Genomic DNA, 57671 nt, shown 5'->3' with positions numbered 1-57671 from the left:
GATCGTCAAGCAGTTCTGCGACCGCACCATGGTGATGTATCGCGGCTGCGTGCTCGAACAGGGGACCAGCGAGGAGGTCTATGCCGAACCGCTGCACCCCTTCACGCGCGACTTTCTCGGCACCGTGCTGCACCTGCGCAAGGACACGCGCTGGGAACAGGCGGCCGAGCGGGCCGAGGACCTGGAAGGCACCGCGGGCCTGGCGGGATCGGGCTGCATCTATGCCGGCAATTGCACCGAGCGCTTCGAGCCCTGCAACCGTTCGGCACCCGCCCTGACGACCCTTGCCGGCGAAAGGAGGGTCGCCTGCTTCCGCCACAGCGGGCCCTGAACGTCCGAACACCATCCCAACGACAATCAAAAATCACGAGGGGAACCATCATGACGACAGAGCATCGAAACGATCGAACGAGCCCGCACGCATCCTGGGCCCGCCTGCTGCGCGCCGGCGTGACGGCGGCCGCGCTGATTGCCGGCGCCTATGCCGCCTTCGACGCACCGCAGGCTTTCGCGGCCGGCAACACCATCACCTTCGCAGTGGAATCGGATTTCAGCCGGCTCGACCCGCATGCCTCGCGCACCTGGAACACCTTCAAGGTGGTGCGCCATCTGTTCGAGACCTTCGTGGAGGAGGATCTCACCAAGGGCCCCGACGTCGCGCCCAAGATCGTGCCGGCCCTGGCCGAGAGCTGGGATGTCTCGCCCGACGGCAAGAGCTATACCTTCCATCTGCGTAAGGGCGTGCAGTTCCATGACGGCACGCCCTGGAACGCGCAGGCGGCCAAGTTCAATCTCGACCGCATGACGGACAAGAATTTCAAGTATTTCCAGCCCGTCTCCCCTGGCCTGATGGGCTGGATGTGGCAAGACCTCGCCGGCTATGAAGTGGTCGACGACTATACCTTCAAGATCAATCTCAAGCAGCCGAACGCCGAGTTCCTGCGCCGCATGGCCGCCGGCGGCTCGGGCGCACCGCGCATGATCAGCCCCACCGCCGTCGAAACCTATGGCAACGACAAGATCGAGCAGCACCCGATCGGCACCGGGCCCTTCAAATTCGTGGAAAGGGTGGTGGGCGAGAAGCTCGTCATCGCCCGCAACGACAATTACTGGGATCCCGCGCGCAAGCCCAAGGCCGACCAGATCATCTTCAGGGGCATTCCCGAGGTCTCCACGCGCGAACTGGCACTGGCCGGCGGCGAAGTGGACGTGATCGGCACCCCCTCCCCCGATTCCCTCGATTTCCTCAAGCAACAAGGCATCCAGATCATCTCGGGGCCGAGCCCGATGATCTATGTGCTCTGGCTCAACCACAAGGACGAGCACTTCAAGGACGTGCGTGTGCGCAAGGCCGCCTGCATGGCGATCAATCGCGACGACATGGCCAAGTATCAGCGCAAGGGCCTGGCCCGTCCGGCGTATGGCGTGCTCAATCCCGGCGGCCCGGGCTTCGATCCTGCCTATAAGGACTGCAATTACGATCCCGAGGGCGCCAAGAAGCTGCTGGCCGAGGCCGGCTATCCCAATGGCTTCACCACGCGGATGGATTGGACCTTCGGCGCCGGCGCCGACGTCAACACCAAGGGCGATGCCGAGTGGCTGCAGCGCGATTTCGAGAAGATCGGCATCAAAGCCAGCATCGAGATGTTCGACAACAACACCTTCTGGGAGATGATGTCGAAGGGCATGCGCGAGGGCACCGGCCTGACCTCGGCCTCCTGGGGCGAAAGCACCTTCGCCTGGCTCGACCAGATGGTGACCACCACCGCCTTGCCGCCCAATTGCTGCAATTCGGGCTATTACAACAACCCCAAGATCGACACTTTGCTGTCGGAGGCCCGCGGTTCCGCCTCGGCCGAGGCCATGGACAAGAAGCTGCATGAGGCGCGCGACGCCATCGCCACCGACATGGCCTTCACCTCTTATTACACGGCCGACTCCGTCTATGCGGCCAGGCCAGAGGTGAAGGGCTTCGTGCTGGCGCCGCAGCACTGGTTCGACCTCACCGGCATCACCAAGCAATAGCAGCAATCCTCGTTCCGCCGTCGCCCCTGTGAGGCTGCGGTATTCACAACCCGGCACCGGGACGAGTGAAGAGCTGAAATCCTTCCCCGACTTCGGGGAAGGTGCCGGTGCTCGGCACCGGCGGATGGGGGCGAGTGGCACGACCGTGGACCGGTCAGTTGCCCTTGGCGCCACTCTACCCCACCCGAGCCGGCTTTGCCGGCCCCAGCACACACAAATTGTGTGTGCGACCTCCCCGAAGCCGGGGAGGGATCTCAGCGCTTTATTCGTCCCGGTCGAAATGTGCGAATCCAGGAGCTCAGTGGGAGTAGCCGGACGCATCAAGGAGAGGGGTTCCATGTCCATCTTCGCCTTTGCCGGCAACCGGCTCGCCTATGCGGTTCCCGTGCTGCTCGGCGTGACGCTGGTGGTTTTCCTGTCGCTCCAGCTCATTCCCGGCGACATCGCCCTGACCTTGCTCGGCCGCATGGCCACCGAGGCGCAGCTGGAAGCCCTGCGCCAGCGCCTCGGCCTCGACCAGCCCTTGATCCTGCAATATCTGCGCTGGCTGTGGCATCTCCTGCACGGCGACATCGGCAATTCCGTCTCGCAGCAATTGCCGGTCATGCAGATCCTGCTGCCCAAGATCCTCAACTCGCTCATCCTGATGGCCGGCAGCCTCGTCATCGTGCTGGCTTGCGGCTTCGGGCTCAGCGTGCTCTCGGCGCCGCGCTTCCGCAGCCTGACCGACAAGTCCGTGGTGGCCCTCACCCTGGTACTGGCCTCGCTGCCGGTGTTCTGGCTCGGCATCGTGCTGCTCTATTTCTTCGGCTTCAAGTGGAAGCTCTTCCCGATCTCCGGCATGTACAACATGATCGATCCCGGCGGGCTCGGACAATTGCTCCACCACATGGTGCTGCCGGCGATCGCCACCGCCGCTTCCTCGATCGCCGTGGTCACCCGCGTCACCCGTTCGCGCATGCTCGATGTGCTCGGCCAGCCCTATATCCTGGCGGCCCGCGCCCGCGGCCTCAGCCGTCGGCAGATCGTGCTGCGCCACGGCGTGCGCAACACGCTGCCGACCTTCGCCAGCATTGGTGGGCTGCAGATCGGCTATCTGTTCGGCGGCGTCATCTTCACGGAGATCATCTTCAACTGGCCCGGCGTCGGCCAGCTCCTGTTCGACGCCATCATGCAGCGCGACGTGCCGGTGATCCAGGGCTGCGTGCTCGCGGTCGCCATCGTCTTCGTCCTCGGCAACCTGGTCTCTGATGTCATCGTCCATGCCCTCGATCCCAAGCAACGGTGAGGCTGCCATGACCGCGGTTCCCTCCCTGGCGACGGCCAGCAAGTTCTCGCCGCAGCGCCGCGGCAATCTCTACTTCGTCTGGCGCGGCGTACTCGGCGATCCCGTCGCCCGTATCGCAGCCGGCATCATCATCGTGCTGGTGCTGATGGCGATCTTCGCGCCTCTTCTCGCCCCCTTCCCGCCCAACGAGGCCAATCCGGCCCTGCGGCTGAAGCCGCCCGGCACGCCGGGCCATCTCCTGGGACTTGACCAGCAGGGCCGGGACATTCTCTCGCGCCTGATCTACGGCGCGCGCCTCACCCTGGTCTCGGGCGTCATCCCCGTGTTCCTGGGGGCAGCCATCTCCATCCCGCTCGGCCTGATCGGTGCCTGGTATCCCCGGCTCGGCGAGGTGATCATGCGCCTGATGGACGTGCTGTTCGCCTTCCCGATGGCGCTGCTCGCCATCATGCTGGCAGCGCTGATGGGCCCCGGCCTGGTCAACATGATGATCGCCCTGGTGGTGACCTTGGTGCCCTACAATACCCGCGTCGTCTATGCGGCTGCCCGCCAGGAGCGAGACCTTGCCTATGTCGAGGCCTCGCGCGCCATGGCCACGCCCGATCTCAAGATCCTGTTCGTGGAGATGCTGCCGAACGTGGTGGCCGCCTCCGTCGTCTATAGCTGCACCATCGTCGGCGCCGTGGTGATCACCGCCGCAGGCCTGAGCTTCCTTGGCCTCGGCGTGCAGCCCCCGATCGCCGAATGGGGCATCATGACCAGCGAAGGCCGCAGCTTCGTGTTCGTGGCGCCGCATATCGCCGCCATTCCGGGCCTGGCCATCACTATCCTGGTGATGGCCTTCAACCTGCTCGGCGACTCCCTGCGCGACTCGCTCGATCCCAAGACGCGCCTGCAGCTGGTCAAGCACCGGGCCGATCCGGCCGACCAGGAGCCGTGAGGCCATGCTGACCCTGATCAAGGATGCGCGCGTCCTCACGCTCGACGAGGCCGGCAGCGAACATTTGAAGGCCGATATCCTCATCCGCGGCGACACCATCGAGGCGATCGCCCCGGATCTCGCGGCTGAGGTCACCACCGACGGGGTGCGGGTGATCGAAGCCGCCGGCCAGCTCGCCATGCCGGGCCTGGTCAACGGCCATTTTCATTCCCCCGCCAACTTCATGAAGGGCGCGCTCGACAACTGGCCGCTCGAGCTCTTCATGCTCTATGAGGTACCGCCCTTGATGCGCGAGGTCGTCTCGCCGCGCTTTGCCTATGTGCGCACCATGCTCGGCGCCATGGAGATGCTGCGCCAGGGCGTGACCTCCGTGCATGACGACTGCTTCTTCGTACCCGTGGTCACGCCGACGGAAGTCGACAATGTCATGCAGGCCTATGAGGATGCCGGCATCCGGGCCACCGTGACGCTCGACCAGCCCAATGTGGTCGAGCATGCCAAATATCCCTTCCTCAGGGATCTGCTGCCGCCGGACCTGCGCGAGCGCATGGAAGCGGCGCCCCTGATGCAGGACGGCGAACTCATCGCCCATTACGAACGTTTCCTCGATCGCTGGCATCATCGCGCCGGTGGCAGGCTGCGCTGCGCCGTGTCCTGCTCGGCGCCCCAGCGCGTGACGCCTTCTTATTTCAAGGCGCTGGGCGCCCTCGCCTGCGAGCGCGACCTGCCCTACAACATGCACATCCTGGAGACGCGCCTGCAGCGCGTGCTCGGCGAGGTCAATTACGGCAAGTCGCTGATCCGCTATGCCCATGAGATGGGCGTGCTCAATGAGCAGGCCATGGTCATCCATGCCATCTGGATCGATGAGGACGACCTCGCGCTCCTGGCCGATTCCGGCTGCTCGATCGCCCATAATCCGGTGTCGAACCTCAAGATCGGCAGCGGCATCATGCCGTTCCGGCGGCTGCGCCAGCGCGGCATCAATGTCTGCCTCGGCAATGACGAAGCGGCCACCGATGACGGCATCAATCTGTGGACCGTCGGCAAGGTCGCCGGCCTCGTCCACAACGTCGCCGATCCCGATTTCGACCGCTGGCCCCTGCCCCTGGAAATCCTGACCGCACTGACCTCGGCCGGCGCCAGGGCCATGCGCCTGCCCCGCCCAACCGGCAGGCTGGCGCCGGGCTGGCAGGCCGACATCATCCTGCTCGACCTCGACAGCTTCGCCTTCACGCCGCTCAACGACCTGAAGCGCCAGCTCGTCTATTGCGAGACCGGCTCGTCGGTCAGCACGGTGCTGGTGGGCGGGCGCATCGTCGTCGAGAACCGGCGCCTGCTCACCGTCGACGAAAGCGCCCTCAAGCAGGAAGCCCGCTTCCTGGCCGGCGAATTCGCCGACTACATGGCCCGCTGCAAATCCGCCGCCGACGAGCTCGAACCCCATTACCGGCGCATGTACCGCCAGGCTCTCGCAACGCCGGTCGGCATGCACCGCTGGGCGGGGCCGATGACGCCCTGACCCCTCCTCCACCATCCCGAACGGACTGGACATCATGACCACCACCAGAGTGAAGGCGCGCTATGTCATCGGCTTCGACGGCGAGCAGCATCGGACATTGAAGGACGCCGAGGTCGTCTATCGCGGTGACACCATCCTCTTCGTCGGGCGCGGCTATCCGGGCGAGGTCGACGAGGAAATCGATGGCGGCAATGCCATTCTCGGGCCGGGCTTCATCGACCTCAACGCTCTGGGCGATCTCGACACCACCGTCCTCGCCTTCGACAACCAGCCCGATTGGGCGAAGGGACGCGTCTGGCCCGAGGATTACCTCGCCGCCGGCCCGATCGAGATGTATTCGGCCGAAGAGCAGGCCTTCAAGATGAAATATGCCTTCGCGCAGCTGGTGCGCAACGGCATCACCACCGCTTTGCCGATCACCTCGATGTTCTACCGGCAATGGGCGGAGACCTATGACGAATTCGCGCGCTCGGCCGACAGTGCGGCGGAAATCGGCATCCGGGCCTATCTCGGCCCCTGCTACATGACCGGCGTCACCATCATTCGCGAGGACGGCAGCTTCGACACCTTCTGGGACGAGGAGCGCGGCCTCAAGGGACTGGAGACGGCCAGGGACTATGTCCGCGCCTATGACGGCGCGCATGACGGGCTGATCCGCGGCATGCTGGCACCCGACCGCATCGAGAACTGCACGCCTGAACTGCTGCTGCGTTCGGCCCGCATCCGTAACGAACTCGACTGCCCGATCCGCCTGCATTGCTGCCAGGGCATGGACGAGTTCGAGACGATCGTCGAGCGCCACGACAAGACGCCGGTGGGATGGCTCGCCTCACTCGGCTTCCTCTCCAGGCGCTCGCTGCTGCCGCATGGCGTCTACCTGACCGGCCACTCCAAGGTGGCGCGAACGGGTGACGATGTCGGCCTGCTGGTGCAGTCGGGCGCCGCCCTGATCCATTGCCCGCTCGTGCTCTCGCGCTATGGCGGCGCCATGGAATCCTTCGCCCGCCTCAAGCGCCAGGGCATTCCGATCGGCCTGGGCACCGATACCTTCCCGCCCGACATGGTGGAGAACATGCGCCTGGGCATCAGCCTGTGCCGCGTCGCCGATGCGGATGTCGGTGCCTGCAGCTCGGCCGATTTCTACAATGCCGCCACCCTCGTGGCGGCCGACGCCCTTGGACGCTCGGATCTCGGCCGGCTCGCCGCCGGCGCCAAGGCCGACATGACACTGTTCGATCTCGGCGCCTTCGAACTCGGCCCGATCATCGATCCCATCCAGACCATGATGCTCAGCGGCACCGGCCGGGATTTCAAGACCACCATCATCAACGGCCGGGTGGTGATGCGCGACCGCCAATTGCCGGGCATCGACCTCGAAGACTATCGCCAGCGTGCCCAGACCCAGTTCGAGCGGCTGATCGACAAGTATCCGCTGCGCACCTGGCGTCATCCGCCGGTCGAGGAGATCTTCCAGCCTTCGTTCAAATTCGCATGAGCTGATCGAAGCGGTCCTGGCCTTGCGGTTGGGGAGCGTTCGCTTCCCGCTTCAACCAGTCTATGAATAGGTCGACGGCCGCCTTCCTCGCCTTGCGCCGCGGCGCGATGAAGAAATAGGCATTTTGCGTCACGATGGCTTCGTTCGTGAGCCTGACCAGCCGGTTCTGGGTAAGCAGGTCCTCGACCAGCCGGCGCCAGCCGAGTGCGATGCCGTGGCCGTTCAAGGCGGCGTAGATCGCCTCGGTATAGAAGCTGCAATGCATGCCTAAGCCCTTGCTCGGCATCGGGACGGAGAACGCCGCAAACCATTCGGTCCAATTCGTCCAGGTGGAATCGGCCGTGTCGTTGGTGATCAGGGGATGGCGCGTGAGCTGGCCAAGATGCTCGATCTCGCCGATCTCCAGCGCGTAGTCGGCGCTGCAGATGGGAAAGATCTCATCGTGGAAGAGAAATTCGGCGTCCCCATCCGGCCAGATGCCTGTCCCGAAGCGAATGGCGAGATCCACGTCCTCGCCGTCGACCTTGACGGCATTGTCCTGCGTGATGATGCGCAATCTGATATTGGGATGCGCCTTCGAAAACGAGGAAATGCGCGGGAGAAGCCAGAAATGGGAGAAGGCGATCGTCGCCGCGATGGCGAGGTCGTCCTCCGCCTCTTCCCTTGACCAATCCGAAATCGTCTCGGCGATGAGATTGAAGGCCGTCGTGGCCGTGGACGAAAGCTGCTTTCCCTTTTCCGTCAATTCCACCCGCCTGTGCAGGCGCCGGAACAAGGGGAAGCCGAACGTCTCCTCCAGGAGATGAATCTGACGGCTGATCGCGGCCTGGGTGACGCCCAGTTCCGCCGCCGCCCTGGTGAAGCCGCCGAGGCGCGCCACCGCCTCGAAGACGGTGAGCGCTGTGAGCGGGGGAAGCTTTCGCCGCAGATTGGCCATGGCCCTCGGGAACCCTCGCCTGAGGAAGACGTCGCAAACCGGCGACGGCATCAGCAACGCATTACATTGAGTTATGGCAGACGTAAACATTTATGCCGTTGAGAGGGTGGTTTCATGCGCGCAATATGGGCACAAATCTGGTGATGAAAACTCATGCTCAATACATTCTCATCTGCGATCTCGCCCCTCCTGGACCAGCGCATGCCGGGCCATGCCCTCCCCGCCGGCCTCTACACGCGCGAAGACGTCTTCAAGGCGGATCTCGACGTGTTCTTCCGCCGGCACTGGATCTATGTCGGGCTGGAATGTGACGTTCCCGAGCCGGGCGATGCCCATGTGATCGATCTCGGCAGCTCAAGCATCATCCTGCTGCGCGACGACGACAGCCAGATCCGCGTGCTGCACAATGTCTGTCGCCATCGCGGTGCCCGCCTGCTGGACAGCGGCACGTCCATCGTCTCCAAGCTCGTCTGCCCCTATCATCAGTGGACCTATGAACTCGATGGCGAACTCGCCTATGCCCCGCATATGGGCACCGGCTTCGACAAGACCTGCAAAAGCCTCAAGCCCGTGCATTTCCGCTCGATCGGCGGGCTGATCTATGTCTGCCTCTCGGACAATCCCCCTGATGACATCGGCACGCTCGAGACCGTGATGCGGGAGCGCCTGGCGCCCTACGACATTGCCAACAGCAAGGTCGCCTTCCAGAGCGAGATCATCGAGAAGGGCAATTGGAAGCTCACCATCGAGAACAATCGGGAATGCTACCATTGCTCGTCCAATCACCCCGAGCTCTGCGTCTCCTTCATCGATCTGGATTTCGGTTTCGATCCGGCCAGCCTGAGTCCCGAGGACCGGGAAGAAGCCGAACAGCACCAGGCCCTCTACGAGGCGCGCACCACGGCCTGGGAGGCCGAGGGCTATCCCTCGGCAGCCGTCGAGCAGCTCGTCGACTGCGCCACCAATTTCCGAACCCAACGCCTCATCATCGCGGGCGCCGGCGAGTCCCAGACGCCGGACGCCACGGCCGCCTCGTCCAAGCTGCTCGGCTCGATGACGCGCAAGGATCTCGGCGACGTCCATCTGTGGGGCCATAATTGCTGGCATCATTTCATGGGCGACCATGCCGTGTGCACGCTGATCATCCCCCTCAGTGCGGACGAAACCCTCGTCCGCACGAAATGGCTGGTGCACAAGGATGCCGTCGAGGGTCGTGACTACGATCTCGACAAGCTCACCAGCGTGTGGATGGCCACCAACGAACAGGACGCGCAACTGGTCGCTCGCTCCTATTCGGGTGTCCTCGACCCGGCCTATGAGGCCGGACCCTACTCCCCCTTCACCGAGGGGCAGCTCGACAATTTCGCCACCTGGTACATCGATCGGATGCGCGCCAATGGCTACTGACAGCTCGTTGCAGACAGGCGCCGGCATGGCCATGGCTCCGCACGCCGAAGCATTCGACCAGCTGCTCTGCGTCGATGTCCATGACGAAACGCATGACGTGAAGAGCTTCACCTTCCTGTCGCCGGACGGCAAGGCCTTCGATTTCGAGGCGGGCCAGCATCTGTCGCTGGAACTGGAGATCGACGGCCTGCCGGAAAGCCGCTGCTACAGCATGTCCTCCTCGCCGCTGAGGCGGAAGGCCATCACCGTCACCGTGAAGCGCACCGAGGGCGGCCGCGTCTCGAACTGGCTGCACGACAATCTCGTTCCCGGCATGACGGTCAAGGCCTTGGGGCCGCTTGGCGCCTTCGTCCGGCCGACGACCGCACCGGCCAAGCTTGCCTTGCTGTCGGGCGGCTCGGGCATCACCCCGCTGATGTCGATCGTCAGGGACATCGCCGACTCGGCGCAAGCCGCGGACGTGGTGTTCGTCCACGCGGCCAGGACACCCCGCGACCTCGTCTTCCGGGACGAACTCGGCGTGCTGGCGAACCGCCTGAAAGGCCTGCGGCTGATCCTGCTTCCCGAACACGTCACCGGCGAGCCATCCTGGCCGGGATTGACCGGGCGGCTATCCAAGGCGTTCCTGTCGCTGGCCATTCCGGATCTCGCGGAGCGGGTGATCATGTGCTGCGGCCCGGCGCCCTTTATGCAGGCTGTCCGCTCCTTCAGCGCCGAATTGGGAAGCCCAGCCCACAATTATTACGAGGAGAGCTTCGACGGTGCTGGCGTCGAGGAGCCGCCTGCCGAAGTCCTGCCGCAAGCCAAACTCTTCAAGGTCGAGTTCGCCAAGCAGTCGCGCACCATCGACGTGGCGGGCGGGCAGACAGTGCTGTCGTCAGCCAAAAAGGCAGGGGTTCGCCTTCCTTCATCTTGCGCCAATGGCCTGTGCGGCACCTGCAAGTCCAAGCTCGTCAGCGGCAGCGTCGACATGCAGCACAATGGCGGCATCCGTCAGCGCGAGGTCGATGCCGGCTTCTTCCTGCCCTGCTGCTCAAAGCCATTGAGCGACCTGGTGATCGACAGATAGTTCCCGGTGCCGACTACAGCCAACCGCAATTGCAGTGCGAGTGCCAATCGCAGACATCCTTGCCCCTAAGTGCTGACTTTACGAGTATGGTGCAGGATTGGAATGTCGATCTCCAGATCGACATTCTTGGAAACGGCACGCTTGCGGGAAAGACGTCTGGAGGAAAGATGTCGGTTCGGAGATCGACACGCCAGCGCCCATGGCCAAGGATGCCTGCGATCCCCGCAAGAGGCGATTTCGATCCAAGATGCTACAATGGCTTGAACGCCTTCCCGCCGGGGCGCGGGAGGGCATTCATGCACGTCCATCGCCGCCCTGGTTTGCCGAGTCCCCGCAATGGGGCACTATCAAGGTCGACAGCGCGCCCGAATACTGTTCCAGACCTGTACATTTATGTCTACTAAATCGACATAATTGACGCTATGCTCGACATCCATGTGCATTTCGCCTGATCGCCGATTTGCCGTTTGATGGGGGCATTGCATGGAGCAGGTTTTGGGCGAAACAGGCTGGCGGGGCTCGGCCGAAGTCTGGCTGGAGGCGGCCTATGAACTCCTGCTCGAATCCGGGGTCAGCACGGTCAAGATTCTACCTCTGGCCAAGAAACTCGGCCTGTCGCGCACCAGCTTCTATTGGTTTTTCAAGGATCGCGAGGAACTGCTCGGTGCCCTCATCGCGCGCTGGCGCGACAAGAACACCGGCAATCTCGTCAAGCAGGCGCAGGCCTATGCCGAATCGATCGCCGAAGCGATGCTCAACGTCACTGATTGCTGGATCGACAAGACCCTCTTCGACGCCCAGTTCGAATTCGCCGTACGCAGCTGGGCTCTCGAATCCTCGGACATCCTCGCTGAAGTGAGAACTGCCGACCAGATCCGCCTCGAAGCGCTTGCGCAAATGTTCACACGGTTCGGCTATACCGCCATCACGGCCGACGTGCGGGCCCGGACGACCTATCTCACCCAGATTGGCTATATCTCGATGCAGATGCAGGAAGATGTCGGCGTTCGCATGAAGCGCATTCCCGAATATGTCGAGATTTTCACCGGTGTCCGGCCTGAACAGCGCGAGCTCGATCGCTTCCACGCCAGGCATGACTTCAAGCCATAACTTGTTTCGGGGCCCAATCAGCCCGGGGCTGCCTCAGGGCCGGTTGCCCGCCTGCAACGCCCAGAAGGCGAATAGCGGCGTGTCGAGCGAGCGCATCGCATGCCTGATACCGGGTCTGTTGTAGAACGAGCCGCCAATCCCAGGCGAAAACCAGTCTCCCTCCCCCTGCCGGAACTCGCCGTCCGACAACACCAGATAGACCTCCTCGGGGGCATGGTCATGGTCGGGATAGCGTACCTTCGGCGCCATCAGCGACACGCCGAGCCAGACGTCCCCGCGTTCCTCCAGGCCACCGGGGCCCAGAAGCATCGCATTGGCGTGCCCGTCCTCGAAATTGGCGCTGGCCGTGCCATCATTGTTCGGACGGCGACGCCATTGCAGGGACGGCTCGACCGCCCTGAAGCATTGGAGCAGCCTGTCGAGCGTCGTGTGGCCCGTTTCGACCGCAAGGGCCTGAACGAGATGCCCGCAGGCCGGCAGACCGGCGCCAGCGCCCGCCCTTGCCTCCCTCGGCTCTTCCAGGGCCCTGAAGATCTCTGCGATGGACCGGCTTGCATCCGGATCCTGCGCGAATTGACCGAAAGCCTCCCGGGCTGCGTCGACGAAATTCTGAAGGACCATGCTCCGCTGCGTCATCGAAACCCTCGCGATCAAATATCCTTGGCCAGCCTGAGGCCATCATAGATGGCCGCATGGGTATTGCGAGCGGCAACCGCATCACCGATGCGGAAGAGCTGGAACTGGCCTCCCCCGTTGCGGACCACGGATTGGGGCTGGCCGGCGATCAATTGCTCGTAGGACATCTCGCCGAGATTGCTCGAGGACGGCTTCAGCTCGAAATAGAGGTCGTCGAGCGGGATCGTGCCGTGATTGACGACGATCTGGTCGAAACTGCGCTGCTTGACGATGCCGCCATAGTCGCTGCCGATCTGGGCGACCAGCTGGTTCCCCGCCTTTTCAACGGCAAGAAGGCGGTAGGTAACGGTGAAGGTGACATCCAGTTTCTGCAGGGAACGCATATAGGGCACCAAATTCATGCCCATGACCTCGGGTGCGAAAGAGCGGTCCGGCGTCATGATCTCCACCTTCGCCCCCGCCTGCGCCAGGATCTCGGCGGCCTGCAAACCGGCATGGTCGCCGGCATCGTCGAAGATGAGCACGTTGGAACCGGGTTTGACATCGCCTGAAATGATGTCCCAGGCGGAGACGACGAGCTCGTTGCCCTTGGAGAGCACTTCCGTATGCGGCAGCCCGCCCGTGGCGACGATCACCACGTCCGGCTTCTCGGCCTCGATACTGTCGGCATCCGCCCAGGTGTTGAAATGGAAGGTCACGCCCAGCTTCTCGCACTGGCTCATGCGCCACTCGATGATGCTGATCATCTCCTTGCGCCGCGGGCTCTGGGCGGTGAGCCTGACCTGCCCGCCCGGCTTGCCGGCAGCCTCGAACACGACGACCCGGTGCCCCCGCCCGGCGGCGACCCTCGCCGCCTCCAGGCCCGCCGGACCAGCGCCGATGACGGCAACGGTCTTGCGAACTTCGGCCGCTTGCAGGGTATGCGGCATCGTCAGCTCGCGGCCGGTGGCCGGATTGTGGATGCAATAGGCGGCTCCGCCCTGATAGATGCGGTCGAGGCAGTAATTGGCGCCGACGCAGGGCCGGATGTCGTCCTCGCGTTTTTCGATGATCTTGCGGACCAGATGCGGATCCGTCATGTGGGCACGCGTCATCCCGATCATGTCGACCTTGCCGGCGGCGATGGCATGACGCGCCGTGGCGACATCCGGGATCTTGGCGGCATGGAAAGTGGGAAACTGCGTGGCCGCTCGGATCTCCCCGGCGAAATCCAGGTGCGGCGAGTTCGCCATGCCCTGGATCGGTATGACGTCGGTCAGCCCGGCATCGGTATCGATATGGCCGCGGATGACATTGAGAAAGTCGATCAGGCCGCTCTCCTTGAGCCGGCGTGAGATCTCCAGGCCCTCTTCCTTGGTCGTGCCGCCCTCGAGCTGCTCGTCCGCCGTGTAGCGCACGCCGACGAGGAAGTCGGGCCCGACCCGCTCGCGGATGGCCTTCAGGACGTCGAAGCCGAAGCGAAGGCGATTTTCAAGCGAACCGCCATAGGGGCCGTCCAGTTCGTTGGTGAGCGGCGACCAGAACTGGTCGATCAGATGGCCATAGGCTTCGAGCTCGATGCCATCCATGCCGCCGGCCTTCATGCGCTCAGCCGCGTCGGCGAAATCCTTGATGATGCGCTCGATGTCCCAGTCTTCCAGCTTCTTGGGAAAGGCACGGTGCGCTGCTTCGCGCTGGTGGGATGGGGCTACGACCGGCAGCCAATCGCCCTTGTCCCAGCGCGTGCGGCGGCCGAGATGCGTGAGCTGGATCATCACGGCCGCGCCGTGCTCGTGGACGGCGTCGGTCAGGTCCTTGAGCCAGGGCACGATCTCGTCCTTGTAGGCGAGGAGGTTGTTGAAGACCGGCGGGCTGTCCTTCGAAATGGCTGCCGATCCCGCCGTCATGGTCATGGCGACCCCGCCCTTGGCCCGCTCCACGTGATAGGCCCGATAGCGCTCCTTCGGCATGCCGTCCTCGGGATAGGCCGGTTCATGCGAGGTCACGATGATGCGGTTGCGCAGCGTGAGATGCTTGAGCTGAAAGGGCTGCAGGAGAGGATCGTTCGACATGGCTCGGGGGTCCAGCGTTGCATGTGCACCGAAAAGCTAGGCAAAATGTACATAAGTGTCAATTGATCTCTAACTGTGTCGTCATGTTTTTTGACAATAGTGTACATTTTTATTGCTTCTAAACGGGAGGCTATGGCAGCATGGGCTTCGTCCCAAGTGCTCGTCCACCGCCGGCATGACGACGACGCCATCCTCGATCCGGCGGGCAGGCCCGTCGGCGTGGTGAATCTCGGGGCGGCTCATAGCTGCCGTCGTGCCTGCGCACTGACGGTCGGCTGCAAAAGCAAGCAATCCGAGGGGCGGGAGAAGCCCTCGCCCCTCGCCAACGCCCTCTCAACCTGCCGGATGGCCACGGTGTCCAAGCAGTTTCCCCGCCTGTTCTCACCCCTTACGATCGGCACGCACACGCTGAGGAACAGGATCGTCTTCGGCGCCCACACCGCGAACATGGCCGTGAACGGGCTGCCGACGGAACGGCATGCGGCCTATTATGCCGAACGTGCCAAGGGCGGCGCCGGCATGATCGTGGTGGAGCCGATGCCCGTCCATCCCGCTGCCATCCTCACCCGCGGCAATTTCCGCCCCTGCGACGACAGCGTCATACCCGCCTTTCGGAAAGTCGTCGGCGCCATCAAGGACAATGGCGCCGTCGCCGTCCAGCAGCTCTATCACATCGGCGCCCATGGCGATTCCGACAATTCCTTCCATCCCCATTGGTCCCCCTCGGGCCTGCCGAGCTACCATGACAGCGACGGCTCGCATGCGATGAGCGAGGCCGAGATCTGGGAGACGATCGAGAGTTTCGTGGAGGCTGCGCGCCGGTGCCGGGCCGCCGGCTTCGACGGCGTGGAGGTCTGGGCCGCCTATCTCGGCCTGGTCGACCAGTTCTGGACGCCCTGGACCAACCGCCGCGAGGACCAATGGGGCGGTACGCTGGAAAACCGCACGCGCCTGTCGCGGGAAATCCTCACGCGCATCCGCAAGACATGCGGCGAGGATTTCATCATCGGCCTGGCCATCAGCGACGAGCCCGACTACACCGTCGCGCTCAGCCGCGACGAACTGGCCGAAATCGTGGGCCTGCATGACCGGCAGGGCCTGATCGACTACGTCACCTGCGGTTCCGGCGGCTATCTCGACTTTCACAAGCTGATGCCGACCTTTCTCTATCCCGAAAAGCTCGGTGCAGATCTGGCGGCCAGGATCAAGGCCGCCACGACGCATGCGGTCGTCATTGCCGAAAGCCATATCCGCACCCCCGAAAATGCCGAGACGGTCCTGGGCGAAGGGGTTGCCGACCTGGTTTCCATCGTGCGCGGCCAGATCGCCGATCCGCATCTGGCCCGGAAGGCCGGCGAAGACCGGCCCGACGACATCAGGGGTTGCATCTCCTGCAACCAGATGTGCTGGGGCCGCCGCTCGCGCGACTATTGGATCAGCTGCCTGATCAATCCCTCCGTCGGGCGGGAGTTCATGTGGGGCGGCGACCGTTTCGAGCCGGCCGCCACGCCAAGGCATGTCCTGGTGGTGGGTGGTGGCCCGGCAGGCCTGGAAGCAGCCCGGGTCGCCGCCGAACGCGGACACAGAGTAACGCTGGCCGAGGCTTCCAGCCGGCTCGGCGGCAATTTCCTGCTCGCCGGCCTGCAGCCGCGCCGCGCCCAGATCCTCGATCTCATCGCCTGGTATGAACGCCAGTTGCACAAGCTCGGCGTCGATATCCGCCTGAACTGCTATATGGAGGCCGACGACGTGGCGGCGATGGTACCGGATGCCGTCATCCTCGCCACAGGCTCCCTGCCGCCCGACACCGGCTTCCAGAAAGCCCTTCCGGCAATCGAAACGCTGCCCGGCATCGAAAAGGGCAATGTCTTTTCGATCGAGGCCGTGATGAGCCGCCAGGCCCGTCTCGGCAAGCGGGTGCTGCTGCTCGACGAGGGCGGCGGCTGGCGCGGCGGCGGGACGGCCTGGAAACTCGCGGAGGATGGCCACGAGGTCACCATTCTCACGCCGGATGCCTTCGTCGGCAAGGAACTGCAGCGCACTACCGCCGACGTTCCCCTGCGGCGGATCCTCAAGAAGCTCGGCGTCAGCTGGCAGGTCGAGGTCAGCATCGCCGAATGGCATGGCCAGGGCGCCACGATCATCGACCACAACAACGGTGAAAGATCGTTTATTGCAGCCGACAGCCTGGTGCTGGCCATGACCAATATCGCGGCGAATTGGCTCGCCACGGACCTTGCGGCCCGGGACGTACCCCATGTCGAGATCGGCGACGGCGCAGCGCCGCGCCAGGCCCCCTATGCCTTTTTCGACGGCCGAAAAGTCGCTCTCGGCCTCTGATCGGAGCTCGAAAGGCACGGCGCCGAGCCTGCGATGATCGGTGGAGCGACGATCAGGCTGCCTTACGCCGCCTGTGCAAATCGTTTCTCGCCGTCCCCGACCAGATCCCCGTCGAGCTCGAAGCCGAGGCCGGGAGCCTGGAGAGCCTCGATCCAGCCCTGCTTCGGATCGAGGTCGGGGGAAGCCACGATGTCCTTTTGCACCAGCTGCCACATGATCTGGTTGCCGTCGTCGAGATTGGGGATGGCAAGCGCGATGTGGTGCTCGGCACAAGTGGTGATGCCGGTGGTGAAGGAACTGTGGATGCAGATCTTCAGCCCCGCCGCCTCGGCGACCGCCGCCGCCTTCAGCATGGGCTGGATGCCGCCGATCTCGCGCGGCCCGATGCAGATCATGTCGGCGGCGCGCTGGCGGCAGATCTCATGGACGTCGTAGAGCGTGAAGGCCGCCTGGTCGGCGACGATCGGAATGCCGACGGCTTCGCGCACATGCGCCATGGCCGGGATGCTCCAGCTCACGGTCGGCTGCTCGATGAACTCGATCTCGAATTTCTCGAGCTTGCGGCACATGTTGATCGCGTCATGTACGCTCCAGCCTTCATTGGCATCGAGCCGCAGGCGGGCATCGCCGATCTCGCGGCGCACCGCCGCGGTGATTTCGAGGTCAAGCTTCTCGCCCCGGCCGACCTTCAAATAGAAGACACGCTCGCCGCGCTCCCGGCCGGCCGCGGCATCGCGCGCCAGTTCCTCGGCGGTCTCCCCCTGCAGGAAATAGAAATAGCCGATGGCCGGGCGATGGGCGCCGCCGAGGAGACGATGGACCGGCAGGCCGGCAAGCTTGCCCTGCAGGTCCCACATTGCCATGTCTACGCCCGAAAACATCTGGTTGGCGGCGCGCATGATGTTGGCGCCATGGCCAAGATATTCCTGGTGGAAGATGCGCGCGATCAGCGGCGCGACGTCATAGGGGGACTGGCCGACCAGATGCCTCGTCAGCCGCCTGAGGATCGCCGCCGTCCCGGCCTGGTCCGGTGCCACGGTGCATTCGCCGATGCCGACCATCCCGTTGTCGGCCTCGATCTCGACCAGATTGACGGCGAAATTCTCCCTGATGCCGTAGGACCAGTGATAGGGCTGCTTGAGGGGCAGCACCAGCGGCCTGACGCGCACCTGCGAGATCTTGACCATATTGCTCGTTCCTTCCTGATATCGATGCGGTGGCGTTGCCTGGCCTAAGCGCGCGCGCCAGTTGCAAGCGTCGAGAGAGCCTGGGTGATGCGGTCCATCGCCGCCCTGGCCCGGGATGACATCCCTCGGGCTCTCAGAAAACTGTGCGGCAGGCCCCTCTCCTCGTGCCAGGAGGCGGGGACGCCCTCGGCGCGCAGCCGGCTGCAATAGACCTCGCCATCGGAAGAAAGCGGGTCGCATTGGGCCGTAAAGACGAAGGTCGGCGGCAGGTGGCCGAAGCTGGGGCTGGCAAGCGGCGTGAAGCGCGGATCGGCGCTGCAATCGAGGCCGCCGGTGCGCACATCGCGATAATAGAGGACGTCGCGGGTGGTCAGCAGGGGCGCCTCGGCATGGGTCAGATAGGAGCCCTTGTCGACATCTGCCCCCAGCAGGGGATAGATCAGCGCCTGCCCGATCGGTCGCCGCCCCTCTCTGCCCACATGATCCGCCAAGCATGCGGCGAGATTGCCGCCGGCGGAATCGCCCGCCAGCGCAACCGGGCGCTCGAGGCCGGCCGTCACCCAGCCATAGGCGGCAATGGCATCGTCCAGCGCTGCCGTTCCCCCATGTTCGGGCGCCAGGCGATAATCGACCGAGACAACCGTCAGGCCTGTCGCCGCGCAGAACTCGGCGCAGACGTCGTCATGGCTGTCGAGGCCTCCCAGCACGAAGCCGCCGCCATGGAAATAGAGGATCGTCGCACGATCATTGCCGCCTTCCACCGAATAGATCCGGATCGGAATGGCATGGCTCAGCGTCTCCACAGCCGTGGTCTCGACGGCAATACCTGAGGGACGACCGGCATGAAAGGCCTGCGACATCCGGTCATAGACCTCCCGGTTGCGCTCGATCGGCCAGTCGACCGCTTCAGGCGGATAGAAGGCATTCGTCCGGTTGATGAAGCCCCAGGTTTCGGCGTCTATCAGTCGAGTGTAGTCCGGCTTCATTATCGGGTACCGCGGGCAGGGTTGAGGTGAGGTCCATCGGCAGTTCGGTCGCCATTGCGAGCGCAGCGAAGCAATCCAGAGGTTATAAACACTGCGTCTGAAGCCCTGGTTGCTTCGCTACGCTCGCAAGGATGGTCATTCATCGTTCAAGTCCAGGTGCCAGCCAAGATCAAAGCAATCCCGCCTGCTTGAGGTAGGCCTTGGCAACATCCTCGATCGCCTTCTTGTGGACGTCGACCTCACCGTTCAGCGCCTGCATGGTAGCGTCGTCCAGCTTGGCCGAGAGCGCTTCGAGCGTTGCTTTCAGGTCCGGATGGGCATCGAGCGCGGCCTGCCTGACGACCGGGACGAGTGCATAATTCGGGAAGAAGCCCTTGTCGTCCTTGAGCAGGGTCAGCTTCATGGCGGCGATGCGCCCGTCGGTGGCACCCACTGTGGCGACGTCGATGTCGCCCGCCGCGAGGGCGTTATAGACGAGCCCGATCTCCATCGGCCGAAGATTGGCGCGCCCGGCCTTGAAACCATATTTCTTCTCCAGGCCGATCAGGCCGTCCTCGCGCTTGGGAAACTCCGCCGTGGCCCCGAGCAGGACCGGCTTGCCGTCTGTGTAGGCGGCTGCGAGATCGGAAAAGGTCTTGAGGCCGTCCGTCTTGGCATTGCCCGGCCGGATCGCCAGGGCATAGGTGTTGTTCGCCTTGGAGGGGGCGAGCCAGACCAGTCCCTTGGCGCCATCCAGTTCCTTGACCCTGGCATAGGTCGCTTCGGGTGAGAGCGGTTCCGTCACCTTGTTGAAGGTCACCAGCGAGGTGCCCGTATATTCCCAGTAGAGATCGACCTGTCCGTTCTCCAGGGCGGCACGCACGATGTTGGTGCCCATACCGTCCTTCTTGTTGATGGTATAGCCCTTGCTCTCCAGCAATTGCCGGGTCATTTCGGCGAGCAGGAACTGCTCGGTGAAATCCTTGCCGCCGACCGTGAGCGAGGCGGCAAAGGCCGGCGTGGACAACACGAAGGAGGCCGCGACGCACAGGGCGGCGATCGCGCGCTTGGGCAGAATGCTGATCATGGTCTCTCTCCTGCCGGCCGCCTTCAGGCGGCACGGGCGCGAAACTTCGGGAAGAAGGGGGTCAGCCCCGTCAGGGCCGACCCATCGGGCTCACTTCAGGCCGTTCTGCTTGAGGAAATCGGCCGCGACCACCTCGACCGTCTTCTTGTCGACATCGACCTCGCCGTTGAGCTTCTGCATGGTGGCGTCGTCGAGCTTGGCCGAGAGCGCCTCGAGGGTCGGCTTCAGGTCGGGATGGGCGTCGAGCACCGTCTTTCGCACCACCGGCGTCAGGGCGTAGTTGGGAAAGAAGCTCTTGTCGTCTGCGAGCACGCGCAGCCCCAGTGCCGCGATCTGGCCGTCCGTCGCCTGAGCTGAGATGACGTCGAGATCCTTGTTGGCCAGGGCCCGATAGGCCAGACCGAGATCCATCGGCTTGACGTTGGCGCGGCCGGCCTCGAAATCATAGGTCTTCTGCAGGCCGAGCAACCCATCCTGGCGCTTGGGGAATTCGGCGGTGGTGCCCATCATCAACGCCGTTCCGGCCTTGTAGGCAGCCGCCATGTCGGAGACCGTCTTCAGCCCGTCCGTCTTCGGATTGTCCTTGCGCACCACCATGGCATAGGTGTTGTTGGCCTTCGATGGCGCCAGCCAGACCAGCCCCTTCTCGCCGTCGAGCTGCTTGACCCGATCATAGGTCTGCTGCGGCGAGAGCTTGTCCGTCACCTTGTTGAAGGTGACGAGGGAGGTGCCGGTATATTCCCAATAAAGATCGACCTCGCCGTTCTCCAGGGCGGCGCGGACGATCTTGGTCCCCATGCCGTTCTTCTTGTCGATCGTGTAGCCCTTGCTGGTCAAAAGCTGCGTCGTCATCTCGGCGATGATCTGCTGCTCGGTAAAATCCTTGCCGCCGACCGTGAGATTGGCCGCCAGGGCCACGCCACCGGCCGCCGCCAGTACGACAGCCGAAAACACGCCCGAACACACGCTCCTGCCCAGTTTCTTCAGCATTGTCATCGTCTTTCCCTCTGTTGCTTGTTGCCGCCGTTCAGCGCAGCGGATTGATGCCTCGCGGGACGAGGTAATATTGCAGCCGGCCGACCAGGAAATCGGTGAGCACGGCCAGGATCGCGGTGGGAATGGCGCCGGCGAGCATCATCGGCAGTTCGTCGAGGGCGATGCCGGTGAAGATCAATTCGCCGAGGCTGCCGGCCCCGATCAGGAAGGCGAGCGGGGCGGAACCGACGCAGATCGCCAGCGCAGTGCGGATGCCGCCGAAGATGACGAACAGCGCATTGGGCAATTCCACCCGCCACAGGGTCTGCAGCGGTGTCATGCCCATGCCGCGCGCCGCCTCCAGGAGATGGGGCGGAACCGCGCGCAAACCCGCATAGGTATTACGCACGATCGGCAGCAAGGTCGCCGCCCATAGCCCGAACACGGACGGCAGGGTGCCAATGCCGAGCCAGGTCATCGACAAAGCGAGGATGGCGAGCGTCGGGATCGTGCTGCCCAGATTGAAGATCTGCATCACGAATTCGGAGAACCGCCTGAGGGCCGGGCGCGACAGCAGGATGCCCACGGGAACGGCGGTGAGAATGGCAAGCCCGCCCGCCCAGGCCACCAGCTCGATATGCTGCACGCTCAGATAGGTGATGTCGTCCCAATAGCCGAGGATCTCGCCCGCCATGCCGCTCAGCCACAACCACAGACAGATGGCGAGCAGCACCGCCCACATCGCCAGCGGCACCCAGAGGTGCGAACGCCCCCTGCCCTGGCTGGTCGCGATTGTTGCCGCAGGCCCGCTCATCCCGTTTCTCCGGCATGGCTGAGGCTGGCGACGATCGAGCGATAGGTCAGGACGCCCTTGAGCTGCCCGGCCTCGTCCACGCAGGGCAGCACCGGCATGTCCTGTGCGAACATAGAGGCTACCGCGTTGCGCAGGTCCGAATGGAGCGCGGCCGTGGTCTCCACCGGACGCGCATGGTCACCGACTGTTCCGGTCGAAGTCCTGGCGCGGTCGAGCGCGACCAGGCCTTCGGGCTTGCCATCTGCCGCAACCACGATGATGGCGTGCTGGCCGGAAGCCTGCATCTTCTCGAGCGCCAGAGCGATCGGATCCTCGGCCCGCACCGCATCGAACTCCGCAGCCATCGCCTCCCCCGCCGTGACGAGCCGCAGGCGCTTGAGGGCCCGGTCGGAGCCGAGGAAATTCTCGATGAAGGCATTGGCCGGCCTGGCCAGCAGCGCGTCGGGGCTGGCATATTGTTCCAGGCGCCCGCTGCGGAAGATGGCGATCTTGTCGGCCATTTTCACCGCCTCGTCGAGATCGTGCGAGACGAAGATGATGGTCTTGCGGATCGCCTGCTGCATCTTCAGGAATTCGTCCTGGATCACCTCGCGGTTGATCGGGTCGATCGCGCCGAAGGGCTCGTCCATCAACATGACAGGCGGATCGGCGGCAAGCGCACGCAGCACGCCGACGCGCTGCTGCTGGCCGCCGGACAATTCTCGCGGATAGCGGGCAAGGAAAAGATCGGGCTGCATGCCCACCAGTTCGAGCAATTCGCCCGCCCGGGCGCGCGATTTCCGGCGGTCCCAGCCCAGCAGATCGGGCACCACGCAGATGTTCTCGCAGATGGTCTTGTTGGGAAACAGGCCGATCTGCTGGATGACATAGCCGATCGAACGGCGGAGCTGGATCGGATCGGTCGCGCTGGTATCCTTGCCGTCGATATAGACCTTGCCGCTGGTGGGCTGGATCAGGCGGTTGATCATCTTCATGGTCGTGGTCTTGCCGCAGCCCGACGGCCCCAGCAGCACACAGATCTCCCCAGCCGGCAAATCGAGATTGATGTCGTCGACGGCGACGAAGGGCTTGCCCGCGGTTTCGAAGGTCTTGGTGAGATGTTCGAGACGGATCATCGGCTCGCTCCGCCCTTGATGCCCTTGGAAGTCAGCAGCCACTGCACCAGAGCGAGAAGCAGGTCTGCGGCGATCGCCAGAAGAGACACGGCCAAGGCTCCCGTGATCAGCTGCCGCGGATCGGACTGGCTGATGCCGCGCGAGATGAAGGTGCCGAGCCCGCCGGCGCCGATATAGGCGGCGATGGCGGTCACCCCGATATTCATCACCACGGCGGTGCGCACGCCCGCCATGATCACCGGCACGGCCAGGGGGATCTCGACCTGGCGCAGCCGCTGGACCGTGCTCATGCCCATGCCCGTGGCCGCTTCCCTAAGGGCCGGATCGACATTGGCGATGGCGGTATAGGTGTTGCGGATGATCGGAAGCTGCGAATAGAGGATCACGGCGATCACCGCCGGCACATAGCCGATGCCGTGGCCAAGAGGCGAAAGCAGCGGAATCATCAGCCCGAACAGCGCGATGGACGGCACGGTGATCATGATGGAGGCGAGATAGAGCACGGCATCGGCCGCGGTTTTGGACTGGGTGATCGCAATGCCGATCGGTACCGCCGTGGCGATGGCGATGCTCACCGCCACGAAGACGATGGAAATGTGCTCGAGTGCCCTGGCACCGATCACATGGAGATTGTCGGAGATGAAGGTCAGGATTTCCATCATGCCGATGCGCCGCGATCCTCGTCTTGTCTTCGTCGTTCGAACCCGCAAACCATCCCTCACAGTTCCGCGTAGAGACCTGAGGCATTCTCATAGGTGAAACGCAGGGGCACCGAGCCCTGGACCTGCCAGGCCTCGACAGGCCCGCCCGCCATCAGGCGGCAGGCGTCGTCCGTCGACACCACCGCGCCGCCATAGAGCCGGTTCGCCAGGTTGAGGATGGCGGTCTGGTGCATCGCGGTGCTCGCGGTACCGCAGGCATCCTTGACCAGCAGCACGTGGAAGCCGAGGGCCACGGCATCCTTGACCGTCGCATCGACGCAGGCCTCGGTCCACACCCCCGCGATCGCCAGCCATTCGATGCCCTTGCGCTGAAGTTCTTCCGCCGGTGAGGCAACGCCGAACAGGCTGGGTTCCGATTTGAAGATGACTGCCTCCCCTGGAGCCGGCGCCACCTCGGCGCAGATCGCGATGTTGGGATCGTCCTTGTCGCTGAAGGCCGAGCGTCCGTCAGCCTGCATCGGATGGAACGGGCGGCCGGGCGCCGCCGGATCCACGACATAGGCGGCGTGATAGAGCGGCATGCCATGCCGGCGTGCCGCATCCTGCAGGCGGCGCGCCCGCGCCAGGACGCCGGCATAGCCTTCGACCAGATAGCGCGGATCGGCCCGATGCTCCTCCTGGAGATCGATGAAGATGGCCGCCATCTTGCCGGTGTCGATGCGAAGCGTCCGTTTCACGTCAGATCTGTCCTTCCAGGAATTCGTCTTCATAGGGAAAGCGCGACAGCAGCTCCGTGCCGGTCTCGGTGATGAGGATCTCGTCTTCGAGCTTGACGCCTTCGCGCCCGCCCTTCTCGCCGATATAGCTTTCCACCGAGACGACCATGCCCGGCACCAGGTGGCCGTCGCGGCCATAGGTCTCGTAATCGATCGAATGGGCGATGAACGGTGTCTCCCCATGCATGCCCACGCCGTGCATCACCGAGGTGTAGCGCTGGTCGACGAAGCGCTCCGGGATCTTCCAGGCCTTCTCGGCGATCTCGCGGAAGGCCATGCCCGGCTTCACGATGCCGATATTGTGCTGCACCTGGTCGTAGGACATGCGGTACAGCATCTTCTGATAGGCCGTGGGCTTGCCCGGACCGCAGCGGAAGGTGCGGGAGAAATCGGAATAGTAGCCGTAGCAGCCGATCGTATCGGTATCGAGGGCCACCAGTTCGCCCGGGCGGATCTTGCGCCCGCTCGCCTCGTTGAACCAGGGATTGGTGCGCTGGCCCGAGCTCAAAAGGCGCGTCTCGATGAATTCGCCGCCCTGCCGGATCACCTCGTGATACATGATGGCGAAGAGCTCGTTCTCCGAAACGCCCGGCTTGATTGCTTCCCGAACCGAGGCAACGGCGGCTTCGGCACCGGCCATCGAGACCTGGAGGCACTTGACCTCCTCCGGTGTCTTGACCGCGCGCACCGCCAGGATCTCGCCCTGGCAATCCCTGACGTCGCAGCCGCGTTTTTGCAGCGCCAACGCCTGCAGATGGCTGCAGCGGTCGAGGCCGAGCTTCATCGACCCGCCGCCATGCGTCTTGAGGAGTTCGGTGATCTCTTCTGCAAAGGGGCCGGCCGTCTCGTCGTCCCGGCCGGAGACCGACGACCAGACGAGCTTGGAGGGGCGGGCCTCGTCGACCGTGTCGAGCACCATCGAGACATGGTAGCTCTGCGGATATTCGAACAGGACGATCGGCCCTTCGGTCGGGATGAAGAAATAGCGCGTGGAATTGCGCAGGAAATAGCCGAACATGTTGCGCGAGCCGGTGGCATAGCGCTGGTTGTAGGGATCGAACAGCACGACCGCGCCATAGCCCGCCTCGGCCATCCATCGCCGCAGCCGGGCAAGACGCCCCTTGCGCAGGGCATCGGCATCGATGAAGGAAGGCTCGGTATCGGAAAGCCACATGCCGCCGGCCGGATCAGCAGCCGCCGGATGGCGCATGCGATCCTTGAAGTCGACATCCTCGACGCGATCCGGATCGAAAACCACAATGCTCATGAACGTTCTCCTGTCCATGAACAGTGGCCAACCCGCGCGCGCATTGTTTGCGCGTTTTCCGCGAAAACTATGCGCGATTCCGCTGGGCAGCCATTTGTCACCCTTCTTGTCATATCCGGGGCACCTCCCCCGAGATCGACTTGCGCTGGCGCACGCCCCGGGGTGCGTAGCCGAAGCTGTCGCGGAAGGCCCGGGAGAAATTGGCCGCATTGTTGAAGCCGCAGGCCAGGGCCACCTCGCCGACCCGCAGGCTCGAATGGGTGAGCAGGTCGGCCGCCCGCCTCAGCCGCAGGCTGCGGTAGTAGTGGCTCGGCGTGACGCCGAGCTCTGAGCGGAAACAACGTTCGAGCTTGTCGGCCGATACGCCGAGGCGCCGCGCCAGCGCATCCATGCGCAGCAGGTCCTCGACACAGTCCTCCATGATCGCCACCGCAGCCAGCACGAGTTCGTCGCCGATCCCGGTGCGCAGGCGCAACGGCATCAACCGCCGGTCCACGCTCGACCGCAACGGGCTGTGCACGAACCATTCGGCGACGCCGGAAGACAGCTCGCTGCCATGGTCGCGGCCGATCATCTCCAGCATCATGTCGAGGCTGCCCACCCCGCCTGCAGCCGTGAAGCGCCGCCGGTCGATCACATAGAGGTCCCGCTTCATGTCGAGGCCCGGGAAGGCCTCGCGAAAGGCCGGCTGGCTGGTCCAATGCAGGGTGCAGGCATGGCCGTCGAGCAACCCGGCCCGGGCCAGCAGGAAGGCCGCGTCGGCGACCGAGCCGAGGTCGGCACCGGCCCTGAGGTTGCGGCGGATCCAGGCCATGGCATCCTCGGCGACCAGATGATCGGCATCGCCGCCCGAGCACACCACGATGCGATCGACGGAAGGCGCGTTCCGGACGCCGAAATCCGGCTCGATGTTGATGCCGTTCGAGGCTCGCACCTTGGCGTCGTCCGGACCGACCGTGATCCAGGAATAGCAGCACCTGCCCGACAGCGTATTGGCGGCGCGCAGCGGCTCGATCACCGAGCTGAACGCCATCAGCGGAAAGCCCGGGAACATCAGCACGGCAAAGCGGATCGTCTCGCCGACCGGCCTTTCGCTCGGCCTCGTCTCCATGGCATCGATCCCTTCCTCGTTCGCATGCCGGGCCTTGCGCGGCATGCCTCAGGGTTCCCCGGCACCGATCTCGGCGCGCCGGCGCGTGATATAGGCCTCGAGTTCCTCGCGAACAGCATCGTCCATCGCGGGTTCCTGGTACTCCCGCAAGGCCTGCTGCCAGAGGCCGGTCGCCCGCTCGAGCGCGTCACGCCCCCCTGCCTCCTGCCAGCTGCCATAGTTCTGCCAATTGGAGAGCATCGGCTGATAGAAGGCGGTTTCGTAGCGCGACATCGTGTGTTCGCTGCCGAAGAAATGCCCGCCGGCCGGCACGGCCTTGATCGCCTCGAAGCCCAGGTCGTCCTCCTCGAAGGGCATGGGCCGCAGGAACTCCATCATGTTCTGGAGGATCTCGACGTCGAGGACGAGCTTTTCATAGGATGCCGTGAGGCCGCCCTCCAGCCAGCCGGCGGCATGATAGATCAGGTTGGCCCCGCCCAGGACAGCGCCCCAGGTCGCCATCTCCGTCTCATAGGCTGCCTGCAGGTCGACGGCGTTGGAAGCATTGGCATTGGAGGTGCGGTAGGGCAGGCCGTAGCGCCGCGCGAGCTGGCCGGCGATGATGTTGGCCTTGGTATTCTCGGGCGTGCCGAAGGCCGGCGCGCCGGAACGCATGTCGACATTGGAGGTGAAGGCACCATACATCACCGGCGTGCCCGGATTGACGAGCTGCGTCAGCACGACGCCGAACAAGGCCTCGGCGTTCTGCTGGCACAGGGCAGCCGCCAAAGTCACCGGCGTCATCGCGCCCATCAGCGTGAAGGGGGTCACCGTCACCGGCTGGCCATGCTCGGCCATGGCCATGAGGCCATCCGCCATGGCGTCGTCGAAGAGGCGCGGCGAGTTGACGGAGATGATGGTGATGACACCGGGCGAGGCGCGCATCTCTTCCAGCGTGATGCCGCGGCCGATCGCCATCATGTTGATGGCGTCCATGGCCCGGCCGCGCCCGATGGCGCTGCAGTGAAAGCTGAGGTCGCTGAGCTGCAGATTGGCCCTGTAGGTATCGAGATGACGCGAATTGGCCGGCAATTCGATCGGCGCGCACACCTGGTTGCCCAGGATGTGGATGGCGTTGAAATAATGCGCCAGGCGGGTGAAGTTCTCATAGTCTGCAAGATTACCCGCTCGTCGGCCGTTGACGCGGTCATGTACGTTGGGCGGCCCGGCCACCAGGCCGAAGACCAGCGCATTGCCGCCGATCTCGAGCTGTTTGTCGGGGTTGCGGCCGGTCAGGGTAAAGCGGCTCGGCGCGGTGCGGAGCGCCTCCTTCACCAGCGTCTCGTCGATGCGGATGGTCTGGCTGTCCCGGTCGACGAGCGCGCCGGCCTTTTCGAACAGATCCATCGCCCGCGTGCTCATCACCCGGATGCCGAGTTCGGAAAGAATGCGCATCGAGCTGCGATGCAGCACCTCCATGCGGTCTTCATCCAACATCTGCATGGGTGAATAGGGGTTCGACACGCGCTGCCAGGGCAGTTGGGGAATGCCCCCGCCCCGTGTGCTTCTCGATCGGCGCCCCCCGCTACGCCTGTCCTGTGTCATGCCCGCTACGCCCACCCTGGTTTATTCATCCGACAACTCGGCATGATAGGTGCGGCGGGACGGGCCTTTCACGCGATTAGTTTGGCGGCATTGCCCAAAAAAATTGATGTCATGGCGAAAAGCGACATTGAATAGGCAGGCGGGGTTGGACTAGCCTCCGGCAAACATCAAGAGCCGCCATGAAGCCCCCTCCTCCGCTCAACTACATCCGCTCGTTCGAATGCTCGGCCCGCCATTTGAGCTTTACCGAGGCGGCCAAGGAACTGGGCTACACCCAGGCCGCCATCAGCACCCATGTGCGGGCGCTGGAACATTATATCGGCCGGCAATTGTTCGTGCGCTACCCGCGCAGCCTGAAGCTGACCGAGATGGGCGAGGCCTTCCTGCCGACGCTTCGGCAGGCGCTCGACCAGATCGATCACGCCACCGAAGCCATCCTTGCCTCCGTCCGCAACCGGACGGTGGTGATTTCCTGCCCGGCGACGCTTGCCACCAACTGGCTCACCGGCTGTATCGCCACCTTCCACGCCAGGCACCCGGACATCGAGGTAGTGCTGCATGGCACGATCTGGGAAGACCCCAGCGAGCCGGCAGCCGATCTCACCATCGCCGCGAGGCGCTTCGACAACAAGCCGCCTGCGGCGATTGCCCTGTGGGACGAGAGCCTTGCCTTGCTTTGCGCGCCGCAATTCCTGTCGGGCCCGAACGCGATCCGCTCCCCCCCCGATATCCTCAAGCAGGGCTGGATCTTCGTCCACAGCCGGCAGGAATATTGGCAATGCATGGGAGCCGCCCTCGGCATCGAGACGTCGGAGCATGAGAAATATCTCAGCACCAACTCCTCCAACATCGCCCTGGAACTGGCGGCGGCCGGCGCGGGTTGCGTGGCCGTGCAGCTTTCGCTCGCCCGCCCCTTTCTGAAGAGAGGGCTCCTGGCCGAACCCTTCAGCGTTCGCCCGCCCAGCCCGTGGGGCTATTATCTTTCCGACAACGCCTCATCCAAGGGTAGCGTGGTGAAAATCGTCAAGGAATGGATCCTGGCCCGCGCCAGGGCGGAGGCAGCCTGATACCAAGTTTGACAATACCGATACGCCGAAGGCGGGGAGGCCTGGGATCGCCGGCATCCTGCCGGCTCTTGGACACGGGCCGTTGGAGGTAAGGAAGAGCCGGCAGGATGCCGGCGATCCCAGGAAGAGGCGATCTCAACGCCGCTTGCTCTGACGCTATCCTCCGATAGACTTCCCCGATCCGATCCTAGGCCTGACAGGTTCGACAACAAGCGAAGATCGCGAGGCCAATGACCTCGTTTTATTTGGTCATTCTCGATCGAATACCGAGTTTTTGCCTGGAAGGCCGCCTACCCGCCCAGCCCGCCGCTGCCTAGATTTGGGCGGTCAGGCAAATGCCCCGCCGCGGATCTTCCGATGGCAACCGGCCTTCGCCGGACGGTTGTTCATCGGGAAGTACGTTCCATGCGTAGCCATGCCCAGGCCGTCGTCATCGGCGGCGGTTTGATCGGTTGCTCGATCCTCTATCACCTCGCCAAGCTCGGCTGGACCGATGTCGTCCTGCTGGAACGGGACGAACTCACTTCGGGATCGACCTGGCATGCGGCCGCCAACATTCACGGCCTGCACGACTCCACCAATATCAGCCGCCTGCAGCACTACACCATGGCACTCTACAAGGAGCTCGAGGCCGAAACCGGCCAGGGCTGCGGCATCTTCCAGCCCGGCTCCCTCTATCTGGCCCAGACCGAAGAGCGCGAGCACCAGTTGCGGCTGCAGGAAGCCAAGGCCCGCCGCTATGGCATGAACTTCTACGAGGTCTCGCGCAACGAGGCCGAAAAACTGCATCCGCTTGTCGATTTCTCCGGCATACGCTGCATCATGTTCGAGCCCGAGGGCGGCAATGTCGATCCGTCGGGCGTGACGGCCGCCTATGCCACCGGGGCACGCCAGCGCGGCGCCGAAATCCACCGCTTCACGCCAGTGACGGGCACCGAGGCCCAGCCCGACGGCAGTTGGATCGTGCGCACGCCAAAAGGCGACATCCGCACGCAATGGGTCGTCAATGCCGCGGGCCTGTGGGCCCGCGAGGTGGCGGCCATGGCCGGGCTGACGCTACCGCTGATGCCGACCGAGCATCAGTATTTCGTCACGCAAACCATCCCCGAGATCGCCGCGCTCGATCGGCGCCTGCCCTCTGTCGCGGATCGCGACGGCGAATATTACCTGCGCCAGGAGGGCTTGGGCTTGCTGGTCGGCGCCTATGAGCGCGACATGCGGTTCTGGGCCGAGGACGGCACGCCCGCCAATTTCGGCCATGAGTTGTTTCCCGACGATCTCGCCCGCATCGAAGACAACATGATGCGGGCGATCGAACGCGTGCCGGTGCTCGGCTCGACCGGCATCCGGCGGGTGATCAACGGCCCGATGATCTGGTCACCCGACAGCGCCGTTCTGTTCGGCCCTGTGCCGGAAATGAAGAATTATTTCTGCTGCAACGGCATCATTCCCGGCTTCTCCCAGTCGGGCGGCATGGGCAAGCTCGCCGCAGAATGGATGATCGAGGGCGAGCCCTCGCTCGACATGTTCGCCTGGGATCTCGCCCGCTTCGGTGACTGGGCCGACAAGGCCTTCACCAAGGCCCGGGTGCGCGATCAATACGGCCATCGCTTCAAGATCCACTTTCCCAATGAGGAGCGCAGCGCCGGCCGGCCTGTGCGCACGCGCCCCGCTTATGCCATGCAGCAGGACATGGGAGCCGTCTTCGGCCTGAATTTCGGCTGGGAGCATCCGCTTTGGTTCGCCGCCGACGGCGAGCCACGGGAGGAGACCGCCGGTTTCGCGCGCCAGAACTGGTGGGAGCCGGTGGGACGGGAAGCCCGCATGCTGCGCGAGCATGCCGGCATCATCGACATCTCCAATTTCGCCAAATATGAGGTCACTGGCCCGGGTGCCCAGGCCTGGCTCGATGCTTTGTTCGCCAATCGCATGCCGGACCGGACCGGCCAGATCCGCCTCACCCCCCTGATCGGCCGGCGAGGCGGCGTTGCCGGCGACTTCACGGTCGCCAAGCTCGCCGATGACAACTACATGGTCTTCGGTTCCGGCATGGCGGAGCGCTATCACCAGCGCTTCTTCAATGCGGTGCCGCTGCCGGAGGGCACGCTGTTTCGCTCGATGACGCAGGCCATGTGCGGCTTCAGCGTCGCCGGCCCAAAGGCGCGGGCGCTCCTGCAAGGCCTGACTTCGGAAGACCTTTCCAACGGCTCCTTCCCCTTCATGCAGGCGCGCCGTCTCAATCTGGCCGGGGTCGAGGTGGTGGCCCTGCGGGTTTCCTTCACCGGCGATCTCGGCTGGGAGCTTCATTGCCAGACCGGTGACCAGGAAGCGCTCTATCGCGCTTTGCTCGCGGCCGGAAAGGGACTCGGTGCCGGCCCTGTCGGTGCGAGGGCGATGGCGTCGCTGCGTATCGAGAAGGGCTATGGCAGCTGGGGGCGGGAATACTCACCCGAATATTGGCCCCAGGAATCCGGCCTCGCCCGCCTGATCAAGCTGGACAAGGGCGAGTTCCTCAATCGCGATGCCTATGCAGCTGTCGCCGGCAATCCGCCGCGCGACCGGCTGATCACGCTGGCCATCGAGGCCGAGGATGCCGACGCAACTGGCGGCGAGCCGGTCTTCCTGCCGGACGGCACCCCGCTCGGACAGGTTTCCTCCGGCAGCTATGGCTATTGGGTCGGCCAGTCATTGGCCCTTGCCTATGTCAAAGCCGATCTGGCTCAACCCGGCGATGTCGTGACGGTGGCCATATTGGGCGCCTCGCGCAAGGCGCGCATCCTCGCCGAGCCTGCCTTCGACCCGCGGGGTGAGCGCTTGAGAAGCTGAAGCCCCGTCCGGTATGGAGTGCGCCTCCTGCCGGCTGTGCGCTATTTCCTTGCAGGCAGGAGCGCGACGGCTGCTTCCGCCGTGAGCAGGCGGAAGGACAGGCTTTCCTGCAAGGAGAGCTGCACCGAGATGACCGAACGGTCAATTCGAAATCCCCGCCCTGCGTCGTCAGCACCAGCCCGCCCTCGATCGCTGGCTCCCTGGATTGGTGGGCATTGCTTCCCGTTCTGTTCGTCGCCTACGCCTTTTCGGCCTGGAACCGAACGCCTTGCCCCTGGATGCCTTGAAGCGGACGATCGAACGGGAAGTGCTTGCCCCTCTTGGCAGCGATGATCTCCCGGGCTGCGATCAAACCGCACAGAAACATACTGAAGTAGTGTCAGCCCGCCCCCAAACGACCCTTTGATTGATTGCGCTTCTTCGCGACCTGCTGCCGCCTGCTGGAACAAGTGCCTGTTGCAAAGGCAGCGGATCGTTTCGTGCCGCAGAGGCGGCGGCTTCTCCCCTGATCATGGCTCGACCGATCCATGGATCGGCTCTTCGTCACCTTCTGCCGGGCCGCCCGGCACGGATCGGGACGGCCGCAACCTCGGTCAGGACTCCGCCCCTTGACAGTCTATAAATTATATAGAGTATATAAATATAGTATTTATTTAGCCCGAGAGCGCGCCATGCCCGATCCCCGTCCGAAGATTCTCGGTATATCCGGCAGCTTGAGCGTGCCCAGCCGGACGACCGGGCTGGTGCGCACCATCCTCACCCGCTTGGAGCCTTTTGCGCAGGTCGAGCTGGTGGAACTGGCAAATGACGCAGCGGCCCTGTTTGCAACGCATCCAAAGGGCCCGCGAACCGGGCGGGCGCGGGAGATCATCGAGGCGGTCGAAGGCGCAGATCTGCTGGTCGTCGCCTCTCCCATCTACCGCGCCTCCTATACGGGCGCCTTGAAGCATCTGTTCGACCTCGTCGACTATCGCGCCCTCGAAGGCAGGCCCGTGCTGGTGGCGGCAACGGGCGGAACGCCGCTGCACGCTTTGGCCATGGACCACCAGTTCCGGCCGCTCTTCGCCTTCTTCAAGGCCATCACGCTCCCGACCACCGTCTATGCGCTCGAGGGCGATTTTGACGATCATGCCCTGGCCAGCGCCGAGGTTTCGGGGCGCATCGATCGCGCCGTCGCCGAAGCCCGCCTCCAGCTGCGCCTTTCCCACCCGCACGGGTCTGGAACGGTCGTTCCGTTCCCCGCCACCGCCTGAACCCGCCATAAAAACCAAGGATCCACCATGCCAGCCGAACCTCAGCGCGAACCGATCAAGTTTGCCTATTGGGTGCCCAATGTCTCCGGCGGTCTCGTCATCAGTTCGATCGAGCAGCGTACGAGCTGGGAAATCGACTATAATCGCAAGCTCGCCCAGATCGCCGAGCGTTCCGGCTTCGACTATGCGCTTAGCCAGATCCGTTTCACAGCAGGCTATGGTGCGGACAATCAGCACGAGCCCCTGACCTTCAGCCAGGCCCTGCTCGCCTCGACCGAACGCCTCAAGCTGATCGTGGCCCTGCTGCCCGGCCCCTGGCATCCTGCCGTCGCCGCCAAGCAGATCGCGACCATCAACAACATCTACGGCGCCCGGGTGGCCGTGAACATCGTCAGCGGCTGGTTTCGCGGCGAGTTCACCGCGATCGGCGAGCCCTGGCTCGACCACGACGAGCGCTACCGCCGGTCTGAAGAATTCATCCACTCACTGCGCGGTATCTGGACCGAGGAAAGCTTCACCTTCAACGGCGATTTCTATCGCTTCCGCAACTACAGCCTGAAGCCGAAGCCCATCGATCCGCAGCCCGAAATCTTCCAGGGCGGCTCATCCCGCGCGGCCCGCGACATGGCCTCGCGCGTCTCCGATTGGTATTTCACCAACGGCAATACGCCCGATGAGATCAGGAAGCAGGTCGACGACATCCAGACCAAGGCCCGCGAGAACGGGCATTCGGTCAAGGTCGGCGTCAATGCCTTTGCCATCGCGCGCGATACCGAGGCCGAAGCCAAGGCCGTGCTGGACGAAATCATTGCCAAGGCCATTCCCGAGGCGGTCCACGGCTTTGCCCATGAGGTGAAGAATGCCGGGAAGGCGTCTCCGGAGGGTGAAGGCAACTGGGCCAAATCGTCCTTCCAGGACCTGGTGCAATATAATGACGGCTTCCGCTCCAACCTCATCGGCACGCCGCAGCAGATTGCGGAACGCATTCTGGCCCTGAAGGATGCGGGCGCCGACCTGATCCTGCTCGGCTTCCTGCATTTCCAGGAAGAGGTCGAGTTCTTCGGCCGCGAGGTCATCCCCCTGGTCCGCAAGCTCGAAGCGGCACAGCCCGTGGCCGTCGCGGCCGAGTGATCGCGGCTCGCTCTTCCCCGCCCCGCAACCGTTCCATCCCGCATCCCTGCCGTCGGCAGGGATGACGGGTAGAGACACGCTCATGACCACGGCCACAAGCGCAATCCTGCAACCGTCCCCGTCATATCGGGATGCGCCACCCATCGAGGGTGTTGCAACACCCTCGACACCAAAGACCGACACGGCCCGACGACAGTCCGCGCTGGTGCTCGATCGCATCAGCCTGTCCTTCGGCGGAATTGCAGCCCTGAGGGACGTCAGCTTTGCGATCGAGCTCGGCGAAACTCGAGCCATCATCGGGCCGAATGGTGCAGGCAAGAGTTCGCTCCTCAACGTCATCAGCGGCATCTATCGCCCCGATCACGGCCATATCCGCCTCGCCGGTCGTGACTTCCGGCAGGTCTCGGCGTCCCGGCTCGCAGCGCTCGGTGTTGCGCGCACGTTCCAGAACCTGGCCTTGTTCAGCGGGCTGGACGTGCTCGGCAATGTCCTGATGGGACGGGTCGCCTCGCGACATGCAGGTGTCATCGGACAGGTTCTGGGCTTGGGGCTGGCGCATCGCGAACAGGAGGATGCCCGCGAGTGCGCCGAGCGAATGATCGACTTCCTGGACCTTCGCGCGGTCCGCAACCGCCCCGTCGCGACCCTGCCCTATGGCCTACAAAAACGCGTCGAATTGGCCCGGGCCCTGGTGGCCGAGCCTCGCATCCTGCTGCTCGACGAGCCCATGGCGGGCATGACGGCCGTGGAGAAGAACGAGATCGCCGAGGTCATCCGCAAGGCGAGAAGGCAGTTCGATCTGACGATCGTGATGATCGAGCACGACATCGGCATGGTCATGGACCTGTCCGACAGGGTGGCCGTGCTCGATCACGGCAGCCTCATTGCGGACGGCACTCCGCAGGTCGTGCAGGCCGACCAGGCCGTGATCGACGCCTATCTCGGCGTCGCTCACACGGAAGAGCCGGGCCACGCCGAAGACCGGGAAGGTGCATGATGGCGGATTTTGATTGGGCCTTCCTGGTCGAGGTGCTGGTTGGAGGCCTGCTATCCGGCGTGATGTATTCGCTGGTCGCGATCGGGTTCGTGCTTGTCTACAAGACCTCGGGCGTTCTCAACTTCGCGCAGGGTGCGATGCTGCTTTTCGCGGCGCTCACCTTCGTCAGCCTGATCGAACGAGACGTTCCCTTCGTTGCAGCCCTGGCGATATCGATCGCCATCATGGCCGCGCTCGGCCTGACGATCGAGAGGGCCGTGCTGCGCCCGCTGGTCAACAAGCCGCCGATCACATTGTTCATGGCAACGCTCGGCCTGTCCTATGTCATCGAGGGCGCGGCACAGCTTCTGTGGGGCACCCAGGTCCACGCGCTCGACCTGGGGATCGACGACACGCCATTTGAAGTGGCCGGCGTGCTGATATCCAAGTTCGACCTCTTCGCGGCAGGGGTTGCCGCGACGCTGGTGGCGGTCCTTGCGGCCTTCTTCAATTTCACGCGTATCGGGTTGAGCTTTCGCGCCGTCGCCGACGACCAGTTCGCCGCCTATGCGGTCGGTTTGCGGCTGCCACGCATCTGGGCCGCGGTCTGGACCGCCGCGGGCGTCGTCGCCCTGGTTGCAGGGCTGATCTGGGGCTCCAGGCTCGGCGTCCAGTTCTCCCTGTCGCTCGTCGTGCTCAAGGCGCTGCCCGTTCTGGTCCTGGGCGGGTTCGACTCGATCCTGGGCGCCATCGTCGGCGGTCTTCTCATCGGTGCCTTCGAGAAGCTCTCGGAGGTCTATCTCGGCCCCTTCGTCGGCGGCGGCATCGAAGGATGGTTCGCCTATGTGGCGGCCCTCCTCTTTCTCCTGCTGCGGCCCGCAGGGCTGTTCGGCCAGAAGCTCGTGGAAAGGGCCTGAACGTGACCGCGCTGACCGCTTCCAGCCACGCAAACGCCGAGGCTCCCAGCCGTTCCTGGATCCTTCCCGCGGCGCTCCTGGCCATCGCCTATGGCGTGATCCCGCTGGTCGGCAGCAGCTACGTGTTCGATGCCATCCTCACGCCCTTCCTGGCCTTGTCGCTGGCCGCCCTGGGCCTGAACCTGCTCACAGGCTATGCCGGGCAGCTTTCGTTGGGCAGCGCCGCCTTCATGGCCGTGGGTGCCTTCGCCGCTTATAATTTCAACCTGCGGGTTCCCGGCCTGCCGCTGGTCGCGAGCATTGTCCTGGGTGGCGGTGTCGCGGCGCTGATCGGGCTGGTCTTCGGCCTGCCGAGCCTGCGCCTGCGCGGCTTTTACCTCGCCGTTTCCACCTTGGCGGCGCAGTTCTTCGTGCAATGGGCCCTGACCAAGTTCAGCTGGTTTTCCAACGACAACCCATCGGGCGTCATCGACGCCCCGCCTCTCGGCGTGGCAGGCATTTCGCTGGAGAGCCCGGCCGGCCGCTACCTGTTCACGCTCACCATCGTGGTGGTCCTCACCGGGCTCGCCGCCCGGATCGTCAAGACGCAAACCGGCCGCGACTTCATCGCCGTTCGCGACAACGAACTGGCGGCCCGTGTCATCGGCGTGCCCGTGCTGCGCACCAAACTGCTCGCCTTCGTGCTGTCCTCCTTCATCATCGGCATTGCCGGATCGCTGTGGGCGTTCGCCTATCTCAGGACCGTCGAGCCGGCCGGCTTTGATCTTGATCGATCGTTCCAGATCCTGTTCATCGTCATTATCGGCGGGCTCGCCACGATCCGAGGCGCGTTCCTCGGGGCGGCTTTCATCGTGGTGTTTCCCCTGATTCTGTCCCGCCTGGGCAGCGCCTTGCTGGGCAGCACCTTCGACTCAGGCGTTCTCGACATGAGCCAGCGCATCGTGCTCGGCGCGCTGATCATCGTTTTCCTCATCGCCGAACCGGACGGCCTGTCGGCGCTGTGTCGACGCCTGCTCGATAAAATCCGCCCGCACCGCTGACCGCGGTTTCCCCCCAATCCTCGCCTGCCAACCCCGGAGCCACCATGCCGTCCATTTCATTTCGCCTCGCCGGCGCGCTGCGCGCCACCACGATGGCAGCAGCCCTCGCACTCACGACCCTGCCTTTCTCCCATTCACAGGCTCGCGCGGACGAACAGTATTTCCCGCTGCAAAGCTACCGGGTCGGCCCCTATGCCGCCGGCGGCACCGGCTTCTTCGGCGGCTTCATCGACTACCTCAATCTGATCAACACCCGCGACGGCGGTGTGAACGGCGTCAAGCTGACCTGGGACGAATGCGAAACCCAGTATGAAGTCGAGCGAGGCGTCGAATGCTACGAACGGCAGAAAAGCCACAAGGACATCGCGACCTGGAACCCGCTTTCCGTCGGCATCGCCTATGCAATGATCGACCGCATCACCAATGACAAGGTTCCCCTGCTGACGATCAATCACGGCCGCACGGATTCGACCGATGGCAGCGTGTTCAAATATGTCTTCCCGCTGCTGCTCAACCCCTACAGCGAGACGTCCGGCATCGTGAACTACATCGCCGGCAAGTTCGGCGGGGTGGAACAGCTCAAGGGCAAGAAGATCGCCGTGCTCTATCACGGCTCGCCCTATGGCAAGGAGACGATCCCGATCTATGAGCTGCTGGCCAAGAAATATGGCTTCGAACTGCAGCAGATCGAGGTGCCCCATCCCGGCAACGAGCAGCAATCGCAATGGCTGACCATCCGGCGCTGGCGGCCCGACTATGTGGTGCTGCGCGGATGGGGCGTCATGAACCCAGTGGCACTCAAGACGGCCCAGAAGGTCGGTTTTCCGGCCGATCACATCGTCGGCAATGTCTGGTCCAATTCGGAAGAGGACGTGCTGCCCGCGGGCGCAGCTGCCAAGGGGTATGTCGCGATCACGACCCAGGCTTCCGGCACCGAATACCCCGTGGTGCAGGAGATCGTCAAAACCGTCTATGGCGCCGGCAAGGGCAATCTCGACGACAAGAAGCGGATCGGCAGCGTCTACCACAACCTCGGCATCGTGAACGGCATCCTGAACGTCGAGGCCATCCGCATCGCGCAGGAGAAATTCGGCCACCGCACCCTTACAGGCGATGAAGTCCGCTGGGGGCTGGAACATCTCAAGCTCGATCCGGCTCGCGTGGAGGCTCTCGGCGCCAAGGGGCTTTTCCACTCCATCAACGTGACCTGGAAGAACCATGAAGGCGATGGCCTGGTCACCTTCCAGCAATGGGACGGTGCCAAGTGGAAGGTGGTCTCCGACTGGATCGCACCCGACTGGGCGTTGCTGCGGCCGATCATCGAAAAATCCGCGGCGGCCTACGCCGCCGAACATCAGATCAAGCCGCGAACCGAGGCGGATGCCGACAAGGCCGCCTCGAACTGAGGCACATCCCCTCGCTCTCCTGCAACGGCGTGTCCCAGGAAAGATATTCGATGCCAGGGTCCTCGATGTCCGAGCCAGTCCCCCTGCTTTCGGTCAATGCGATCGAAGCCGTTTATGGTGGCGCCATCGTCGCCCTGAATGGCGTGAGCCTGACGGTTGCCGCAGGCGAGATCGTCGCCTTGCTCGGCCCCAACGGGGCCGGGAAATCCACGACGCTCAAGGCGATCTCCAACCTATTGCCGGCCCAGCGCGGCCGGCTTTCAGCCGGGACGATCCGGTTCGACAATGTGGACGTCAACCGGCACAGCGCCTCCGCCCTGGTACGGCGAGGGCTCGTCCAGGTGCTCGAGGGCCGGCATTGCTTCCGCTCGCTGAGCACCGAGGACAATCTCGTCACCGGCGGGCTGGCACGCGGCTCCAATCGGTCGGAATTGGCACGCGACCTGGAGCGCGTCTATTCGATCTTCCCGCGCCTGCGCGAGAAACGAAAGACGATCGCCGGCCTGACCTCCGGCGGCGAGCAGCAGATGACCGCAATCGGTCGCGCCCTGATGTCCAGGCCACGCCTGCTGGTGCTGGACGAGCCTTCCATGGGGCTGGCACCGCTCGTGGTGCAGGACATCTTCGAACGCCTCACCGCGCTCAATGCGTCAGAAGGCCTCTCCATTCTTCTTGCCGAACAGAACACCGCCGTGGCCCTGCGCCATGCCCACCGCGCGGTGCTGCTCGCTTCGGGGCGCTCGGTCCTGCAAGGACGGGCTGCCGAACTGAGGGGCCGTGCCGACCTCACGGATATCTATCTCGGACGGACTTCCTTTGCCGACTCATCCGCGGTCTCGACCGCGGCCTGATCTTCACCCTCATCTTAGGAATCGGCCCATGACGACAGCCGCTCAAGCCAAAGCATTTCCAGACATCTTTGCAGAAGGCGTATCTGCCCTCCCCCGCCCGTCTGAACCGGCGCACATCATCCGCAGCGATGCTGAAGCGATCGCAGTTGCCGAAGACCTTGCGGCACAATTTGCCCAAGAGGCATCGGAGCGCGACCGCGACCGCATCTGGCCGGTGGCCGAACTCGATGCCTACTCCCAGAGCGGCCTGTGGTCGCTCAATGTCCCCAAGGCTTTCGGTGGACCCGAGCTTTCCTATGTCACCATCGATCGCGTGATCCAGATCATTTCGGCGGCGGATCCTTCGATCGGGCAGATCACGCAGAACCATATCGGAGTCGTCGCAGCCATTCGAACGGTCTCCGACGAGGCTCAGCAGAAGCTGTTGTTTGCCGAGGTGCTGCGCGGGACCAGGTTCGGCAATGCCTTCTCCGAATTCTCCTCCAAGCGAGCAGCCGATTTCGAGACGACGTTCAAGGACGAAGGCGACCACGTCGTCGTCACGGGCAAGAAGTTCTATTCCTCCGGCGCGCTTCTCGCCCATCTGGTGCCCATCGTCGCACTCGATGGCGAAGGCCGGGCCTGGTATGCGATTGCCGAGCGCGACGCCGCCGGCCTCGCGGTGATCGACGACTGGTCGAGTTTCGGCCAGAAGACCACGTTGAGCGGCACGGTGATCCTCGACCACGTGAAAGTACCGAAGACCCATCTGGTCCCGGGCTATCGGGGCTATGATCGCCCGACGGCAGACGGCGCGATTTTCCAGATCATCCAGGCCGCGGTCGATACGGGCATCGCGGAGGCGGCCATCAAGGATACCATCGCCTTTGTCAGGGGCGGCTCCAGGGCCTGGATCGACAGCGGCCTCGATCACGCCTGGCAGGACCCCTACACGATCCAGGCGGTCGGGGACCTCACCTTGCGCCTTCATGCCGCCGAGGCACTTCTCGAAAAGGCAGGTCTTGCCGTGGATAGGGCCGTCGCCGATGCCACGGCCGAAAGCGTGGCCAAGGCCCAGATCGCCGTTGCCGAAGCCAAGGTCCTATCGACGGAAGTGGCGCTGCAGGCCACCAACAAATTGTTCGAACTGGCCGGCACACGCTCGACGCTGGGCGTTCACAACCTCGACCGGCACTGGCGCAATGCCCGTACGCATACGCTCCATGATCCCGTTCGCTGGAAATATGCCATTCTTGGCAATTACGCCCTGAATGGCATCAATCCGCCTCTGCATGCCTGGAGCTGATCGGGCCGCACTTTTGCAGCCCGGCAAAACCCGGCGCACAGTGGCCGTAGGGGAACATTTCGGCTCGTCCAAGCATTGATCAGCCAAGTTCAAGCGCAGCAGTCGAAGCTTCATTCAACGGAGATAGAAACATGGGCATCTTCGATTCAATCAGCAACGCCATCTTCGGCCGTGCGAAGGCTGCGGAGGCTCCCCAAGCGCCTGCCGGTACAACCGCTGCCCCTACGCCCTCGTCCAATCCGGCTCCCGCACCATCGAGTTCGGCCGCTCCGCCGAGCACCGTCGATGTCGCTGCCGTTCTCGATCAAGCGGTCAAGGCCAGCGGACAGAGCCTCGACTGGAAGCACTCGATTGTAGACCTCCTCAAAGCCCTGAAGCTCGACAGCAGCCTTGCGGCTCGCAAGGAGCTCGCCGGGGAGTTGGGCTATACGGGCGATACGTCGGATTCCGCTACGATGAATATCTGGCTGCACAAGGCGGTCATTGCAAAACTGGCAGCGAATGGGGGCAAGGTGCCCGCCGATCTACAAAACTGACCAACCTGTCCGGCCGACCCTTTGTCTTCCGCCGCCCCGCGGAGATCTTTCGAGGGTCTCTCCGCTCCTGGCTGGGCACCGGGCCGGCAACCCCCTTGAAGTGCAGGTTTCCAGACACGAAAACCGCCCAGGTTCGTTCCCGCCTGGGCGGTTTTCCACGGCGATTTTGGCTATGGAGGCCAGCAATCCGCGCGCTTGGGAAGGCCAGTGGGCTGCCGAGGGGACACTTACTCCGCGATCCTGGTCAAGTAAGGCGCAATCGTTTGCGGGGCCGGGATCACCGCGACGATCTTCATCTGCGCGATATTGCGGTTCCTCGCCTCTTCCAGATGCGCGTCGAACATCGCAGCTGCGGCATCGATTGCCCCGCGTGTCAGCAGTTCGACAATCAGGCGATATTCGGCAATGGCGATACGATCGCGCGGCAGGCCGAGTTGGCGCAGCAGGCGCTCCGAGGCAACCACCGGCAACAGATTGTCCCGTATCAGATCGCGCAGCCGCTCGTTGGGGGTGGCCATCACGCAGGTTTCGACCAGTTTGGTCTCCAGATCTTCCCACTCGACCAGATCGGCATCCGATACGGTTCTTTCGGCCTCGGAGAGGCTCTCGAGAAGAGCCGTCAATCTGGAGCGATCGATGCGCGGAGCCGCCGACACCAGGGCGGGAGGTTCGAGGATGCGCCGCAAGGCAAAGCGGTCTTTGATCGATTTTGCCGTGAGCGGTCCGGCGATCCAGTGGGAACTCTGGTTCTTATGCACCAGCCCCTTCTCCTGCAGGCGTCCGAGCACGTCGCGCACCACGGTGCGGCTGACATGGAAATGATCCGCCAGCTCGATCTCGATGATGCGATATTGTCCGAATACGACGCAGGCTGCGACATCCGCCTCGATGGAATCATAGATGCGCTCCCAGGTCGACCGACTTTGCAGCGCCTCGTCGATGGCTTCGGGCACCATCAGCCCCAAGCTCTTGATATCGGTGCGCACGGGGGCGACTTGCCGTCCCGGTGCTCCGACGAGATAGCCGCGCCCATCGAAACGATGGATGAGTTGCTCTGCCTCGAGGCGAAGCAGCGCTTTCTGAACCGGGGCACGCGATGTCTGAAAGATCTCGGCGATCGGCCCTTCGAGCAGCACCAGTCCCCGTGGCAGTAGCCCGTCGGCGATATTGGCACGCAAGACGTCTTCGACGATTTCGTAGCGCCGCTGGGCTGTCTGGCGAGGCTTGGACAATGGCATGCCGTAAACGGACCTCCTTGCGGGCGTCATCGCTGACCGCCGCCCGAACTGTCCGTGTCTACCGCGTTTGACACACCCTGTCCCACATTCGGATAAATGATTTTTGCATACTATAGTGCAATTTTTGGCGCAGAGAATTCATTTTCACCGATTTCCGGCAAAATCTCCGGCAGATCTCGTCGCGAGCGCCACCCCCCTCCAACGCCGCATCACCCCCCCCGACCGCCCATCGCATCCCTGCCGAGCGCGCCGCATGCGGTAAAAAAATACAGAGAAACCCAATCTAGATGGTCAATTCTCAACAAAAGGCGCCCAGGCTCCGCCAATCCTTCACCGAGAGTCCAAATTCAAGGCTCGCCCGGAATTTGAGCAGGCGATGCACAAAAAAGATTGTTGCATACAAAAATCGATCGTACTAAGATCCAAGCACTCATTGCCAAAGAAGCAATGCAGAGGCGAACTGAATCAAGAAAGTTGATCGAGATTCAATCGGACGCGAGCGTATTGCGGCCGAATGATATTCATCATCTCAAATTGAGCTACCGATTACCCAAGCTACTCCGAGGAGTAGCCTGGTATTTACGTGGCTTAATACGACCTGGGAGGCTCGTTTGGCAGATGTACTTCGTCTATCCGGCATCAGGAAATCCTATGGCGATCTGCAAGCGCTGGACGGTATCGACCTCGCCATCCCCGACAACGCCTATGTGTCGCTTCTAGGCCCCAGCGGTTCGGGCAAGACCACGCTTCTGCGCGTGATCGCGGGATTTGAAGATCCCGACCAGGGCAGCGTTGCACTCGGCGGCCTCCCGATCGACAACGTCCAGGCGCATCGGCGTGGCATCGGCTTCGTCTTCCAGAACTTTGCCCTGTTCCCTCATCTCTCCGTTGCCAGGAATATCGCCTACGGCCTCGAAAACCGCGAGGCTGCTGCACCGACGGATCGCGCCGCCATTCGCCGCAAGGTCGGCGAAATGATTGAACTGGTCGGTCTGGGCGGCCTGGAGGATCGCGGTGTTGCCCAGATCTCGGGCGGCCAGCGCCAACGCGTGGCGCTGGCGCGAACGCTCGTGACTGAACCGCGGCTCGTGCTGCTCGACGAACCACTCGGCGCGCTCGATGCCAATCTGCGAGCCCGGATGCGGACAGAGCTCAGGAGCATCCGCGAACGCCTCGGCGTCACCTTCCTCCATGTCACCGGTAGTGAATCCGAAGCACTGGCGATGGGCGACATCGTGCTGGTGCTCGACCGGGGCCGGATCACCCAATCGGCGGATGCCGACACGATCTATAACCGCCCTGCAGCGCCCTCGGTGGCGCGTTTCCTCAACTGCTACAACCTGTTCGAGGGAACGCTCTTGGGCGCGGACTTCGTCGGGCCGGCGGGCAGGTTCTCGACTGACGGAAGCACACGCCTCGCAGGCGGAAAAACCGCCTACGCTGTGCGCTATGACCGCATTCAGGTGCGCCCGCTCTCCTCGGCCCTGGCGACGGACGAGGTGGGCGTCGTGGGCGCCTTCATTGCCAGCGAATATAGCGGCGCGGCGGTGAACTCCTTCTTCGCCCTCGATAGCGGCCAGGTGGTGGAGGTGGAGACCCATCTCAGCCATCGCCCGCCCGCAGACTACGCGCCGCAGGAACGCTACGGCCTCGTCTGGAAGCGCGACCTTGCGCTCCTCTTTGCGTGAGCGCCGGCCATGGCTCTTGCTGACCCTCGACCCGGAACGGAGATCGACTGGATGACGACGCCTCCCGGCAGCGAAGCGGCGGCGCCGCAGGCTGCATCGCCGCACAGGTCCGGCAACAAGACACTATGGCTGCTGGCCCCGGGCGTGGCATGGATGGTGCTCTTCCTGCTCGTCCCCATCCTGATGATGGTCTATGTCTCGTTCTGGACGCAGACCACCTTCAAGATCGAGCCCATCCTCACCACCAAGAGCTGGGTCACTTTCTTCACGAGCGATACCTACCTCCAGGCCCTCTGGACCACGATCCGCATCTGGCTGACGGTGCTGGTCGCGACGCTGGTGATCGGCTACCCCACGGCCCTGTTCGTGGGCCTGTTCGTGCGCAACAAAGCACTGCAGACGACGCTCCTGGTGCTGTGCGTCATCCCGTTCTGGACGTCGTTCCTGATCCGTGTCCTTGCCTGGCGCCCGATGCTGGGCAAGGAAGGCGCCATCAACCTGATCCTGCTCAAGACCGGCATCATCACCCAGCCGATCGAAGCCTTGCTCTTCTCCGACCTGTCGGTGGTGATCGGCATGACGCAGATCTACTGCGTCTTCATGGTCGGCCCCATCGCCTTCATGCTCGGCCGGATCGACCCGAACGTCATCGAGGCGGCACGCGATCTCGGCGCCGGCTTCTGGCGCATCTTCCGCACCATCATCCTGCCTCTGTCGATGCCCGGCGTGGTCGTCGGCTCGATCTTCGTTTCGGTGATGGTCCTGGGTGAGTTCGCCACCTCCGCCGCGCTGTCGGGCCGCAAGGTCAATCTTCTCGGCAACATCATCGTCACCCAGGTCGGCTCACTCAAATGGGCCTTCGCCGCCGTGGTCGGCGTGATCCTGACGATCGTCATGGGTGCCGTGGTTGCCGCGCTGCTGCGCGTCGTCGATCTCAGGAAGGAACTCTGAGCCATGCAGGCACGCGGCGTCAAACCGGTCCTGGCTGTCTACACGGCCCTGTTCCTGCTGTTTCTCTACGGCCCCTTCGTCGTGCTGGCGATCCTGTCCTTCCAGACCGGACCGGAGGGAGGGCCGCAGTTCCCGATCATCGAATGGTCGACCTATTGGTACCAGCATCTCTTCGGCCTCACGCCCCCTTCACGCATTGCCCCCTTGCCGATCGAGGAGAGCCTCGGGCGTTCGATCGTCCTCGCCATCATGACGATGGTGGTCTCGACCGTCCTGGGCGTGACGTCCGCGCAGGCCTTCCGCAAGAAGTTCCGGGGCTCGGGCATCGCCTTCTATCTGATCGTCCTCGGCATGATGGTGCCCGGTGTGCTGGTCGGCCTCGGCATGGCGCTGGTGGCCAATGTCCTCGGCGTCGACCGCCACTGGTGGGGCACGGCCTTCGTGCTCCACGTCGTCTACACCTATCCCTTCGCCTTCCTGGTCATGCTGGCGATCTTCAACCGCTTCGACCAGAGCGTCGAGGAGGCCTCCTGGTCCCTTGGCGTCTCGCCGATCCGCACCTTCCGGAAAGTGACGTTCCCGCTGATCTTCCCCGGTGTCCTCTCGGCGATGCTGTTCGCCTTCACCCTTTCCTATGACGAATTCTCGCGCACGCTCTTCGCCTCGGGGCGCGACCTCACTCTGCCGCTGGCGATCTACGGCACGTTCTCGGTCGAGATCCATCCCAACGTCTTCGCCTTTGGCGTGCTGACCACCCTTTTCTCGTTCGCCCTGCTCGCTGTCTACGCCATCCTGATGGGTCTGTCGGTCCGCCGTGGCAGGCGCGTCGCCATCCAGGAGGACGCGTGATGCCCGGCCTGAAAACAGCCATCGTCACCGGAGCCGGCTCGGGTATCGGCAAGGCCGTCGCCGAACGTCTCGCGGCGGATGGCTATGGCGTGCTCGTCAACGATCTGGCGTTGGAGCGGGCGCAGGCCCTCGCCGATGCCATCCAGGCGGCGGGCGGCAAGGCGGTTGCCGCCGCCGGCGATGTCTCCAGCGAAGCGGACGTCGCGGCCATCGTCGCCGCGGCCAGAACGCAGCTCGGGCCGGTGGACCTGCTCGTCAACAATGCGGGCCATGTCCATCAATGCCTGTTCGAACATCTCGAGCCCAGTGATTTCGACCGCATGTTCGCCGTGCATGTGCGCGGCACCTTCCTGATGATACGGGCGGTGCTGCCGACGATGCTGGAGGCAGGATCGGGCATCATCATCAATGTCGCATCCCAGCTCGGCCAGATCGGCGGGATCGAGCTCGCCCATTATTCCGGCGCCAAGGCCGCCGTGATCGGCATGACCAAATCGCTTGCCCGCGAGGTGTCGAGCCGTGGCGTGCGGGTCAATGCCGTGGCGCCAGGGCCGATCAACACGCCGCTGGTGAAGGCGCTCTCCGACGACTGGAAGGACCGCAAGGCCAGGGAGCTGCCGCTCGGCCGCTTCGGCGAACCGGAAGAGGTAGCGGCGACCGTCGCCTTCCTCGCCTCCCCGGCCGCCAGCCTCTTCGTCGGCCAGACGCTCGGGCCCAATTCCGGCGACGTGATGTTGTGAACGCACAGATGGAGAAGACACCACCATGACGAAGGCACGCATCGTCCTGATCACCGGCGGTGGCATCGGCATCGGCCGCGCCAGCGCGAAGGCCTTCGCCGCCCTCGGCGACCACGTCATGGTCACCGACATCCTGGAGGCGGAGGGCAAGGCCGTCGTCGACGAGATCAGGGTGGAAGGTGGCTCGGCCGAGTTCATGGCACTCGACGTCCGCTCCACGGATCGTGCCGATGCCGTGATTGCCGATATCGAGGCCCGTCATGGCGGCATCGATGTCGTCGTCGCCAATGCCGGCATCGCCCATCGGGTGCCGCTCGCCAGGCTCGACGACGACAAGTGGGACCTCACCTTCGACATCGACCTCAAGGGCATCTTCCGCGTGGTGCGTGCCGCTTTGCCCGGCATGCGCGCCCGCGGGTCCGGCGCCGTGGTCGCTCTCTCCTCGATCATGGGTGTCGCCTATGGCTGGGACGAGCATGTGCATTATTCCTCCGCCAAGGCCGGTGTCGTCGGGCTGGTGCGGGGCCTTGCCGTCGAGGTTGCCCGCGACGGTGTCCGGGTCAATGGCGTGGCCCCGGGCTATATCCGCACCGCCCAGCTCCTCTCCAAGGAACATTCGCTCGGCCCGGAAGGGGCCGAGACAGCCGGCGCCTTCATTCCCATGGGCCGTATCGGCGAGCCCGATGAAATCGCCGACGTGATCGTTTTCCTCGCCTCTTCCAGCGCCCGATACCTCACGGGCCAGACGCTGGTGGTCGATGGCGGCCTGCTGGTGGGCCGCTACTGAAACAAAAGCAAATGAACCAGAACCGGAGAAGGAACGATGTCTGACCAAAGCGAGATGACGCGCCGCTCTTTGTTGAAGCGATCCGCGGGAATGATGGCCCTGGCCTTGGGCGGCGGCACGCCGTTCATGTCTTCCCGCGCCGCCTGGGCGCAGGGTAGTGGCCTGGCGAGCCAAAGCCTGCGCACGATCGGCCTTTCCGTCACGGTGCAGGAACGCATCCTGGCCGAATTCAAGGCTGCCTCCGGCGTAGGTACCACGTCCGGCACGGCCGCAACCTTTCCCGATGCCCAGACGAAGATCCTGTCGGGCTCGAAGGATTATGATTGCTGGGAAGTGATCGCCGAGCGCCTGCCCTCGGTGGTGATGACCAACAATGTCGCGCCGATCGCCGCCTCGTCGCTGAAGAACTGGGCCAACATCCGCGATACCTTCACCAAGCCGAGCGACAAATGGGATCCCAAGGCCCAGATCACCGGGCAGATCTGGCAGGACGATGCCCATAGCCAGCTGTGGATGGTGCCGGCCGTCTACAATTACGACTCCATCGGCTATAACCCGGACGTGCTGTCGGACGAGGAAGCCAACACCTGGGCGGCGATCTTCGATCCCAAATGGAAGGGCAAGTCCGGCCTCAACACCGATCCGCTGATCGCCTTCGGCCAGGCCGTGATGGCCATGAACTCGCTGGGCCTGTCGGCGGTCAAGAACCCTGGCAATCCGTCCGAAGCCGAAATCGACGAGGCTGCGAAATTCCTGGTGTCGAAGAAGAAGGAAGGCCAGTTCCGCGCGCTCTGGGGCGATTTCGGCGAACTCGTCAATCTCCTCGCCTCCGGCGAGATGGTGGTGTGCGATGCCTGGCAGCCGGCCGTGATGGCGGTCAAGGCCCAGGGCAAGGCCTGCAGATATGCCCGCCCGAAGGAAGGCTATCGCGCCTGGGCGATCGGCCCTTCGCTGATCGCCGGCTCCACCAACAAGGAAGCCGTGGCCGCCTACGCCGATTACTGGCTTTCGGGCAAGCCCGGCATCACGGTTTCCGAACAGGGCTATTATTCGCCGACGACCAATATCAAAAGCGAGATGGCGCCAGAGAAATATGCCTTCTGGTACGAAGGCAAGCCCTGGGTCGGCGCGGCCGAGCGCGGCATCAAGGAAGGCGACCTCCGCGACGGCGGCAGCCTGGCCGAACGGGCCGCCAATGTCGCCTACTGGCACCAATGGCCGGATGCTTATGACCATCTCATCCAGAAGTGGGACGAGTTCCTGAACGCCTGATCACGATCCGGGCGGAAAGCGTGCCTTTCCGCCCGCGTCCCCAGAGCAAAGTACGATTTCGTTGAATCGCACTTCTTTCTCTAACCTTTTGTTTTGGCATGTTTTCTTGATCGAGAAGTCTATCAACTTTTCTGGAAAACCCCTTAGCCACTCCGGCGGAGCCTGACGCGATGGTCCACGATCTCGAACTCATCAAGGTCGGCAAGGTCTATGACAACGGCACGCCTGCCGTTGCCGGTTTCGACCTTGCCGTCGCCAAGGGAGAATTCATCGCCTTTCTGGGGCCGTCCGGCTGCGGCAAGACGACGACGTTGCGCATGATCGCCGGTTTCGAATCCATCTCGTCCGGTGACATGCTGATCAAGGGAACGCGCATCAACGACGTGCCGCCCGAACGGCGCCCCACCTCGATGATCTTCCAGAACTACGCGCTCTTTCCCCATATGACCGTCCGCCGCAATGTCGGCTATGGCCTCGAGGTCAAGGGACTGGCGAAAGCGGAGCGCGACGCGAAGGTCGATCGCATCCTGGCCACGCTCGGCCTCGAGGATGTCGCCGACAAGCGTCCCGACAAGCTGTCCGGCGGCCAGCGCCAACGCATCGCCCTGGCGCGCGGCCTCGTCGTCGAGCCCGACATTCTCCTGCTGGACGAGCCGTTGGGCGCCCTCGACGCCAATCTGCGCAAGGCGATCCAGAATGAACTGAAGCTGCTGCAGAAGAGACTGGGCGTCACTTTCGTGTTCGTGACCCACGCCCAGTCCGAGGCCCTCGCCCTTTCCGATCGCATCGTGGTGATGAACCAGGGGCGCGTCGAGCAGATAAGCCCACCGCACCAGCTCTATACGCGGCCCAACACGCCCTTCGTGGCGCAGTTCATCGGCCGCAACACCATCCTCGACGGTTCCGTGGGCGGCATCGAGGATGGGCGCGTGGTGGTCGATACCCCGCTCGGCATCCTGCGCGGCATGGCGAACGGCGACCTGGCCAGCGGCAGTGCCGCCAAGATCGTCGTCCCGGCCGAAGCCATAGAAGTCCGCTCGGCTTCTGGAGGACGCGCAAGCGACATGGGCAATGCCGTCGCCGCGACCGTCAGGCGTCTCGATGTCGTCGGGCACATCTCGCATCTGTCCGTCGAACTTCCGGGAGGCCGGGCGGTCTCCCTGGAAGCGCATGTCGAGAAATACCCTCCCGGCCTCTTCGCTCCGGGAGGTGAGGTCGTACTGGCCTGGAATGCCTCCGAGGCAACCGTCATTCCAGCCATCTGACAGACTGTCTTTTCCAGAAAACACCGATTTCAACATGAAATGAGGAGACCTCACCCATGGCAAAGGAAATACTCTGCGGCTTCGGCGTTGACGTCGATGCGGTCGCCGGCTGGCTCGGTTCCTATGGCGGCGAGGACTCGCCGGACGACATCTCGCGCGGCCTGTTCGCCGGCGAGGTCGGCTCGCCGCGCCTGGTCAAGCTGTTCGAGCGTTTCGGCATCAAGACGACGTGGTTCATCCCCGGCCATTCGATCGAGACCTTTCCCGATGAGATGCAGGCTGTCGCTGACGCCGGCCACGAGATCGGCATCCACGGCTACACCCATGAAAACCCGATCGCGATGACCCGCGAGCAGGAGATCGAGATCCTCGACAAATGCATCGATCTCGTCACCAAACTCTCCGGCAAGCGCCCTACCGGCTATGTCGCGCCCTGGTGGGAATTTTCCAACGTCACCAATGAGCTGCTGCTCGAGCGTGGCATCAAATACGACCATTCGCTGATGCATAACGACTTCACGCCCTATTATGTGCGCGTCGGCGATTCCTGGACCAAGATCGATTATTCCGGCAAGCCGAAGGACTGGATGGTGCCGCTGAAGCGGGGGCATGAGACCGACCTCATCGAGATCCCAGCTTCCTGGTATCTCGACGACCTGCCGCCGATGATGTTCATCAAGAAGGCGCCCAACAGCCACGGCTTCGTCAATCCGCACGATATCGAGCAGCTCTGGCGCGACCAGTTCGACTGGGTCTATCGCGAGATGGATTATGCCGTCTTCCCGATCACCATCCATCCCGACGTCTCGGGTCGGCCGCAGGTCCTGATGATGCTGGAGCGCCTCTATGCGCATATGGCCAAGCATCCGGGCGTGAAGTTCGTCACCATGAACGAAATGGCCGACGATTTCGCCCGGCGCTTCCCGCGCAAGAAGTGACGGAAGAGGCCGGGCCCCCTATCGTGGTCCCGGCCATCACCATTGTCGGAAAATGCGCCGCAACGAGGAAGATCTGCATGTGTTCGCTGTGCGGCATTCTGGGGGGCAACGAGCACTGGGCCGACGCCGTGGCCCGCCCGGGCGTCTTCACGCGCAACGGCGACAGGATCGATCGGCGCCGCGAGCGTGCGAACCGCGTGCGCATCGCCTGCCAGGTCCTGGAACCTTTCGGCATGACCCTCTCCGATTGGCAGGGCGCTTCCTTCCTGCTGTCGACCAAAACCGGCAAGACCGAGATCATCGATGATCTCGGCCATCTGTGGCCGGCCGCCGAAAGGCTGGCCCGGCGCGCCTGCGATCCGCTTTCCGTTTCAGTGATAGAGGCCATGGAGAAGCGTCATGGCCGATGACGTCCCGGCCTTCACCCCGGTCCACCTCCTCACCGGCTTCCTTGGTTCGGGCAAGACGACCTTGCTGCGGCAGCTCCTGAAGGACCCAGCCATGGCCCGCACGGCCGTGCTGATCAACGAATTCGGCGAAATCGGGCTCGACCACCATTTGCTCGAGCCTATCGACGAGACCATGGTGCTGCTGCCGTCGGGGTGCCTGTGCTGCACGATCCGCGGCGAACTGGCCCAGGCGATCCGCGATATCCATGCCAGGCGGGAGCGTGGCGACATCCCGACCTTCGACCGGCTGGTGATCGAGAGCACCGGCCTGGCCGATCCCTTCCCGATCCTGTCGACCATCAAGGCCGATCCCGTCCTGCGGCATCATTTCCGGCCGGGCACGGTGATTGCGACGGTAGATGCAGTGAACGGCCGGTTCCAGCTCGAGACCCATGTCGAGTCGACGCGTCAGGCCGCCATCGCCGATCGGCTCGTGCTCACCAAGACCGACATCGCCGATGAAGTGACAGTCGCCCGCCTCCTCGATCGGCTCCGGCACTTCAACCCGGATGCGCCTGTCCTGCGGGCCGCCGATGGCGATTTCGATGCCGCTTCACTCTTCGACCAGGACGGTTCAGCTTCCGCCGGCCGCCCGGAGCGCTCGACCCGCGCCTGGTTCCGCCAGACCTTCCAAAGCGACGACCCGCTTGCCCCCGGGACAGCCGGCCAGCCCGGGCACGAGCATGGTTCGGGCGATCGCACGCGCCATGGCGAGCGCATCCGCTCCTTCGTGGTCACGATCGATGAGCCGCTCGACTGGACGGCCTTCGGCATCTGGCTGACCATGCTCCTCAACCGTCATGGCGACCGTATCCTGCGGGTAAAGGGCATGCTCAACCTTGCCGGGGAGAGTGCGCCGGTGGCAATCCACGGCGTGCAGCACCTGGTGCACACGCCCGTGCATATGCAGGCCTGGCCCGATGGCGATCGACGCTCCCACATCGTTTTCATCGTGGATGACCTCGATTCCAGCTTGATCCGACGCTCCCTGGCGGCCTTCAACAGATTGGCGGCTCCCGTGTCGCAGCAACCCTGATCAAGCGATTTCGAATGCCATTGTCTCCGCCCCGCTGTTCGAGCTCTCCATGAAAGGAGATGCATTGCAAGAAAAGCTCTCAGCGCCCGCCCTGCACCTCGCGGAACGGCCGACACTGCGGGTATTGGGGACCGAGATTTCGCATCTGGAGGAACTGCGCCTCAAGGCCGAAGCGGACCTGGGCATCAATGTCATCTTCGACACCCAGGATTTCATCACCGCCCAGCACAAGGCGGCGGCGGAGCCCGGCAGCTATGACATCTACGACCAGTGTTTCCACAATCTCGATATCGTCTGGTACTGGCGTGCCATCCAGCCCATCGATCTCACGCGCATTCCGCTCTGGAGCGAAATCACCGACCTGACCAAGACGGGACGGCTCGATCCGGGTGCCCGCATCGGGTTCGGGGACGCTCCCGTGACCAAGCTCTTCGTCCAGCCGAACCGTGCCCTGGGTCCGACGCCCTCACGCTGGCTCTCGATGCTGCCGACCACCCACAATTTCGATTCCTTCGCTTTCCGTCCCGATCTCGCCAATGGCGATGCCGAGCAGATCGTCTCCTGGGGCGCCCTGCTCGACGACCACTGGCATGGCAAGGCAGCCCTGGTCGACGAGCCGGCGATCGGTGTTTTCGACGCGGCTCTCGCCGCCCAGGCACTGGGCCTGATGAGCTTCGAGGATCTCGGCAACATGTCGACCGAAGAGATCGACACCTTGCTGAGCATCCTGATCGAACGGCGCAGGAGCGGGTTTTTCGCCGGCTTCTGGAAGACCGCGGCGGAAGCGGCCAGTCTGATGCGCGATGGCGGTGTCGTCATCCAGAGCATGTGGTCGCCCGGAATCACCGCCCTGCGCCATTGCAGTGTGCCCGTGATGGAGGCCGTGCCGCGCGAAGGCTATCGAGCCTGGCATGGCGGCCTGTGCCTTTCGAGCAACCTGTCGGAGCGCACGCTCGACATCGCCTATGACTATCTGAACTGGTGGCTGTCCGGCTGGCCGGGCGCGGTGATGGCCCGCCAGGGCTACTACATGTCCATTCCCGCTCGGGTCCGGACTTACCTCACCCCGGACGAGTGGGCCTACTGGTATGAAGGCCTGCCGACACAAGTCGATTTGCCTGGCCCGGACGGCACCATCACCATCAAGGCTGGATCCGTGCGCGATGGCGGGTCCTACCGGCAGCGCGCCAACTCGATCGCCGTCTGGAACACGACGATGGACGAGCACAATTATCTGGTGCGGCGGTGGTCGCGATTGGTTGCGACCACCTGAAGCGTTTGCGATTTGACGGTGTCGCCGAGGTCACGAAGACGCGTCGATACAAGGCGTTCGAGTAAAGGTGCGGTCCGAAGAAATCGCACTTTTCTCCAGCTGTTCGATCCCGGATCTTGATGGTGGATGGTTTTACCCGGTGCGAGCGATGTCCGCCTACGATACCTTTTTCCTTTTGCCCTTGCTTGGAGCGCGAGGCGATGCTGGCATGCTCTCGGGATCCTGGCGTCGTTGGCCGAGGCCAAACTCCCTCGCCAGGCGAGAACGTTGAGCCGAATAGTTCGGCGCAACCATCGGGTAATCTGCCGCCAGCGCCCACTTCTCCCGATATTGTTCCGGCGTCATATTATACGCCGTTCGCAAATGCCGGGTGAGCGACTTGAATTTGAGGCCATCTTCCAGACAGATCACGTAGTCGGGCGTGATGGATCTCCTGATCGAAACCGCCGGCGTCGGTGGCTTGTCCGCCGCGACCGGCTTGGGATCGTTCAGGCCGGTAAGGCTTCCATGCACCGAACTGATCAGATCCGCCAGGGAAGCGGTAGCGACCTGGTTGTTGGCAACATAGGCGGAGACGATGTCGGCGGTCAGGTCGAGCAGACTCGTGTCATCCTCGAGCATGTTCAGTCACTTTCTTTTTGTGTTGATGTCGAAATGAGTGACGTTTTTATCTGTGCAGCATTGTGGACCCGATCGCTGCACTGGCTCGGATTTTCGAGCAATTGCACGCAATTGTAAAGTTAATCTTCAATGATAAACATAGATTTAGATAAGATTATTTAGTTTTTACTAAGACACCAATTACCAGACGGTGTAATTCGAGGCAATTGTCGGCGACCAAGCAGCATTCGATTTATGTTCTCCTGTCATACCCGTCGACGTGAAACAGGTTGCTGCTTTACTCAGCCAGGGTTCGTTCCAGCCGCTCCACGAATTCCAGGATGAGGATCTGGCACAGGCGTGCGGCGCCCGCGCCATTGGCATTCTACACCTGGCCCTGAACGCAACCACCTCACCGGCGAACACCAAATCGAGGCCGGATACACGCTCTCGCAGACGACGAAGGCCGCCGAGGGCGGCCTTCGCAACAGGAGAACAGCTGTGCTACCTGGCCTTCGACTTCACGGTCGCCCTTGTGGCTGGCTTCGCCCCAGCGTTGGCGTCGGCCGTTGTGTCGATTGCCATCAGCTCTTTCTTGCTCACTTTCTTCTCGGTGAGGGAAACCTGGCCGAGGAGATAGTCGACGACTTTGTCCTCGAACAGTTGCGCGCGCAGTGCATTCAACACCTGCGGCTTGGAGCGATAGAGAGCCAGCAGATGCTGTTGCTGATTGGCCGGGTACCGGCCGATCTGCAGGAGCAACCCGCGCTGCAGTTCCTCGTTCGAAATAGAGATGTTTGCCTTGCTTCCGATCTCGACGAGGATCAGGCCGAGGCGCGTACGCCGCTCTGCCAGTCGCATATATTCGGCCCGCGCTTTGTCCTCGGTTATGCCGAAATCGGCGAAGGTGCGGCCCGAGGCCTGGAGATTGCGGTTGACCTGTGCCCAGGTGTTGTTGAACTCGACCTCTACCAACTTCGAGGGCACCTTGAACGGATAGGCAGCCTCGAGTTGTTCGAGCAGTTGCCGCTTTTCCTTCTGGCGCGTCAGCGAGCCGAACTGGTTCTCGATCTGGCCACGCACGACAGTCCGCAGGCGCGCCAGTGAGTCCAACCCGAAGCGCTTTGCAGTCTCGTCATTGAGCAGCGCCTCGTTGGGCTTTGCCACTTCCTTGACCGTGACGTTGAAGGTCGCTTGCTTGCCTGCCAGATACGGGACCTGGTAGTTCTTCGGGAACGTCACGTTGACCTGCTTCTCATCCCCCGCCTTCGCACCGATCAACTGGTCGTCGAAGCCCGGGATGGAATTCTTGGAGCCGAGCACCAGTAAACGATTGGTGCCGGTGTCGTGGGGAATGACTTCGCTGACCTTGCCGGCATAATCGATGGTGATGCGATCACCCTCGGTAGCCTTGCCGTTCTTCGGCTTGTAGGAGCGCGCCGCTTCGGCGACTCGTTTGAGCCGTTCATCGACATCGGACTCCGACACATCGTAGACCGGGCGTATCACCTTGATGCCGGCGAGATCCTTGATTTCGATTGCGGGGACGACCTCACCGTTCGGCCCACGAACATTGGAGCCATTGGTGACGGCACCCTGGTTCGTGGCACCGCCCGTCGCAGTATTGGCTGTGGAAGCGAACATGCCAGTGACATCCTTGTTGTTGGTGTTAGCAACATTGCAAACCAGGCCTGCAACCACGCCATTCGATCCGGCACTCTCGCCGCTTGCCGCCTGGCCGGTAGCAACCCCGACCGAACTGCCGGTCAGATAGGCGAGCCTGCCGGTTGAACCGGCGCTACCGTCGATGCCGTTGAAGGCACGGCCGATTGCATTGCCCACCGTGTTGGAGGACAGGCCGTTCAAGCCGGTTCCGGTGCCGCCGGTCGCTCCGCTGAGAGCACCGCCTGCCGGATTGCCGGCCATGCCAGCGCGCTGGGTGCCAAGACCGACGTCATTGCTGACGCCAGCCCCGTTGAGGCCATATCCAGCTGGATTGCCGGCCATGGTGGTGGGCTGGCCGTTCGAACCGACACCGTTGCCAGCGGTTGCGCCAGCGGGCGCCTTGCTGGCTGGATCGCCGGCCGTGTTGGCAGGCGCGCCGGCAGTTCCGGCGTTGCCGCTATCGATTGTGCTGGGAGAGTCGCCAGAATCGTCAGCCCGGCCGCCCGTCAGATAGGCGAGGAGGCGGCTAAACCGGCTGCTACCAGCAGCCCCGTCGGCAGCATCGCGGACCTGATTACCAGCTATCCCAGCGTGCTGGCTGTCTGGATCGGTGCTATTGCTGCCACCTTGCCCCTTGAGGGCATCGCTGGCCGAATTATCGGCGGTGTTGGCAGGCGCACCAGCCGTTCCAGCGTTGGCATTGCCATCGCTGCCGTTGGGAGTGCCATCGGCCGAGTTGCCGGCCATGGTGGTGGGCTGACCGTTCGAGCCGGCGCGGCTACCGCCGACGGTTCCGTTGAGCGGATTGCCAGCCGTGCGAGGCCCGCCGGTCGATCCGGCATTGCCGATACCGTCAACGCCGCTGGGAGTACCGTCGACCGGGTTGCCGGTGGCGAGCTGACCGTTCGGACCGGTGCCATCGCCAGCAGTTATGCCAGCGGGAGTCTTGCCGGCCGGAGTGCCGTCTGTGGGCTGGTCGCGCGACGAAGTGGTACCATCGGCGGCTGCACCGGGAGAGTCACCGGCCCGATCGCCCGACAGATAGGCAAGGAGTCGGCCAAACCGGCTGCTGCTGCCAGTCGTGTTGGCAGGCGCGTCGGTCGATCCGGCGTTGCCGCCACCATCGATGCCGTTGGGAGCACCGCCGGCCGGGTTGCCGGCCGTCGTGACGGGCTGCCCGTTCGAACCGACACCGTTGCTGCCGGCCGGTCCGTTGAGGCCCGCGCCAGCTGGGTTGCCACCCGCGCCGACGGGCGCACCGGTCGATCC

At 63.7% G+C, this 57671-nt stretch carries 48 protein-coding genes and 1 pseudogene (1 of these 49 running past the window's edge); 32 read left to right on the top strand and 17 right to left on the bottom strand.

Annotation, left to right across the window (positions count from 1 at the left end; translation table 11 throughout):
* The 6 genes from BA190_RS32745 to BA190_RS32720 all read left to right on the top strand — a co-directional run.
* Positions 1 to 331, top strand: the 3' portion of a protein-coding gene (locus BA190_RS32745; protein ID WP_068298532.1) for an ATP-binding cassette domain-containing protein. It extends 653 nt beyond the left edge of the window; only the last 331 of its 984 coding nucleotides appear in the window; its start codon lies off the left edge, out of view; it ends in the stop codon at positions 329 to 331.
* Between the two features lie 50 nt (positions 332 to 381).
* Complete coding sequence (locus BA190_RS32740) at positions 382 to 2025, top strand: ABC transporter substrate-binding protein (RefSeq protein ID WP_068298530.1); 1644 nt, start codon at positions 382 to 384, stop codon at positions 2023 to 2025.
* 337 nt (positions 2026 to 2362) lie between these two features.
* Complete coding sequence (locus tag BA190_RS32735; RefSeq protein ID WP_068298527.1) at positions 2363 to 3313, top strand: ABC transporter permease; 951 nt, start codon at positions 2363 to 2365, stop codon at positions 3311 to 3313.
* Positions 3314 to 3320: 7 nt separating this feature from the next.
* Entirely contained in the window at positions 3321 to 4253 is a 933-nt protein-coding gene (locus BA190_RS32730; RefSeq protein ID WP_082980201.1) for an ABC transporter permease, read from the top strand.
* A gap of 4 nt (positions 4254 to 4257) precedes the next feature.
* The gene (locus tag BA190_RS32725) at positions 4258 to 5775 is read left to right on the top strand and encodes an amidohydrolase family protein (protein WP_068298524.1); all 1518 of its coding nucleotides are present in this window, start codon (positions 4258 to 4260) and stop codon (positions 5773 to 5775) included.
* Positions 5776 to 5809: 34 nt separating this feature from the next.
* On the top strand, positions 5810 to 7270 hold the full coding sequence (locus tag BA190_RS32720) for an amidohydrolase family protein (protein WP_068298520.1): 1461 nt from the start codon (positions 5810 to 5812) through the stop codon (positions 7268 to 7270).
* Here BA190_RS32720 and BA190_RS32715 read toward each other — a convergent pair.
* Positions 7257 to 8297 carry a LysR substrate-binding domain-containing protein gene (locus BA190_RS32715; protein WP_245315026.1) on the bottom strand — a complete coding sequence of 347 codons (1041 nt, stop codon included), beginning with the start codon at positions 8295 to 8297 and terminating at the stop codon, positions 7257 to 7259. The genes BA190_RS32720 and BA190_RS32715 overlap by 14 nt on opposite strands.
* 63 nt (positions 8298 to 8360) lie before the next feature.
* Between BA190_RS32715 and BA190_RS32710 the strand changes: the two genes are divergently transcribed.
* The 3 genes from BA190_RS32710 to BA190_RS32700 all read left to right on the top strand — a co-directional run bounded on the left by BA190_RS32710 (position 8361) and on the right by BA190_RS32700 (position 11793).
* Positions 8361 to 9614 (top strand): SRPBCC family protein, encoded by a 1254-nt coding sequence (locus BA190_RS32710; RefSeq protein ID WP_068298515.1) that lies wholly within the window; start codon positions 8361 to 8363, stop codon positions 9612 to 9614.
* Entirely contained in the window at positions 9604 to 10683 is a 1080-nt protein-coding gene (locus BA190_RS32705) for a hybrid-cluster NAD(P)-dependent oxidoreductase (RefSeq protein WP_068298512.1), read from the top strand. The genes BA190_RS32710 and BA190_RS32705 overlap by 11 nt, the downstream gene beginning before the upstream one ends.
* Positions 10684 to 11166: 483 nt before the next feature.
* On the top strand, positions 11167 to 11793 hold the full coding sequence (locus BA190_RS32700; RefSeq protein ID WP_068298511.1) for a TetR/AcrR family transcriptional regulator: 627 nt from the start codon (positions 11167 to 11169) through the stop codon (positions 11791 to 11793).
* Positions 11794 to 11826: 33 nt separating this feature from the next.
* On the opposite strand, the gene BA190_RS32695 is transcribed toward BA190_RS32700, so the two are convergent.
* Both BA190_RS32695 and BA190_RS32690 read right to left on the bottom strand, forming a co-directional pair.
* On the bottom strand, positions 11827 to 12429 hold the full coding sequence (locus BA190_RS32695; protein WP_068298508.1) for a dimethylsulfoniopropionate lyase: 603 nt from the start codon (positions 12427 to 12429) through the stop codon (positions 11827 to 11829).
* A gap of 14 nt (positions 12430 to 12443) precedes the next feature.
* Positions 12444 to 14480 carry an NADH:flavin oxidoreductase gene (locus BA190_RS32690; protein ID WP_068298503.1) on the bottom strand — a complete coding sequence of 679 codons (2037 nt, stop codon included), beginning with the start codon at positions 14478 to 14480 and terminating at the stop codon, positions 12444 to 12446.
* 354 nt (positions 14481 to 14834) lie between these two features.
* Between BA190_RS32690 and BA190_RS32685 the strand changes: the two genes are divergently transcribed.
* Positions 14835 to 16820, top strand: a complete 1986-nt coding sequence (locus BA190_RS32685; RefSeq protein WP_068298569.1) for an FAD-dependent oxidoreductase — start codon at positions 14835 to 14837, stop codon at positions 16818 to 16820.
* Positions 16821 to 16882: 62 nt separating this feature from the next.
* Here the strand turns inward: BA190_RS32685 and BA190_RS32680 are convergent, their stop codons facing one another.
* The 11 genes from BA190_RS32680 to BA190_RS32630 form a co-directional block, all read right to left on the bottom strand.
* Positions 16883 to 18007, bottom strand: a complete 1125-nt coding sequence (locus BA190_RS32680; RefSeq protein ID WP_068298501.1) for a mandelate racemase/muconate lactonizing enzyme family protein — start codon at positions 18005 to 18007, stop codon at positions 16883 to 16885.
* 44 nt (positions 18008 to 18051) lie between these two features.
* Entirely contained in the window at positions 18052 to 18993 is a 942-nt protein-coding gene (locus BA190_RS32675; RefSeq protein WP_068298497.1) for an alpha/beta hydrolase, read from the bottom strand.
* A gap of 169 nt (positions 18994 to 19162) precedes the next feature.
* Positions 19163 to 20059 carry a glycine betaine ABC transporter substrate-binding protein gene (locus BA190_RS32670; RefSeq protein ID WP_156771800.1) on the bottom strand — a complete coding sequence of 299 codons (897 nt, stop codon included), beginning with the start codon at positions 20057 to 20059 and terminating at the stop codon, positions 19163 to 19165.
* 90 nt (positions 20060 to 20149) lie between these two features.
* Positions 20150 to 21055 (bottom strand): glycine betaine ABC transporter substrate-binding protein, encoded by a 906-nt coding sequence (locus tag BA190_RS32665; RefSeq protein ID WP_068298495.1) that lies wholly within the window; start codon positions 21053 to 21055, stop codon positions 20150 to 20152.
* 31 nt (positions 21056 to 21086) lie between these two features.
* On the bottom strand, positions 21087 to 21848 hold the full coding sequence (locus BA190_RS32660) for an ABC transporter permease (protein WP_305773780.1): 762 nt from the start codon (positions 21846 to 21848) through the stop codon (positions 21087 to 21089).
* Positions 21845 to 22963: an ABC transporter ATP-binding protein gene (locus tag BA190_RS32655; protein WP_068298494.1), complete on the bottom strand. Its 1119-nt coding sequence runs from the start codon at positions 22961 to 22963 to the stop codon at positions 21845 to 21847. The genes BA190_RS32660 and BA190_RS32655 overlap by 4 nt, the downstream gene beginning before the upstream one ends.
* Positions 22960 to 23622 (bottom strand): ABC transporter permease, encoded by a 663-nt coding sequence (locus tag BA190_RS32650; protein WP_068298559.1) that lies wholly within the window; start codon positions 23620 to 23622, stop codon positions 22960 to 22962. Before BA190_RS32650 ends, BA190_RS32655 begins: the two co-directional genes overlap by 4 nt.
* Positions 23623 to 23681: 59 nt before the next feature.
* A complete protein-coding gene (locus BA190_RS32645; protein WP_068298491.1) occupies positions 23682 to 24362 on the bottom strand; it encodes an isochorismatase family protein in 681 nt (226 codons plus the stop codon).
* Position 24363: 1 nt separating this feature from the next.
* A complete protein-coding gene (locus BA190_RS32640) occupies positions 24364 to 25668 on the bottom strand; it encodes a Xaa-Pro peptidase family protein (protein WP_068298488.1) in 1305 nt (434 codons plus the stop codon).
* Between the two features lie 109 nt (positions 25669 to 25777).
* Positions 25778 to 26779, bottom strand: coding sequence for a GlxA family transcriptional regulator (locus BA190_RS32635; RefSeq protein ID WP_068298555.1), 1002 nt, complete (start codon positions 26777 to 26779; stop codon positions 25778 to 25780).
* 48 nt (positions 26780 to 26827) lie between these two features.
* The gene (locus BA190_RS32630) at positions 26828 to 28363 is read right to left on the bottom strand and encodes a trimethylamine methyltransferase family protein (RefSeq protein ID WP_068298485.1); all 1536 of its coding nucleotides are present in this window, start codon (positions 28361 to 28363) and stop codon (positions 26828 to 26830) included.
* Between the two features lie 179 nt (positions 28364 to 28542).
* On the opposite strand from BA190_RS32630, the gene BA190_RS32625 reads away from it, so the two are divergent.
* The 11 genes from BA190_RS32625 to BA190_RS32575 all read left to right on the top strand — a co-directional run bounded on the left by BA190_RS32625 (position 28543) and on the right by BA190_RS32575 (position 41651).
* Positions 28543 to 29430: a LysR substrate-binding domain-containing protein gene (locus BA190_RS32625; RefSeq protein ID WP_068298482.1), complete on the top strand. Its 888-nt coding sequence runs from the start codon at positions 28543 to 28545 to the stop codon at positions 29428 to 29430.
* Positions 29431 to 29835: 405 nt separating this feature from the next.
* A complete protein-coding gene (locus tag BA190_RS32620) occupies positions 29836 to 32256 on the top strand; it encodes an FAD-dependent oxidoreductase (RefSeq protein WP_068298478.1) in 2421 nt (806 codons plus the stop codon).
* Positions 32257 to 32927: 671 nt separating this feature from the next.
* The gene (locus tag BA190_RS32615) at positions 32928 to 33509 is read left to right on the top strand and encodes an NAD(P)H-dependent oxidoreductase (protein ID WP_068298475.1); all 582 of its coding nucleotides are present in this window, start codon (positions 32928 to 32930) and stop codon (positions 33507 to 33509) included.
* A 27-nt stretch (positions 33510 to 33536) separates the two neighbouring features.
* The gene (gene sfnG, locus BA190_RS32610; protein WP_068298472.1) at positions 33537 to 34640 is read left to right on the top strand and encodes a dimethylsulfone monooxygenase SfnG; all 1104 of its coding nucleotides are present in this window, start codon (positions 33537 to 33539) and stop codon (positions 34638 to 34640) included.
* 82 nt (positions 34641 to 34722) lie between these two features.
* Positions 34723 to 35637 (top strand): ABC transporter ATP-binding protein, encoded by a 915-nt coding sequence (locus BA190_RS32605; protein WP_082980200.1) that lies wholly within the window; start codon positions 34723 to 34725, stop codon positions 35635 to 35637.
* Entirely contained in the window at positions 35637 to 36533 is an 897-nt protein-coding gene (locus tag BA190_RS32600; RefSeq protein WP_068298469.1) for a branched-chain amino acid ABC transporter permease, read from the top strand. The genes BA190_RS32605 and BA190_RS32600 overlap by 1 nt, the downstream gene beginning before the upstream one ends.
* An 11-nt stretch (positions 36534 to 36544) precedes the next feature.
* Positions 36545 to 37573, top strand: a complete 1029-nt coding sequence (locus tag BA190_RS32595) for a branched-chain amino acid ABC transporter permease (protein ID WP_068298546.1) — start codon at positions 36545 to 36547, stop codon at positions 37571 to 37573.
* Positions 37574 to 37665: 92 nt separating this feature from the next.
* Positions 37666 to 38979 carry an ABC transporter substrate-binding protein gene (locus BA190_RS32590; RefSeq protein ID WP_245315027.1) on the top strand — a complete coding sequence of 438 codons (1314 nt, stop codon included), beginning with the start codon at positions 37666 to 37668 and terminating at the stop codon, positions 38977 to 38979.
* Positions 38980 to 39044: 65 nt separating this feature from the next.
* Positions 39045 to 39830 carry an ABC transporter ATP-binding protein gene (locus BA190_RS32585; RefSeq protein ID WP_068298462.1) on the top strand — a complete coding sequence of 262 codons (786 nt, stop codon included), beginning with the start codon at positions 39045 to 39047 and terminating at the stop codon, positions 39828 to 39830.
* Positions 39831 to 39858: 28 nt separating this feature from the next.
* Entirely contained in the window at positions 39859 to 41115 is a 1257-nt protein-coding gene (locus tag BA190_RS32580; RefSeq protein ID WP_068298459.1) for an SfnB family sulfur acquisition oxidoreductase, read from the top strand.
* Between the two features lie 131 nt (positions 41116 to 41246).
* A complete protein-coding gene (locus BA190_RS32575) occupies positions 41247 to 41651 on the top strand; it encodes a DUF3597 domain-containing protein (protein WP_068298457.1) in 405 nt (134 codons plus the stop codon).
* A 227-nt stretch (positions 41652 to 41878) separates the two neighbouring features.
* Here the strand turns inward: BA190_RS32575 and BA190_RS32570 are convergent, their stop codons facing one another.
* On the bottom strand, positions 41879 to 42889 hold the full coding sequence (locus BA190_RS32570; RefSeq protein WP_068298451.1) for a GntR family transcriptional regulator: 1011 nt from the start codon (positions 42887 to 42889) through the stop codon (positions 41879 to 41881).
* Between the two features lie 611 nt (positions 42890 to 43500).
* On the opposite strand from BA190_RS32570, the gene BA190_RS32565 reads away from it, so the two are divergent.
* From BA190_RS32565 to BA190_RS32515, 11 genes are all read left to right on the top strand, one after another.
* Positions 43501 to 44577: an ABC transporter ATP-binding protein gene (locus BA190_RS32565; protein WP_068298449.1), complete on the top strand. Its 1077-nt coding sequence runs from the start codon at positions 43501 to 43503 to the stop codon at positions 44575 to 44577.
* Between the two features lie 51 nt (positions 44578 to 44628).
* Positions 44629 to 45528: an ABC transporter permease gene (locus tag BA190_RS32560; protein ID WP_068298447.1), complete on the top strand. Its 900-nt coding sequence runs from the start codon at positions 44629 to 44631 to the stop codon at positions 45526 to 45528.
* Between the two features lie 3 nt (positions 45529 to 45531).
* Positions 45532 to 46377 carry an ABC transporter permease gene (locus BA190_RS32555; RefSeq protein ID WP_068298445.1) on the top strand — a complete coding sequence of 282 codons (846 nt, stop codon included), beginning with the start codon at positions 45532 to 45534 and terminating at the stop codon, positions 46375 to 46377.
* Positions 46377 to 47117: an SDR family NAD(P)-dependent oxidoreductase gene (locus tag BA190_RS32550; RefSeq protein WP_068298441.1), complete on the top strand. Its 741-nt coding sequence runs from the start codon at positions 46377 to 46379 to the stop codon at positions 47115 to 47117. The genes BA190_RS32555 and BA190_RS32550 overlap by 1 nt, the downstream gene beginning before the upstream one ends.
* Positions 47118 to 47142: 25 nt before the next feature.
* A complete protein-coding gene (locus tag BA190_RS32545; RefSeq protein WP_068298438.1) occupies positions 47143 to 47904 on the top strand; it encodes an SDR family NAD(P)-dependent oxidoreductase in 762 nt (253 codons plus the stop codon).
* A 36-nt stretch (positions 47905 to 47940) separates the two neighbouring features.
* The gene (locus tag BA190_RS32540; RefSeq protein WP_068298432.1) at positions 47941 to 49176 is read left to right on the top strand and encodes a PotD/PotF family extracellular solute-binding protein; all 1236 of its coding nucleotides are present in this window, start codon (positions 47941 to 47943) and stop codon (positions 49174 to 49176) included.
* Positions 49177 to 49346: 170 nt separating this feature from the next.
* Positions 49347 to 50441 (top strand): ABC transporter ATP-binding protein, encoded by a 1095-nt coding sequence (locus tag BA190_RS32535; RefSeq protein ID WP_068298429.1) that lies wholly within the window; start codon positions 49347 to 49349, stop codon positions 50439 to 50441.
* Positions 50442 to 50497: 56 nt separating this feature from the next.
* Entirely contained in the window at positions 50498 to 51379 is an 882-nt protein-coding gene (locus BA190_RS32530) for a polysaccharide deacetylase (RefSeq protein ID WP_068298425.1), read from the top strand.
* Between the two features lie 77 nt (positions 51380 to 51456).
* Positions 51457 to 51789: a hypothetical protein gene (locus BA190_RS32525; RefSeq protein ID WP_068298423.1), complete on the top strand. Its 333-nt coding sequence runs from the start codon at positions 51457 to 51459 to the stop codon at positions 51787 to 51789.
* Positions 51779 to 52864, top strand: a complete 1086-nt coding sequence (locus tag BA190_RS32520; RefSeq protein WP_068298420.1) for a GTP-binding protein — start codon at positions 51779 to 51781, stop codon at positions 52862 to 52864. The genes BA190_RS32525 and BA190_RS32520 overlap by 11 nt, the downstream gene beginning before the upstream one ends.
* 49 nt (positions 52865 to 52913) lie before the next feature.
* On the top strand, positions 52914 to 54137 hold the full coding sequence (locus BA190_RS32515; RefSeq protein ID WP_068298417.1) for a PotD/PotF family extracellular solute-binding protein: 1224 nt from the start codon (positions 52914 to 52916) through the stop codon (positions 54135 to 54137).
* Positions 54138 to 54293: 156 nt separating this feature from the next.
* Here the strand turns inward: BA190_RS32515 and BA190_RS32510 are convergent, their stop codons facing one another.
* Both BA190_RS32510 and tig read right to left on the bottom strand, forming a co-directional pair.
* Positions 54294 to 54758 (bottom strand): MucR family transcriptional regulator, encoded by a 465-nt coding sequence (locus BA190_RS32510; RefSeq protein ID WP_068298414.1) that lies wholly within the window; start codon positions 54756 to 54758, stop codon positions 54294 to 54296.
* Positions 54759 to 55256: 498 nt separating this feature from the next.
* Positions 55257 to 56297 (bottom strand): annotated as a pseudogene (gene tig, locus BA190_RS35585) (trigger factor); the annotation flags it as partial.
* Between the last annotated feature and the right edge of the window lie 1374 nt (positions 56298 to 57671).

The sequence above is a fragment of the Labrys sp. WJW genome, from assembly GCF_001676615.1.
Taxonomy (GTDB): domain Bacteria; phylum Pseudomonadota; class Alphaproteobacteria; order Rhizobiales; family Labraceae; genus Labrys; species Labrys sedimenti.
Note: the sequence above shows the minus strand (reverse complement) of the source record. Positions and strands in the feature narration are given on the sequence as shown.

Bases quoted from the DNA above. Each gene is read 5' to 3' on its own strand.
- BA190_RS32575 (WP_068298457.1), top strand. From the start codon at position 41,247: ATGGGCATCTTCGATTCAATCAGCAACGCCATCTTCGGCCGTGCGAAG.
- BA190_RS32515 (WP_068298417.1), top strand. From the start codon at position 52,914: ATGAAAGGAGATGCATTGCAAGAAAAGCTCTCAGCGCCCGCCCTGCAC.
- BA190_RS32740 (WP_068298530.1), top strand. From the start codon at position 382: ATGACGACAGAGCATCGAAACGATCGAACGAGCCCGCACGCATCCTGG.
- BA190_RS32605 (WP_082980200.1), top strand. From the start codon at position 34,723: ATGACCACGGCCACAAGCGCAATCCTGCAACCGTCCCCGTCATATCGG.
- BA190_RS32690 (WP_068298503.1), bottom strand. From the start codon at position 14,480: ATGTCGAACGATCCTCTCCTGCAGCCCTTTCAGCTCAAGCATCTCACG.
- BA190_RS32630 (WP_068298485.1), bottom strand. From the start codon at position 28,363: ATGACACAGGACAGGCGTAGCGGGGGGCGCCGATCGAGAAGCACACGG.
- BA190_RS32635 (WP_068298555.1), bottom strand. From the start codon at position 26,779: ATGGAGACGAGGCCGAGCGAAAGGCCGGTCGGCGAGACGATCCGCTTT.
- BA190_RS32545 (WP_068298438.1), top strand. From the start codon at position 47,143: ATGACGAAGGCACGCATCGTCCTGATCACCGGCGGTGGCATCGGCATC.
- BA190_RS32730 (WP_082980201.1), top strand. From the start codon at position 3,321: ATGACCGCGGTTCCCTCCCTGGCGACGGCCAGCAAGTTCTCGCCGCAG.
- BA190_RS32640 (WP_068298488.1), bottom strand. From the start codon at position 25,668: ATGAGCATTGTGGTTTTCGATCCGGATCGCGTCGAGGATGTCGACTTC.
- BA190_RS32570 (WP_068298451.1), bottom strand. From the start codon at position 42,889: ATGCCATTGTCCAAGCCTCGCCAGACAGCCCAGCGGCGCTACGAAATC.
- BA190_RS32540 (WP_068298432.1), top strand. From the start codon at position 47,941: ATGTCTGACCAAAGCGAGATGACGCGCCGCTCTTTGTTGAAGCGATCC.
- BA190_RS32725 (WP_068298524.1), top strand. From the start codon at position 4,258: ATGCTGACCCTGATCAAGGATGCGCGCGTCCTCACGCTCGACGAGGCC.
- BA190_RS32520 (WP_068298420.1), top strand. From the start codon at position 51,779: ATGGCCGATGACGTCCCGGCCTTCACCCCGGTCCACCTCCTCACCGGC.
- BA190_RS32700 (WP_068298511.1), top strand. From the start codon at position 11,167: ATGGAGCAGGTTTTGGGCGAAACAGGCTGGCGGGGCTCGGCCGAAGTC.
- BA190_RS32680 (WP_068298501.1), bottom strand. From the start codon at position 18,007: ATGGTCAAGATCTCGCAGGTGCGCGTCAGGCCGCTGGTGCTGCCCCTC.
- BA190_RS32660 (WP_305773780.1), bottom strand. From the start codon at position 21,848: ATGAGCGGGCCTGCGGCAACAATCGCGACCAGCCAGGGCAGGGGGCGT.
- BA190_RS32550 (WP_068298441.1), top strand. From the start codon at position 46,377: ATGCCCGGCCTGAAAACAGCCATCGTCACCGGAGCCGGCTCGGGTATC.
- BA190_RS32555 (WP_068298445.1), top strand. From the start codon at position 45,532: ATGCAGGCACGCGGCGTCAAACCGGTCCTGGCTGTCTACACGGCCCTG.
- BA190_RS32670 (WP_156771800.1), bottom strand. From the start codon at position 20,059: ATGATCAGCATTCTGCCCAAGCGCGCGATCGCCGCCCTGTGCGTCGCG.
- BA190_RS32590 (WP_245315027.1), top strand. From the start codon at position 37,666: ATGGCAGCAGCCCTCGCACTCACGACCCTGCCTTTCTCCCATTCACAG.
- BA190_RS32695 (WP_068298508.1), bottom strand. From the start codon at position 12,429: ATGACGCAGCGGAGCATGGTCCTTCAGAATTTCGTCGACGCAGCCCGG.
- BA190_RS32510 (WP_068298414.1), bottom strand. From the start codon at position 54,758: ATGCTCGAGGATGACACGAGTCTGCTCGACCTGACCGCCGACATCGTC.
- BA190_RS32720 (WP_068298520.1), top strand. From the start codon at position 5,810: ATGACCACCACCAGAGTGAAGGCGCGCTATGTCATCGGCTTCGACGGC.
- BA190_RS32715 (WP_245315026.1), bottom strand. From the start codon at position 8,297: ATGTTTACGTCTGCCATAACTCAATGTAATGCGTTGCTGATGCCGTCG.
- BA190_RS32650 (WP_068298559.1), bottom strand. From the start codon at position 23,622: ATGGAAATCCTGACCTTCATCTCCGACAATCTCCATGTGATCGGTGCC.
- BA190_RS32560 (WP_068298447.1), top strand. From the start codon at position 44,629: ATGACGACGCCTCCCGGCAGCGAAGCGGCGGCGCCGCAGGCTGCATCG.
- BA190_RS32735 (WP_068298527.1), top strand. From the start codon at position 2,363: ATGTCCATCTTCGCCTTTGCCGGCAACCGGCTCGCCTATGCGGTTCCC.
- BA190_RS32675 (WP_068298497.1), bottom strand. From the start codon at position 18,993: ATGAAGCCGGACTACACTCGACTGATAGACGCCGAAACCTGGGGCTTC.
- BA190_RS32710 (WP_068298515.1), top strand. From the start codon at position 8,361: ATGCTCAATACATTCTCATCTGCGATCTCGCCCCTCCTGGACCAGCGC.
- BA190_RS32705 (WP_068298512.1), top strand. From the start codon at position 9,604: ATGGCTACTGACAGCTCGTTGCAGACAGGCGCCGGCATGGCCATGGCT.
- BA190_RS32600 (WP_068298469.1), top strand. From the start codon at position 35,637: ATGGCGGATTTTGATTGGGCCTTCCTGGTCGAGGTGCTGGTTGGAGGC.
- BA190_RS32525 (WP_068298423.1), top strand. From the start codon at position 51,457: ATGTGTTCGCTGTGCGGCATTCTGGGGGGCAACGAGCACTGGGCCGAC.
- BA190_RS32655 (WP_068298494.1), bottom strand. From the start codon at position 22,963: ATGATCCGTCTCGAACATCTCACCAAGACCTTCGAAACCGCGGGCAAG.
- BA190_RS32615 (WP_068298475.1), top strand. From the start codon at position 32,928: ATGCCCGATCCCCGTCCGAAGATTCTCGGTATATCCGGCAGCTTGAGC.
- BA190_RS32530 (WP_068298425.1), top strand. From the start codon at position 50,498: ATGGCAAAGGAAATACTCTGCGGCTTCGGCGTTGACGTCGATGCGGTC.
- BA190_RS32665 (WP_068298495.1), bottom strand. From the start codon at position 21,055: ATGACAATGCTGAAGAAACTGGGCAGGAGCGTGTGTTCGGGCGTGTTT.
- BA190_RS32580 (WP_068298459.1), top strand. From the start codon at position 39,859: ATGACGACAGCCGCTCAAGCCAAAGCATTTCCAGACATCTTTGCAGAA.
- BA190_RS32620 (WP_068298478.1), top strand. From the start codon at position 29,836: ATGCGTAGCCATGCCCAGGCCGTCGTCATCGGCGGCGGTTTGATCGGT.
- BA190_RS32535 (WP_068298429.1), top strand. From the start codon at position 49,347: ATGGTCCACGATCTCGAACTCATCAAGGTCGGCAAGGTCTATGACAAC.
- sfnG (WP_068298472.1), top strand. From the start codon at position 33,537: ATGCCAGCCGAACCTCAGCGCGAACCGATCAAGTTTGCCTATTGGGTG.
- BA190_RS32585 (WP_068298462.1), top strand. From the start codon at position 39,045: ATGTCCGAGCCAGTCCCCCTGCTTTCGGTCAATGCGATCGAAGCCGTT.
- BA190_RS32625 (WP_068298482.1), top strand. From the start codon at position 28,543: ATGAAGCCCCCTCCTCCGCTCAACTACATCCGCTCGTTCGAATGCTCG.